The sequence below is a fragment of the Ferriphaselus amnicola genome, assembly GCF_000974685.2.
Taxonomy (GTDB): domain Bacteria; phylum Pseudomonadota; class Gammaproteobacteria; order Burkholderiales; family Gallionellaceae; genus Ferriphaselus; species Ferriphaselus amnicola.
In genome coordinates this window covers 2,629,402-2,685,842 of record NZ_AP018738.1, presented here as the reverse complement: position 1 = coordinate 2,685,842, position 56,441 = coordinate 2,629,402, and the positions used below count along the sequence as shown (strand labels likewise).

The following is a 56,441-nucleotide window of genomic DNA, read 5'->3' as shown; positions in this document are numbered from 1 at the left end:
TACGGGAAGCACAGCGCGTTGTTGACCTGATTCGGATAGTCCGAACGCCCGGTCGCCAAGATCGCATCGGGGCGCACCGCACGCGCCACGTTCGGCAGGATCTCGGGGTGCGGATTCGCCAGCGCGAAGATCAGCGGACGCTGCGCCATCTCCAGCACCATCTCAGGCTTGAGCACGCCACCCGCCGACAGACCGAGGAACACATCCGCCCCGGCGATGACCTCGCCCAGCGTGCGGGCGGAAGTCTCGATGGCGTAGCGCGCCTTGTTGTCGTCCATCTCTTCGGTGCGGCCTTGATACACCACGCCCTTGATGTCGGTTACGGTGATGTTCTCCATCTTCACGCCCAGCGCCACCAGCATGTCGAGACAAGCCAGCGCAGCAGCGCCCGCGCCGCTGACCACTAGCTTGATCTTGGCGATGTCCTTCTCGACCACCTTCATGCCGTTCAGCAAAGCCGCGCCGACGATGATCGCCGTGCCGTGCTGGTCGTCGTGAAACACTGGGATGGACATGCGTTCGCGCAGCTTGCGCTCGATGTAAAAACACTCAGGTGCTTTGATGTCTTCAAGGTTGATGCCGCCGAAAGTCGGCTCCAGCGCGGCGATGATCTCGACCAGTTTGTCTGGGTCGTTCTCGGCGATCTCGATATCGAACACGTCGATCCCAGCGAACTTCTTGAACAGCACGCCCTTGCCTTCCATCACCGGCTTGCCCGCGAGTGGGCCTATGTTGCCCAAGCCCAGCACCGCCGTGCCATTGGAGATGACGGCGACCAGATTGCCGCGCGCGGTGAGCGTTCGCGCCTCACTGGGATCGCGCACGATCTCTTCGCAAGCAGCGGCGACGCCGGGCGAGTAGGCCAGCGCGAGGTCGCGCTGAGTCAGCATCGGCTTGCTAGGTGTGACGGTGATCTTGCCGGCTGGGGACTGGCGGTGATATTGCAGCGCCGCCTGTCGCAGTTGCTCGTCCATGATGTTCTCGCTCAACAGAATGGGGCGGATTATACCCGAATGCAGCTTGCCGACTTTCGCTCGGGAAACGGGGAGCTGGGCGGCTGCTTGCTATAATCCAAGCAACGATGAACGCAATCTCTCTTCCCTAGAATTAATGAAACCCTTGGAACTGATCGCTGGCGAACATGCCGTGCTGTTGCTGCATGGCTTGACCAGCACCCCTGTCGAATTGCAACCCCTGGCTAAGCGTTTGCACAAGGCTGGCTACAGTGTGCGTGCGCCCTATTTTTCCGGCTACAGCTATGAGCCTGGTTACGATGCTCACTCCGTCACTCCTTGGCGCTCATGGCATCAGCAAGTGATGCTGGAGTTGCGTGACATGAAGCGCCAGTACAAAACGGTAGTGGTTGGTGGGCTTTGTATGGGCGCGGTGTTGGCACTAAGTGCCGCCAGCGAAGCGGGCGACGAGATCGATGGCTTGGTGTTGTTAGCGACCACGCTGTATTACGACGGCTGGAGCATTCCGTGGTATCGCTTCGTGCTGCCCTTGGGTTATTACACGCCATTCCGTTACATTTATGCTTACCGTGAGCGCGAGCCGTTCGGGCTAAAGAACGAAGCGCTGCGCACATGGGTGGCGCGTGAGATGGCCTCTAAGACTTCTTCCATCGCTGGGGCGGCTAAGCTGACTTTACCGGCCATCCACGAAGGCGAACTACTCATCAAGCAGGTGAAGCGGAAACTGCCCCAAGTGACAGCTCCCACCTTGCTCATCCACGCCACGGAAGACGATGTCTCCACGCTGCGCAGTGCCGACTTTGTGGCGGACAACATCGGCTCTGACGATGTCCACAAGATCGTGTTGCACAACAGCTATCACATGATCACCCTGGATAATGAACGTGAGCTGGTTGCCGACGAAACCATCGCATTCCTTACTCGGCTTGCAGCTAAAAAGAGCTGCGCGACCCCTGTGGTATCATCCGCGCCGCTATTCAGCGCCGATCATTCGGCCTGAGCTAATTACTAGAGGACATAGCCATGAGCACACTGCAAACCATACAGCGCATGATCGGCGAGCAATTCGAGCTGAAGCTCGAAGACTTGGTGCCGGATGCCACTCTGGAATCATTAGGGCTAGACTCTCTTTCAGTAATCGAATTCATGTTCAACATCGAAGATGAGTTCAAGATCAAGTTATCCAACGAGCTGTTGGAAAACATCAAAACCTTGCAGGATGTGGTGAATATCATCGATAAGCAGGTTGCTGAGCAGCACGGTAAGGCTGAGTAAGCGATGCGTCGGCGTGTCGTCATCACCGGGCTGGGCGCGCTGACTCCGGTTGGCAAGAGCCCTGAAGAGCAGTTCCAGAATCTGATGGCTGGACAGTCCGGTATCCGCCGCTTGCAGCTTCCCTTTATCGACCAACTCGATATCCGCATCGGCGCGCAAGTGCCGGATTACAACCCCGCAGACTACTTCTCCAAGATCAAACTGTCCGGTATCGAGCGCTTCAGTCAGTTTGCGCTGATCGCGGCGGCACAAGCGGTGGCGGATGCCAAGCTAGAGTTGGCCGAGCACGAGTTGACCCGCGCTGGCGTGTTTATGGGTACTGGTTTGGGTGGCGCCAGCACGATGGAAGAAGGCTACGAGCAGGTGTTCTTGCGTGACGACCCGCGCGTCAAGCCGCTGTCGGTGCTGCTGTCCATGAACAACGCCGCCGCCTCGCATCTTTCGCTTACCTACAAGTTGCAGGGCGCGAACGTCACCTACTCGACCGCTTGCGCCTCCTCGGCCATCGCCATCGGCGAAGCCTATCGCCAGATCAAGCACGGCTACGCTGACGTGATGTTGGCGGGCGGCTCCGAAGCCCTGTTGACCTTTGGCGCGATGAAAGCGTGGGAAGCGTTGCGCACCTTGGCGACCGAAGATGTCAACGATCCCGCCTCCTCCTGCAAGCCGTTCTCCAAGGATCGCAATGGGCTGGTGCTGGGCGAGGGGGCGGCGGTGTTGGTGCTGGAAGACGCGGAGCGTGCTTTGGCGCGTGGCGCGAGGATCTACGCCGAGATCGTCGGCTATGACTGCTCGTCCGATGCCAGTCACATCACCAAGCCAGACTCACTTGGGCAGACTCGTGCCATCAACAATGCCCTGCGCGATGCGGGCTTGCAGCCACAAGACATCGGCTACATCAACGCTCACGGCACCGCCACGCAGGCCGGCGACATCGAGGAAACACGAGCTATCAAGGCCGTATTCGGCGAACATGCGGCCAACGTGCCGGTCAGCTCTACCAAGTCCATGCACGGGCATTTGATGGGTGCGACTGGCGCGGTCGAGTTCATGGTGGCGGTGCAAGCCTTGCAGCATCAGGCGATTCCGCCGACCATCAACTTGCATCAACCCGATCCTGCATGCGATCTAGATTACGTTGCCAATGTCGGGCGGCGCGATGTGCCGCTGGAGGTGGTGATGTCTAATTCTTTCGCCTTCGGCGGTACAAATGCCGTGCTGATCGCTCGTCGTTTCGCTCCCTAGTTTCTCCTCCGCCAGCGTTGGCGGGAGTCTGTATAATCGCGCCCCATCATGCTGATTCTTCGCGGACTTCATTCCCCCGACCCTCATCCCGTTGCGGTTACCATCGGAAATTTCGATGGCTTCCACTTGGGACACCAACGGCTGCTGACGCAATTGCGTGCGGCGGCACAGGCTCGTGGGGGGTATATCGCGGTGGTGATCTTCGAGCCCCACCCGCGTGAATTCTTCGCCCCAGAAGCTGCGCCGACACGTTTGACCAGCCTACGCGAGAAGCTGGAGATGTTCGCGGACTTTGGCGTGGATCGTGTCCATGTCTGCCGCTTCAACCGACAATTCTCACAGATGTCCGCTGCGGATTTTATCCAAGCATTGCATGACGAATTGGCCGCCCGTTTTGTGCTGATCGGGGATGATTTCCGTTTCGGCAAGGGGCGCGGCGGCGACTTCGCCATGATGGAAAAGATCGGCGAGGAAGTCGGCTTCGAGGTGGCGTCCATGCATAGCGTACTGCATGATGGCATCCGAGTATCTAGCACGGGTATCCGCATGGCGCTCGCACAAGGCGATTTGCGCACAGCTCATCGCTATCTGGGCCGCCCGTACAGCATCAGTGGGCGCGTGGTGCGTGGCGATGGCTTGGGTCGGCAGCTTGGCTTTCATACTGCCAACGTACAGATGAAGCACAACCGCCCGCCGCTGTCTGGCGTGTATGTGGTGCGCGCTCATCTGGAAGGTAGTACAGGCATCGCCGGTGTCGCTAATCTCGGCGTCCGTCCGACCGCGACTCAGGCGAACAAGGCGGTGCTGGAAGTGCATTTGTTCGACTTCGCGCAGGACATCTACGGCAAACATTTGCGCGTGGAATTCATCCACAAACTACGCGACGAAAAGAAATTCCCCGATTTAGCTGCTTTGCAGCAACAGATTGCGCACGATGTGGCGCAAGCACGACTTTGGTTTGAGAAAAATGGCTGACAACAAATACCCGCTGAACCTTCCCGACACGACCTTCCCGATGCGCGGCGACCTCGCCAAGCGCGAGCCGCTGATGCTGCAACAATGGCAGGCGCAACAGCGCTACCAGCGTATCCGCAAAGTGGCCGCCGGCCGCCCCAAATTCGTCCTGCACGACGGCCCGCCCTACGCCAACGGCGACATCCACATCGGCCATGCGGTGAACAAGATCCTCAAGGACATCATCATCAAATCCAAGACCTTGAGTGGTTTCGACGCGCCCTACGTGCCGGGCTGGGATTGCCACGGTCTGCCTATCGAGCTGATGGTCGAGAAGCAACACGGCAAGAACATCCCCGCCTCGCAGTTTCGCGAACTATGCCGTGCCTACGCCGCCGAGCAGGTCGAGCGCCAGAAGAAGGATTTCATCCGCCTCGGCGTGTTGGGCGATTGGGATAACCCCTACTTGACGATGGATTTCAACACCGAAGCCGACATCATCCGCGCGCTGGGCAATATCTTCGAACAAGGCTATCTGTACCAAGGCAAGAAGCCGGTGAACTGGTGTCTGGACTGCGGCTCAGCGCTGGCTGAGGCCGAGGTCGAGTACGAAGACAAGGTGTCGCCCGCCATCGACGTGGGTTTCGAAGTGGCGGACAAACCCGCGCTGGCGCAGGCCTTTGGCGTATCGCTGCCGGGTGATGCCAAGGTGTATGCGGTGATTTGGACGACCACGCCGTGGACGCTGCCCGCCAATCAAGCGGTGAGCATCCACCCCGAGTTCGACTATCGTTTGATCCATACCAGCAAGGGTTATCTGCTGTTGGCGGCGGAGTTGGCCGAATCCTGTATGACCCGTTACGCGCTGGCTGAAGGCTCGGTGGTGGCGGGCATTGCCAAGGGCGCATCGCTGGAGAATCTGCCGCTGCAACACCCGTTCTATGACCGCATCGTGCCGTTGATCTGCGGCGAGCACGTCACGCTGGAAGCGGGTACGGGTTTGGTGCACACCGCCCCAGCACACGGCGTGGACGACTATGTGGTCGGCCAGAAATACAACCTGCCGACCGAAAATCCGGTGGGCGACGACGGGCGCTTCTTCGCCAGCGTGGCTCCGGTGGGCGAACACGCCATCGCCGGTCTGACGGTGTGGCAAGCCAACCCGCTGGTGCTGCAAACACTGGAAGCTTCCGGCCATCTGCTGCACAGCGAAAAGCTCAAGCACAGCTACCCGCACTGCTGGCGTCACAAGACACCGATCATTTTCCGCGCCACACCTCAGTGGTTCATCGGTATGGAACAAGGTGAGAGCCAGACCCTGCGCGCCCTCGCTAACCGCGCAGTCGCCGAAACTGAATTCTTCCCCTCTTGGGGGCGTGCCCGTCTCGAAGCGATGATCAAGAATCGTCCCGACTGGTGCGTGTCGCGCCAGCGTAACTGGGGCGTGCCGATGACTTTCTTCATCCACCGCGAGACCGGCCTGTTGCACCCGGACACCCCGGCGCTGTTGGAGAAGGTCGCGCAGCAAGTGGAGCAGCGCGGCATCGAAGCGTGGTTCAGCCTGGATTTCGCCGACTTCCCGGAAGTCGATACCACCCAGTACAAGAAAGTGACCGACACGCTGGACGTGTGGTTCGACTCGGGCGCGACGCACTTCGCCGTGCTGCGTCAGCGCGCCGATTTGCAGCATCCCGCCGACCTGTATCTGGAAGGCTCCGACCAGCATCGCGGCTGGTTCCAGTCCAGCTTGCTGACCGGCTGCGCGATTGATGGCCGCGCGCCGTACAAGGCGCTGCTGACCCACGGTTTCGTGGTGGACGGCAAGGGACTGAAGATGTCCAAGTCCAAAGGCAACGTCATTGCGCCACAGAAGGTGATGGACAGCAACGGCGCGGACATCCTGCGCCTGTGGGTGGCGGCGACGGATTATTCCGGCGAGCTTTCCATCTCCGACGAGATCCTCAAGCGCGTGGTCGAGAGCTACCGCCGCATCCGCAACACCTTGCGTTTCCTGCTGGCTAACACCTCGGATTTCGACCCAGTGCCGCATGCCCTGCCAGTCGAACAGTGGCTGGAGATCGACCGCTACGCGCTGGCGCTGACGCAGAAACTGCAAGCCGAAGTCCGCGCCGACTACGACCGCTACGAGTTCCATCTGGTGGTGCAGAAACTGACTTCGTTCTGCTCGGAAGACTTGGGCGGTTTCTATCTCGATATTCTCAAAGACCGTCTGTACACGGCAGGCACTGATTCCGTCGCGCGCCGCTCGGCGCAGAACGCGCTGTATCACCTGACCCACGCCCTGATCCGTTTGATGTCGCCAATCTTGAGCTTTACTGGTGAGGAGGGCTGGAGCGCTTTCACTGGCAAGACGGAAGAGGGCGTGTTCGAGCAGCTTTGGTACGACGTACCAGAAAGTGGCTTGAGCGGCGAGCAAGTCTCTGCGTGGTGGGACGTGCGCAATCTGCGTGACGTAGTGAACAAGAAGTTGGAAGAGCAACGCGCGACGGGTGTCATCGGCTCGGCTTTGCAGGCCGAGGTCGAGGTGAGTGTCGCTGACAAGGCACTCTACGAACTGCTTGCCCGCTTGGGAGCTGACCTCAAGTTTGTGTTCATCACATCGCAAGCGAACGTACATTTCTCTGCCGGTGACGGCGTGCAAGTTGCGGTGAAAGCCAGCGCTCACGCCAAGTGCGACCGCTGCTGGCACTACCGCGAAGAAGTCGGCTCGAATACTGAGCATCCGACGTTGTGCGGGCGCTGCGTGTCCAACCTGTACGGTGACGGTGAGGCGCGGAAGTATGCGTAGTTTGCTGCGCTGGTTGGCGCTGGCAGCTGTGGTCATCGTGCTCGACCAATGGAGCAAGCTCAGCATCACCCGTCATTTCGTCTATGGCGAGAGCTTGTACGTCACGGATTACTTCAATCTGGTACTGGCACATAACCCCGGTGCGGCGTTCAGCTTTCTGGGAGATGCGGGTGGTTGGCAGCGCTGGCTCTTTACCGGCATCGCCATCGCTGCGTCGGTGTGGATCATCACCATGCTGCGCAAGCATGCGACACAGACGCTGTTCTGTTTTGCGCTGACCATGATTCTTGGCGGTGCGCTGGGCAATTTGATCGATCGCATCGCTTACGGCTACGTGGTGGACTTCCTCAGTTTCCACTGGAACGAGCACTACTTCCCCGCCTTCAACCTCGCTGACTCGGCCATCACTTTGGGCGCGGGCTTGCTGTTGTGGGAAAGCTTCGTGCATAACAAGGAACAGAAATAATGGACATTCTATTAGCCAATCCACGCGGCTTTTGTGCCGGTGTTGATCGTGCCATCGCCATCGTCGAACGTGCGCTAGCGCTACACGGCGCGCCGATCTACGTGCGCCATGAAGTGGTACACAACAAGTTCGTGGTGGATGGCCTGAAGGCCAAGGGCGCGATCTTCATCGAAGATCTCGCCGATGTGCCATCCGGCAGCATTCTGATCTTCAGCGCGCACGGCGTTTCTCAGGCAGTGCGTCAAGAGGCTGAATCGCGCGGCTTGACGGTGTTCGACGCGACGTGTCCGCTGGTGACGAAAGTTCACCTGGAGGTCGTACGCAAGCATGCGCTAAACAAAGAGATCATCATGATCGGCCACGCTGGGCATCCCGAAGTGGAGGGCACGATGGGGCAGATCGCTGGCGGCGCCTATCTGGTGGAGTCGCCAGAAGATGTGCTCGGATTAAACGTGCAGGATGAGAATAATCTCGCCTTCGTCACTCAAACTACGCTGTCTGTGGATGATGCCAGCCGCATCATTGATGCGCTGAAGGTGCGTTTCCCCAACATCGTCGGTCCCAAGAAGGACGACATCTGCTACGCCACGCAGAATCGGCAGGATGCCGTGAAGCTGTTGGCGCAACAATGTGACGTGGTGATCGTGGTCGGTTCGCCGAATAGCTCGAACTCGAATCGCTTACGCGAAGTAGCCAAGAATCTTGGTGTCCCCTCTTATCTAGTGGATAGCGCCGATGAGATTCAGCCCGAGTGGGTCGTCGGCAAACTTCATGCGGGCGTCAGTGCAGGCGCTTCCGCGCCAGAAGTCTTGGTGCAAGATGTGATCGCACGTCTTAAAGAGTTGGGTGCTATCGGCGTGCGCAACCTTGAGGGCATCAACGAGAACGTAGTATTTCCATTGCCTAAATCGCTGGCCTTGTCAGCCGACTGACCTTCTGTCGTCCTAATCCTACCTTTTGTCGCCGCGCCTGAAATTCTCCCTTCAGGCGCGCACCATCTTGTCGATGTATCTCCGTGTCCGCATACATTTAGGAGTTGGCAATGAAAAGGCAATCGGGTTTTACTCTGGTGGAAGTTATGGTGGCCGTGGTGATCGCGGCGATACTGGCCTCGGTGGCGCTGCCCGCCTATACTAATTACGTACGGCGCGGCAAGATATCCGAAGCGACTTCTAACCTAGCCAGCCTGCGCGTGGTCATGGAGCAGTATTACCAAGATAACCGTACTTATATGAATGGGGGCGCTTGTGGCGCAACCATGCCGGCAGCTCCGGCGGTGCAGCACTTCACATTCGCCTGTGCAGGAACTGCGACGACTTACACCCTGACTGCGACTGGCATCGGTGGCATGGCCGGATTCAGCTACACCTTGAACGAGGCCAATGCCAAGGCAAGCGCCGTGGCTGGCGTGGCTGGCTGGGCCGGCAACAATGCCTGTTGGGTGACCAAACAAGGCGGAGCCTGCTAGGAGTTGTGGTGAAAAGCGTACAGCGACAAGCCGGTTTGACCCTGATCGAATTGATGGTGGCGGTGCTCATCGTCAGCATTTTGATGGCGGTCGGTGCCAACAGCTATTCCCGTTGGACGCAGAACCAGCAAGTGCGCGTAGCTGCTGAATCTATTCTGAACGGGATGCAATTGGCGCGCGCCGAGGCAGTCAAGCGCAATGGTAGCGTGCGCTTGGTGCTGGGTGACCTTTCGTCTTGGAGCATCATTGAGGCAACCGGCGGAGCGATATTGCAGACGCGTACGTCAGCAGAGGGTTCGAACAACGCGACGGTGACCGCAACGCCAGGTGGCGCAACCACGGTCACCTTCAGTTCACTAGGAAGAGTGACCACCAACTCCGATGGTAGTGCGGCGTTGTCTCAAGTGGATATAGACAATCCCAGCGGGGATCGTCCACTGCGCATCACCGTCAGCGCGGGGGGAAATGCCCGCATGTGTGATCCTTCGCCCAAGTTGGCGGCGGGCGACCCGAGAGCGTGTTGAGGTGGCTATGAACCTACGCACATCTCAATCGGGGTCGGTATTGTTGGAAGCGCTCATCGCCATCCTGATCTTCTCCATCGGCATTCTGGCTTTGGTCGGAATGCAGGCGACGGCGATCAACAACGTCGCTGATGCCAAATACCGCGCCGATGCCAGCTTCTTGGCCGACCAGATCATCGGCGTGATGTGGGCGAGCCGGGTCGCTTCCGGCGTGAATTTCATTCCCGATGCTAACTTTGCCTGCAGTCCCTGCACTCTCGCCAATGGCAATGCAGCGACTCGCGCTTGGGTCGGGGCGAACGGCGTAGCGGGAGCACTCCCAGCGGGTACGGGAACCGTTGCGGTGAGCGGCACGCAGGTGACCGTCACCGTCACTTGGCAACCACCGCAAGCCACTGCTCCGCATCGGCACTCCGCCGTGTCCTACATCAACTGATGCCATGAGAGCCATTCCCCGCCGACAATCTGGATTCAGCCTAGTCGATGTGATGGTCGGCATGGTGATGGGGCTGATCGGCACCATCGTGATCTTTCAGGTGTTCGAGGCCTCCGAGCGCATCAAGCGCACCAGCACCAGCGGCAACGATGCTCAGCAGAACGGCGCGGTTGCCATGTTCGGCTTGGAGCGCGCGCTGAAAGAGGCGGGTTATGGCATGAACAGCACGGATGCCAACCCCTTGCCGGTACAAATTACCTTCGGCAATGCCGCCGCTGTGCCTGACTCACTGACGGTCAGTTACCGCCGCAACTGGGATTATGGCCCCTTCGTACCTTCCGCAGCTGGCGTGTTGCCGAATCCGCCTGCGCTGACAGCCGAGACCTATTCGCTCAATAATCAGGCGCAGCTCGTTTCCAATCTGAATGGTGTATTGGCTGATGGCATCGTCCAGCTCAAAGCTGAATATGGCGTGGATACGACGGCGATTCCTGATGGCATCATGGATGCGTGGCAGACCGCTCTACCTGCCAATCCGCTGACCGTACTGGCGGTGCGTCTCGTGTTGGTGGCGCGTAGCGCCCAGCCGGAAAAGCCGGTTGCTGGAGCGGCGTGTGCCACAACTACCGTTGCGCCACTGTGGAGCGCCGGTTCGGTGATCCTGACCGGCAATCTAGGGCTGGCGGGTGGTGATAGCTGGAACTGCTACCGCTACAAGACCTTTCAAGTCACTGTGCCCTTGCGCAACGTGATCTGGAGATGACGATGCGACACAGCAGATTCCACTCTGGAAAGTCGCCCAACTTGCCGCAACGGCAACAGGGTTTGGTGCTGCTGATCGCGCTGATCGTGCTAGTGGCGATGACGCTGGCGGGCATCGGCATGATGCGCTCGGTGGATACCGGCACGTTGATTTCCGGCAACCTTGCGTTCAAACAGGCGGCCACTCAAGCCAGCGACCGCGCGATGAACGACGGCTTCAATGCGCTGATGACGGTCACTGGCAACAATACCGATAAGCAGATCCTGCGACTGGTCAATGGCTCGGCTTGCCCAGTAGGAGCCACGGCGGCACTTTGTCCGGGCGGTGTCACCAATATTCTCGGCTACTCGCCCAGCACGTTGAATGCCTGCGAGGTGACCAATACCTGCGCTACGGTGGCGCAACAGCAATGGTGGAACGTCGCGGCAAACTGGGCGGCAGCACCTTCAGTCAACGTGACGGATGCTAATGGCGGCACGGTCGCGACCGTGTCGTACTTGATTCACCGTATGTGTACCGCAGCAGGGCCGACAGCAGGCAATACCTGTCAGACGTCGGCGACTGGCGGTGGTGGTGGCAGCGGATGTAGTAAGGCGGTCGGTGGCTCGGCTTGTTTTGCCAGTAGTGCCGTGTTCTACCGCATCACCGCGCGCTCACAAGGACCTCGCAATACGACCAGCTATACGCAGACCATGGTGCTGATCGGTGATTAGTCAGGAGATAAAAATGAAGATATTGGGTAGCGTGTTTTTGCTTCTGACGATACAGCTCGGTCAGGCATTTGCTGCGACGACTGATTTGGCAACCATCCCACTAGCGACTGCTTCGCCCTCGGTAGTGAAGCCCAATCTGATGTTCGTCCTTGACGACTCCGGCTCTATGGGTTGGGACTATCTGCCGGACAACGTGAACGACAACAAAACCTGTAAGCCGCAGACGGCCTGCACCAATGGAATGCCGCCGTTCTATGCTGGGCAATTCAACGGGGTGTTTTACAACCCGCAGATCAGCTATGCGCCACCGGTGAATGCCGATGGCACCAGCATGGCTGCGCAAGTATCGCCGTGGACGGCAGTTAAGGTGGATGGATTCGGCGTAGCCAGTACGGGTACGACCAATCTCATCACCGGCTTTCCTGAGATCGTCTATTGCAACACCTCTAGTACATCAACGGCGGATCTGAGCAATCCAGCTAAATGTAAGCGTAACGGTATCGACACCACCAACCCGTTCAACTATCAGATTACGTCGGGCACCTCGGCGACAGGCTATCCTGATGCCACGTTCAAGAACCAGAAGACCAAAAAAGGTACGCCGTTCTACTTTGTCATCAGTCCGGTCGAACATTGTAGTGACATCACGCTGAATACTTGCACGGCGGCAACCGTTGCTACGGCGGCCTATCCCTATCCGGCTCCGGTACGCTGGTGTAACAGCGCAGCCAATGCAGCGGCGGCCGTTCCGGTGAGTGGGGGCAACAAGTGTCAAGCTACGTTCAACTCGGCGATGAGTTACAGTTACCCGCGTTACGGCACCTTCAAACGCACCGACATCGTGCCTGCCACAGCCAGCTATGGTCCGTTCACCTATCGTGCCGATTGTGCATCACGCACTACCTGTACTTATAACGAGGAGATGACCAATTTTGCCAATTGGTACGCTTACTACTCGACCCGCGTGAATATGATGAAGACGGCCGCTGGGCGTGCGTTCCTGCCGATTGATAATCGCTTTCGCGTTGGATTTATTACCATCAATCCAGGAAGTCCGGTGCAGGCGGCTAACTATCTGGCGATCAACACCTTCGATACCACGCAGAAAGCCAACTGGTACACCAAGTTCTATTCCCAATCGGTGGGAAACAGCACGCCGTTGCGTACCGCGTTATCACGCGTGGGTCGGCACTTTGCCGGCAAGCAGGATGGCCTCAACAGCGGCATGACGGGTGATCCGGTGCAATACTCTTGTCAGCAGAATTTCACCATTCTGACCACAGACGGCTATTGGAATGACAACACCACGCCGGTGCAGGTCAACGGTACCACGGCGATTGGTGATCAAGATAATGTGAACCAGACAGTTACGCCGATCTACTCCAGCCGTGCCACAGGTACGTATGACGGCGGCGTTGGTGGCGGCAATACATTGGCCGATGTGGCGATGTATTACTACAAAACCGATCTGCGAACTTCGGCATTGGGTAATGCGACCGGCGCTCTTGGTTCAGATGTCACGGAAAACAACGTGCTATCCACGACGCTGGACTTTGCTACGCATCAACACATGACCACGTTCACTCTGGGTTTGATCAGTGGTCTGATGGTGTATCAGCCGGATTATGTGACGGCGGGGACTGGTGATTTCGCGAACATCAAAGCCGGTACCAGCGGTGCTTGCGACTGGGTGGCCGGAATCTGCAACTGGCCGGTGCCGGCAGCCAACGCCCCTTCCACATTAGATGACCTGTGGCATGCAGCAGTGAACGGTCGCGGCAATTTCTATAGCGCACGTGATCCGCAATCGCTGTCGGATGGTTTGGCTGGAGCCTTGGCTGGAGTTTCGGTGCGGGCTGGCGGTGGAGCGGCGGCGGCGACCAGTACGCCCAATATCACTCAGACCGACAATCGTGTCTATGGCTCCAGTTATCGTAGTGGCAAGTGGGATGGCGACGTGACTTCCGAGCAGATCGATGCAGCCACCGGCGCATTCATCCCCGGCACGGCTTGGTCGGCACAAACACTGCTGGATGGCCGAGTCCAAGCGGCCGCCGATACTCGCACGATCTACACCTACAGCAGCGGAGGTGCCAGCCACCTCAAGAGTTTTGACTGGGCCAGCTTGTCGGTGGCAGAACAAGCCTTTTTCTCTAACAAGTGCAGTGTCTGGTCGCAATGCACGGTGACTAGTCTGACTGCGCCGGAGATCGTCATCGGCAACGATGGCCAGAATCTGGTCGAATATCTGCGTGGTCAGTATCAGTTCGACATGCGCGCGACCAACACCAGTCAGGTGTTCCGCACCCGTGACCATGTGCTGGGTGACGCGATCAACGCCAAACCCGTGTTCGTTAAAGTTCCGCAGAACAGCTTCTCTGATGCCGTCACACCGACATATGACTCGTTCAAGACAGCAAATGCGACGCGTCAGGGAGTGGTTTATGTCGCTGCCAACGATGGGATGTTGCATGCGTTCAATACGGATACCGGTGTCGAGATGTGGGCGTATGTTCCTAAGATGGTCATGCCCAATCTCCACAAGCTGGCCGAGGTGAACTATGCCAGTAGCCACCAGTATTTCGTGGATGGCTCGCCCGAAGTGATGGACGTGTTCGATGCCGCCAATGCAGCCTGGAGAACCATCTTGGTCGGCGGACTCGGCGGCGGTGGGCGCGGATATTACGCGCTGGATATCACTAACCCCGCTGCTCCACAAGCCTTGTGGGAGATTTGCTCCGATAGCACCTTGTGCGGCATTTCTGATACCGATATGGGCTACAGCTACGGCAATCCCGTCATCACCAAGCGCGCCTCGGACGGGCGCTGGGTGGTGGTGCTCAGTTCAGGCTATAACAATGTTTCCCCCGGTACGGGGCACGGCATCTTGTATGTGTTGGATGCGCTCAGTGGAGCGGTGCTGAACAAAGTGGATACCGGTACGGGCACGATTGGCTCGCCCAGCGGCTTGGCAAAATTTAGCGTATGGGCGGATGAGGCGAGTCGCGACAATACCGGCAAGTGGGTGTATGGCGGCGATCTGAATGGCGATGTGTGGCGCTTTGATCTGACTACGTCGACACCGACCGTGGTGCAACTTGCGGCTTTGCGCGATACGGTGGCGGTCGGCCAACCTGTCACTGTGCGTCCCGATCTCGGCTTGGTGAATAGCAATCCAGTGGTATTCATTGGCACCGGTCGATTCATCGGCACCAGCGATCTGACCGATACACAGCAGCAGACCATCTACGCCTTCCGTGATATGGGAGTCAATCTGGGCAACCTGCGTTCCCGCGCCGATATGGTTCAGCAGACTTTGACTCAGACCAGCGCCACGACACGTACCGGCAGCAATAACGCTGTCGATTGGGCGGCTAAGAAGGGTTGGTATATCGATCTGAATCCCAGTAACACCTCGCCGGGCGAACGGGTGAATATCGATCCAATATTGGTCAACGGCACACTGCTGGTGTTCTCGAACATCCCAACCTCTAGCGCTTGCACCGTGGGAGGTGAGAGCTGGTTGTACCAGTTCAACTATGCCAGTGGCGCATGGCCAGCACCCGTGACCAATCAGCAAGTCTCGCAAAAAATCAGCACCTCGTTGACGGCGGGTGCGACCGTAGTGATGCTACCTGACGGAACAATCAAAGCCATCGTCACCGATGCGTCGGGTAACAAGTCGCCGGTGAACGTCAATGCCAGCGGCGGTGGCTCAGTTACCGGACGGCGCGTTTCTTGGCGCGAACTGACCCCGTAGCCTTTATACTGCGGTCTTGGACGCAGGAACGGCGGGCGTGTCCCGCCGTTTTATTGAGCAACGGGAATGGAAAAGATGGATTTTGTCATCATCGGCGCAGGCGTGAATGGCCTTGCTGCCGCAGAGCAATTGTTGGAGCGAGGTGCCAGCGTCACCGTGCTGGAGCGCGGCGATGTTGGCCGCGAAGCATCTTGGGCGGGCGGTGGCATCCTTTCCCCCTTGTGTCCGTGGGATTATCCCGACGAAGTGACCAGCCTCGCCTTTCGTGGCATGGCGCAATTCGGTGAGCTCACCGACATGCTCTACGCCGAAACCGGCATCGATCCCGAATACGAAGTCAAAGGCATGTTGATACTACCGCCCGTGGATGTCTCGGAGGCGGTGCAGTGGTGCAATTTTCGCGGGGTCAATATCCGCAGGGTGATGGTCAAAAACGAGATTCCCGGATGGCGAGGTGAGTGCCTGCTTATGCCAGAAGTCGCTCAAGTCAGGAATCCTAGGATCTTGGGTGCGATGCGGAAGCGCGTTGTGCAACTGGGTGGCAAGATCGTAGAGAAGTGCGAAGTGCAGGAGTTTGTGACGCAAGGCGTGCAAGTACAATCACTCTCGACTTCGACGGGCGAGTTCCGCGCCGACAGCTATGTGCTGACCGCTGGAGCTTGGAGTCAATCATTATTGGGTCGCCATGCTTTGCCCGTGGAGCTCAAGCCGATACGCGGTCAGATGCTGCTCTATAAATTCGATGCGCCGCCGCTACACCATATCGTCCTGCAAGATGGCTTGTATCTGATTTCGCGTCGCGATGGTCATTTGTTGGTGGGCAGCACCTTGGAAGATGTCGGCTTCGACAAAAGCACCTCCGAGCAAGCTCACGCAGACTTATTGCGTCGTGCGCAGAGCCTAATTCCCGCGCTGGCCGAGATGCCGCTGATCCAGCACTGGGCGGGACTCCGCCCCGGCTCGCCCGGCAACGTTCCTGTAATCGGTCGCCACCCAGAACTCGCGAATCTCTGGCTCAACACCGGACACTTCCGTTACGGCGTCACCATGTCTCCCGCTAGTACTGAAATCCTGATCAACGAAATTACCGGCGCTGAACAGCCCATCGACATCAACCCCTACCGCCCTCGTCGCTAGCGACACTTTGCCCGCGCCCGCCTAAACGCCTATAATCCGCGCCCGTGCGCTGATGTAGCTCAGTCGGTAGAGCAACTGATTCGTAATCAGTAGGTCGGGTGTTCGATTCACCTCATCAGCACCAAATAAACAAAGGGTTATGTTGATTTATAAACTTTTGCTTAGTGTTACTAAGCCAGATTTGTGCCATTAAGCATCAAATCTACGACCTTGGCATGTTGGGAAAACTGTTCCGGTGCAAGATGAGCATACCGCCTCACCATCTCCGCAGATTCCCATGCGCCCATTTCCTGAATCACGTTTAATGGCACACCACTCTGAGCTAACCAACTTGCCCAAGTGTGCCGTAAGTCGTGCCAGCGAAAATCCTCAATCCCTGCGCGCGTCAATGATTTGTACCAAGCCTTAGTGGTGACTTGCTGAATTGGCTTGCCCTTAAAAGTAAAAACCCAGCGGGAGTGTTTGCCAATTTGTTTAGTCAGCACCGACATGGCCGTTTCATTGAGCGTCACATGAATCGGCTTACCTGCTTTGGCTTGGTCGCCGTGAATCCACGCCACATGCCGCGCAACATCAACCTGCGACCATTCCAACTTTGTTACATTCGCTTGCCTCAACCCCGTTGCCAGCGAGAAGCTGACCATATCTGCCAAGTGAGTCGGCAGCTCTGAAATCAGCTTCTGTGCTTGAGGCGGGGTCAAGTAACGTACTCGCCGCTTGGGTTCACGGTACAGCCGGATCAACGGAGCCTTATCTATCCACTCCCAATCTAAAGCCGCCCTGCGCAAGATTGCGCGAATCAGCGCGAGCAAACGATTTGCCGTTGCTGGACTCGTTTTGCGCTTTTTCAGCTCTCCCACCTTGGCGATTACGTCTCGCGTCAATTCATCGAGATACTTACCTCTAAAGTGCTGCTGAAGCCAGCGAACTTGAGACACATCTTGTTTATGTGTTCTCTTATAGTCGGTTTCAGTTAGCCATTTATAAGCCGCATCATCCCAAGTTCGCCTAGGCTTTTCGCCCAACTTATCGACACGCCATGATTCAGCTTTCAGCTTGTCGTGCAGTTCCTGCGCTTGGATTTTGTCGGTAGTGCCAGCAGAGCATCTAACGCGCTCGCCGGAGGGTGCGACAAAGTCGATGTACCACGTGTTACCGCGCTTTTTGAGTGACATGGTGTTGCCTCCTTTCCAAACGTCACTCGCAACGCTTGCCGAGGGGCAGAATAGAACGAACGCACATATTCGGCAAGGTCATCTTGGATGAAGCACCAACACTTTCCGACCTTGGCGGCAGGCACTCGACCAGCCTTGGCACGGCGGCGCAACTCTTCGGGCGACAGCTTGAGAAATTGGGCAGCTTGTTCAAGATTAAGCGTCTCCATTTTTGTCACTCTTCGCAGAATTGAGCGCCTCGACCTCTTCCTGCAAACGATGCGCCGATCCCTCAAGGTTGACTTGGTTTTTTGTGGAATTGAATTTCCTGTTTTTGAGTTTCACCTTCCCATCCACATAGGGGTAAAGATCACCGCCCTTCCGCTTGTGATATTCCAGAGCCTCGCCGAGATATTCGCCAGCGGCCTCCCATACATCGGTAATCCCGCGACTTGCCATGAATGAGGTAAGGCTTCCCATGCCGTGTACAAACAAGCGATGATCGTCTGGCATTCTGGCGGGGTTAAATCGCACCACTCTTGGCTGATCGGCCTCAATAACAAAGACCGAGGAAATCTGGCTCCATAGCGGATGCGTAGGCCAGCGGGTTTGATTCGTGTCGGTGATACTAGGCACAGCCAGACGCAGCCAATCCTCGGTGAGATAAACCCAGAGCGCGTTCTTCAGTTGCAGCAGGTCATTCAGCTTGCAAATCCCGAGCTGCTTCAGAACTTCGCGCTTGGCCTCAAACTCCATGCGCCAGACCTTAGACGAACCATCCCATCCGGCCTCGCGCCACAGATCGTGAAGATAGTAGGCATGAGACTTATGCTCGACCTCCAAGCACTTGTTATAGAGTCGCGCACCCACATCACCGCCCATGCCGAAACTCCAGCCGGAAAATTGGTTGTGGCGATAGTGCAAATCTATACTTTCAGTGCGCGTCACCCAATCTTCCAAGGGGGTGAATGAATCCATTCGTAACTCAGCGACAAAATCCACGAACAGATCAACACGGCTGATGTTGGCAGGCTCCTTAACCAAGCCTAGCGTTTTAACGATGAAGGATAGCGATTTCTCCGCCTGTTCCACACCGACAGAGGCAAGGTAGCCGCTCGAAATCTGGACATAGGCCATCGGCATAGACTTAGAGTTTTTATTGCTGGCCTGTAGGTGGTAGCAGTTGTCCGCCAGCACATAGGCAAACTTGCCGCGCCCACGATCTTTGACCTCGAAAATATGTTCACCGATGACGACTTGAGCCAAAGCCTGTTCGGATTCAATTTCCGACTTTGCCAGCTCTTTAAGCTCGGACAGCTTCGCGTCCCACTCTTCGGACAAGATGCCCGGATATGACAGATACAAACTATCAACCCCGTACCGCAGGGACTGAAAGGTTAGCGGGTTGTAATTAACGGGTACTGTGTTACTAGGCGGCGTACCCTTGGGGGCTGCGCCTCCTTCTACGGCCTGCGAAGTATGAACGGGCGTATTTGCCACCTCCCCGCATTCCCTAAATCCGTCACGGCGGTCGCTTGCGCGCCCATCCGTGCCGAATTTTGGAAACGCGGCCTCGGCGGCTCCGGTAAAACCTTGGGTCTTTTGTTTCATGCTGTGCTCCTGTTGAGTTAAGGGAGCACGAATAATCTTGCACAGAAACGGCGGATAAAATTGGAATGTCGCAATTGAGACGACAAGAAATTCGTCCCAATTCTTTTTTCAACTACTACATTAGGTTAGGAACATCCGAGATGAATATTTAGGTTGATTTATTTGGTTTACGTCCTGATTTCCCACTCACTTCATCGGGTGCGTGTGGGGCGATGTGCTTACGAATAGCACTATCAGAAAGTTTTGCCGCCGGAAGGTGTGGCATTCTCTTAATGCGACGAATAGCCTCTGCAATATGCAGCGAATCGCCATGCTCAGCCCATAACGCCTGAGCAGTTGCTACTACTGGCTCCCAGAGGAGTTTTTTGTTTTGCTCTCGCTTTCCTATCTTCGGAGGTGCTGGAACAGTCGCGCCCACTTCAGGCACAGCCTTGGCCTCCAAATCTAGTGTGCTAAGCCGACGCTTTGCCTCCACAAACAATCGAACTAGATCATGCTGCTCGATATAGTCCATGACTAGCGGTAGCTCTTCAGTTTCTTTGGCAATTAGGCGATCTTCCGAAAGAGCATAGTCCTCCAATGACGGATTGGAGACTAAGCCACGATGCAAATAATCAAGGGGAATTAATTCACGCTCAAGAGTACGCTCTAGGACATTGGGTTTGACCACAAGCAAAGGTACGACAGTCGTACCAAGGGTGAAAGCAATTCTTGCCATTGCCTTGAGCTGAATACGTGCAGGGGGATGACTCCAATCGAAACCATCATTGAAAACCGTGTAACGGTAGATAGGCTCATCGCCCACGTTGGCGATTTTCTCGACAAGGACAGGAATCAACGGCTGATACGCAGCACTGGCGTTACTCAGCGCCTTGCTCGTGGTGAGCACTCGAAAGGGAATCCCAATATCGTCATCCCACATGCGAGCTTGGATAGCGGCAAGCTGCTCAATAAATATCTCGGGCTGCTTATAACAATACTGATACTCGTAGATTTTGCTATCTGCACCCTCTAGCCACTTGAGACTAATGCCAAAGAGCTTGGCGGTGTGTTCGAGGATTTCGGGGGTTAAGACTGAAAGTAGCGCGGCATTCGACCGGAGAGAATCTAGCCCGATTTGTGGCAAGAAACGCGAGATTTGCGCAGGCTGAATGCCGTGATCGGCAAATGCCTGTATAAATCGCTGAGCAACAATGTCCACTGAGCTGGATTTTGAATTGCGTGTAAAAACCTTGAACAGCCTGTTCATGTGCCAGTACGCCTTTGTGTGTAGATCAGCTCAAGGGGTATTATCACCGAGGGATCTTTGGAATTGAAGCACATCCGAGTGTATGGCTCCTACGTGCCAGAAGTGGGCGTTCCCCTTTCTTCACAGAGACACCGAATAGAGTATCTAGATACTTCGGCCTATGTACGCAATCAAGGCAATATGGTTCAATGTCCGCTGGGGTCAGCAATCGCAGTCGGAAGATATATGAAATACCTAAGGAACATTGCCACCATTGTGTTTTTCTTGGCAGTAGCTCAGCCGGTTTACTCAGAAGAAGGGTGTGGAACCTGCATTCTTTATGGGAAAGATCATGCTTTTGCGCTGACGGCCCCGAGAGGGTGGATTTTAGACAATAAGAGTGGCGTTTCTATGGGATTACACCAAGTCTTCTATCCAGAGGGGGAATCTTTCCAAAAGAGCAGTGTTTTTGCTTACACGATAGCCAGAACGAAAACACCACAAGTCTCAACTGTAAAAGCTCAAGTGGCGGCAACTCTTGACGACTTCAGAACTGAAAGCCCGAACATCTCAGCTAGCTTTTCAGAATCGCTTAAATTGCCAAATGGAAGAAAGGCAGAGGTTTATTATTACACCGGCGATAAGTGGGGCAATTACGAAGTGGCAGGTTACATTGAAGAAAAGAAGACAATCAATTTCGTAGTACTTAGCGCGAAGAACAAAGCCGACTTCGACAGATCACTTGAAGCATTCAGATCGATACTACTGTCTTATACATTCGTTTCGGATAATGTTGATATTCAAGAGGAACCAAAGCCAAAAGGTTTGTCGTTTGCATTTGCTGGTCATGCCCCAGACTTCCCTCAAACTGCCAAAATGAATGTGGGCGCTGGAGTGGTGCCTGGGATTCCAGTTTTGTTTGATGACTCAGAATCAGGAAAGGTCACATTGCGTCCGGCAACAAATTTGGAGACTTCAAACGATATTCGTCCAATCTACCGATTTGAGTGGCAAGAAGATAACACTGCCATGTTTTATAAGCTGTACGAGCCAAGCCGAATTGAGAGGTTGTTGACTAGGAATGCCCATGACTCTTCATCGCCCGAGGGAAAGTCCTACGAGAGGGATGTTGTAACGAGCTTCTTTGATAATGGGAGGGTCCTACAAACATGCATATCGAAAAAGTTCTCTGGAAATATTACTGCATTCATTGTGATAGATAGCCAAGGGAGGCAAGAGCAGGTCACAGTAACTCCTGAAGGCAGTGTAGCTCAATGCATAATAAACGAGACAGTAAACCGCAGATATCCACCGACATCATCTGGCTTTGTCGCTAAAGCGTCTGTTCAGGTTAAGGAGTAGGCCTCTGTCCGCTTTGGGTCGATAGCCGACGGTGACTATTTTGTGCCATGACTGGGTTGGAAATGGCACAACCGAGGTGGCTCTGAGTGGGTATTGGATGCTGGCAAGCGCTTTAAGTGACTGATTAAATATAAAAACTAATTTCCCTTGCTGGCATTCGTAATCAGTAGGTCGGGTGTTCGATTCACCTCATCAGCACCAGAAAACATCAAGAAACCATATCGATAGAAAGGCTTGGTTAATACTCACCTGTTGCCGCAGGCAATAAATTCCCTTTCGATTGTCCTGCATCAATAACTTCGAACATGTAAAAAATGGGGGCCAATTACGGTCGCACTCTTCCCCATGTTGTTCACCGATGTGTGGCGCTTGCTACACACCATGGTGCAGTTTCACCAAGGAAGCGCGCTGATTAGGCTTAACGTTGATCACTGGGCGGATACTTTTAGCCAATGCTTCGGCCTCTTCTATGGACTTGCAAAGGCCAAGTTCAAGTAGCACGCCGACTGCGACAGTGCCCGTCCTCCCTTTACCGCCACCACAGTGGAATGCCACTTTCTTTTTCTGGTGATATGCCGAAACGACTGCTTGAATCGCCTGCGCAAAGAGTTTATCTTCGGCCTCTGTCGCATTGTCGCCGAGTGGGATTTTGACCCAAGTCACCGATGGATCGGACGACTCACAGCCTTGAGATTCCTCGCGCAAGTCCACCACGATCTGAACCCCTTCGTTCTCGACCATTGCAGGTACATCCTTTGCGCCTCCTAGGTAGATTCGGTCGGCGATCAGTGCTTGATATGTTTTGTCTAGTGTCATGTTATTCATTCGCATTTGTTGATCAAGCGCCATAGATTCAGTTATTCCACGGCAGTTGAGGGATGGTGATGGTCGGTCTTCAGCTTGTATCCACACAAACTGATTTGTTGTTGAACAAGTGCATCCCTTGTGATTAAATACCATAACACTTAAATAATCGTTTAACAATTTAAATCTAAAATGATGGAACCAGAACAGGTAGTGAAAGCGTTAGCGGCACTAGCGCAGCCGACGCGTTTGGCAATTTACCGACTACTGGTGGTAAGCGGGCCAGAAGGATTGGCGGCAGGGCAGATCGCGGAGAAGCTGAAAGTGTCGCCTGCCAATATGTCGTTCCACTTCAAGACGCTCAGTCATGCTGGGCTGGTGGAAAGTAAGCAGGATGGCCGCTTCGTCTACTACGCCGCAAATTTTACGGTGATGAATGGCATGGTGGATTATCTGACCGAGAACTGTTGTGGTGGTAACGATGCGGTATGCAGGACACCCCTTAAGAAATGTTGATAACTTCAAAGGAAGAATGGAATGAGTGATAAACAATACAACGTACTGATTCTATGCACAGGTAACTCCGCCCGCAGTGTGTTGGGCGAAGTGCTGTTCAATGTGTTGGGCAAAGGTAAATTCAAGGCGTACAGCGCTGGGAGCAAACCTGCAGGCAAGGTCAATCCTGGTGCTATCGAGTGGTTGCAGGAACATGGTCACAGTACCGAAGGTCTGCGCAGCAAGAGTTGGGACGAGTTCGCCGCTCCGGGAGCGCCTGAATTCGATTTCGTATTCACCGTTTGCGATAACGCAGCGGGCGAGGTATGCCCTGTGTGGTACGGCGCTCCGATGACTGCGCATTGGGGCATTCCAGATCCCGCACATATCGAAGGCGACGAGGCGCGTCGTGCGGCATTCAATAAAGCTGCGGAGCAGTTGGCGCGTCGTATCGGTTTGTTCATGGCATTACCTATCGAGAAACTCGACAAACTGGCCTTGAAAGACCACTTGAGCGAAATCGGTCGCACTAAAGATTGATAGAGGCTGCCATGAAGAAGCTACAAATATTCGATCCAGCACTTTGTTGTAGTACCGGTGTGTGTGGAACTGAAGTGGATCAGGCATTGGTGGATTTCAGCGCTGATGTGGATTGGCTTAAACATGCCGGTGGTCAGATTGAACGCTTCAACCTCGCGCAGCAACCGATGGCCTTTGCCGACAGCGCAGTGGTCAAAGGATTCTTGGAGCATTCCGGGGCGGAAGGACTGCCGTTGATTTTGCTCGACGGAGAAATCGCGATGGCTGGACGTTATCCCACTCGCAAAGAGTTGGCACGCTTCGCTGGATTGTCTGAATCCTTACCGCACCCACCGGACATACCTTGTTGCTATTGGATGCGACAGGTGCCTACCACCGCGAAGTCGCGCGCAACATGAAAGACAGCACGCGTTTCACCACACCGATGATGCAACTCCAAAATCAGGAACACACGCGGATACTCATCGTGACGCTGGCTGAAACCACGCCCGTATTGGAGGCTGCGAACCTGCAAGAGGATCTGCGCCGTGCAGGCATCGAGCCGTGGGCATGGATCGTCAACCAAAGTCTTGCAGCAGCCCATCCTGCTTCTAGACTGTTGGCGTTGAGAGCTGAACAGGAATGGAAACAGCTTGAATCAGTCCAGCAGGAATACGCGAGCCGCATCGCAGTCGTCCCTGTGCAGGCTGAGGAGCCTGTTGGTATTGATGCTTTGCGTGCACTAGCTGAATCTGACTGAACCAAACTTAGGAATAATCATGAGCATCTTTGAACGTTACCTCACCCTCTGGGTCTTCCTCTGCATCATCGTCGGTGTGGTGTTAGGGCAGGCCATCCCTGAGCCGTTCCATTGGCTCGGCACCTTGGAGGTCGCCAAGGTCAACATCCCCGTCGGTTTGTTGATCTGGGTGATGATCATCCCCATGTTGTTGCGTATCGACTTCGGCGCGTTGCATGAGGTGAAGAAACACTGGCGCGGTATCGGTGTCACCTTGTTCATCAACTGGGCGGTCAAACCGTTCTCGATGGCACTGCTAGGCTGGTTGTTCATTCGCCATCTATTCGCACCGTATCTGCCTGCCGAACAACTCGATAGCTACATCGCAGGATTGATCTTGCTTGCGGCAGCGCCGTGCACCGCGATGGTCTTCGTGTGGAGCAGGTTGGTGAATGGTGAGCCTTTGTTCACCTTGAGCCAGGTGGCACTCAACGATGCCATCATGGTGTTCGCCTTCGCACCATTGGTAGCCTTGTTGCTCGGCATGTCTGCCATCATCGTGCCGTGGGACACCTTGCTGGTGTCTGTGTTGCTCTACATCGTTTTGCCTGTGTTCATTGCGCAAATATGGCGCAAATGGTTGTTGTCGCGCGGCGAACAAGAGCTTCAAACCACTTTAGAGAAACTGGGCCCTATCTCAATCTCTGCGCTGTTGTTGACCTTGGTGTTGTTGTTCGCATTTCAAGGTAAAGCTATCGTTGAGCAGCCGCTCATCATTCTGATGCTGGCCGTGCCTATCACCATCCAGGTCTACTTCACCTCGGGATTGGCCTACTGGTTGAATCGTCGGGTAGGCGAAGTACATTGCGTGGCAGGCCCTTCAGCCTTGATTGGCGCATCCAACTTCTTCGAATTGGCGGTCGCAGCTGCCATCAGTTTGTTCGGGTTTGAGTCGGGTGCGGCCCTAGCTACCGTGGTGGGTGTGCTAATCGAAGTACCGGTGATGTTGAGTGTGGTGTATCTCGTGAAACGGAGTCAGGGGTGGTACCAATCCGAACGTTGATATGGCCAAGTAATTTTCCTGTGTCCTCAATCATGGCGTGCGAATGAAAGTGAACTGCGCGGCATCTGATCCAGCCGTATGAGTGATCCTCATGCGACGGAAGACTTGCTCCGGGAAGCTTTCGTCAAAGCCATGTGTCAGAGGCGGACTTTTGCAGTCCGGTAATGCCTGTGTGTGGCTGGACACGTACCAAGCAAATAATCTTGAGTAGTTTGGACATTAGTTGTGAGGCATCGTCCGAGGTTTGACCATTCAAAATTATGATCCAAAGCTTCCGCAAAGTGGACGGGGCGGTATTCATTACTCTCTAAATAGCTCGCGTTAGTTGTGCAGTTTTCGATATGAATGGGCTTCTCAATGACTCGTGTCGCTGAAGTAAATCTGATTGCGCCCCAATTCCTTTGCCTTATACATTGCGTTGTCTGCCCCCTTCAAGATGTCGTCCGGATGTTGCTCATGACCAATAAACAACACTACACCTACACTCGAAGTGCATTGGTGCACCACTAGGCTTTCCGCATTGCCCAATCGCTTGTTTTTCAGCAGATACGGCTTTGCTAGAGCAAGGCGAATATTTTCCGCAATGATGCCAGCATGTACTGCGGATTCGGATTTATTCACATCCAGTTCATTGATCATTACCACAAACTCATCACCACCGAATCGCGCAACGGTATCTATTTCACGCACACAACCGTTTATTCGGTGTGCTACTTCCACCAATAGCGAGTCGCCAACAACATGTCCATACGTATCATTAAGCGGCTTGAAATTATCCAAATCCAAGAACATCAGAGCGCAATAATGTCCACTGCGCTTACTGGCCGCCATTGCATGAGTCAATCGATCGTATAACAAGCGACGATTTGGGAGGAGCGTCAATGCATCATAAAAGGCAAGATTACGTATTTGGTCTTCAGCCAACTTGCGATTAGTTATGTCAACGAATGTTGCAACTGCCCCTAGCATTATGCCGTTACTTATGATTGGTTGTGACCTGTACTCTACGGGAATAGCAATGCCATTCTTATTCCAGAACACCTCATCTGAGACGTGGATTTCCTGACCGTGTAGAAACGCGTTGTACATTTTGCACTCCGAAGCTGGGTAGACGGTGCCATCAGGGTGTGAGTGATGAATGAGTTCATGTACATGCTTGCCGATAATTTCATCAGCATGTCCATATCCTAGAATGCGTAAAAATGATCGATTCACAAACGTGCAGTTACCATTCATATCGACACCATATGCCCCCTCAGCCATCGAGTTGAGCAACGAATGCATTTTCTGATGTGATTCTTGTAGAGCCAACTCAGATAGTTTTCGCTCGGTGATGTTTAGCCCAGCTCCGCGTAACCCAATTACATTACCTTGACTGTCGTGGATGGGAGTTCCATTGACTTCCTCCCAAACGATCGCGCCCGATTTTGTAATGTCGCGGTGCTGCAAATTGAATGGCGCTTTGTCCGCGATCGCCCGATTGACGATTTCACCCACACCAGCAATATCATCGGGGTGCATAAATTCCATCGGCGTATGTCCAAGCAACTCTTCTGGCGAGTATCCCTTCACGTTTGTAGAACGGTTAGACACATAGGTGTACCTCATTTTGGTATCGATTTCCCACAGATATTCCCCAGCAGCATTACTCACATCTTGGAAGCGCTGTTCGCTGTAACGAACCTTTTCCTCTGAAAGCTGGCGCTCACTGATATCACGATTTGATGCTCTACGACCGAGGAACTCCCCCGCTTGGCCAAACACTGATTGACAGGCATGCTCCAACCATCGGACTTTTCCATCGGGTAGGACGATGCGGAAATCAAACTCGCAAGGCGGATCCGATGCTTGATGAAGCTGCAAGTGGGATTTCAGTCGAGCCTGGTCATCTGGATGGCAGATGTTAAGCAAGAGATTCGGGTCAGCCATGAACGCTTCTGCTGGCCGCCCCGTGATGCGCTCGCAGGAGGGCGAGCAGTAGAGATAGCGCCCATTTGAGTCAAGCCAGGTTTCCCAGTCATAGGCGAAATCTGCGACCGTACTGAATTTTAATTTTTCAGCGGCAAGAGTTTTCCAAGAGCGCACTAATTGCCAGATGACTAAGGCGAACAAAATCAACAAAACTCCTGTAATCCATACAACCTTGAGCCAAAGTCCATGCCGAATGGCGTTCAACGAACTCTTAGGGAAATGTGCAACGGATTTCCATACATATTGCCGTGCCCCCACTTCTCCGCTGCTTGGAGTGAACGCATCGACAGCACCAGTGCTGGATTTTTCAGTGACCTTAAGCGGATATGTCGTCTCCCATGTCCACAAACCATCTTCGAGCTCCAATTGGCCGGTTTCGGCGTTACTGATATGCTCCCACGCTAATGGTGCACGTGTTTTCATGCTGAGTTCGGGCCGTTTGAACATGAACCCCCACTCGTCGTTCGGATTGGGGCTCTTAAGCCAATAGCCCTCTCCATTGATGATCATGCTGTGATCGGCGATTCTGGCGGTCGCATCTGAGTATGCTGTTAGCAATTCATTGCCAAAGTAATTAAGTATGACAATGCCGCGTTTGTTTCCTTGCCGATCGGAAACGGGGGTGGCAATACGCAGCATTGGTTTGTAAGGTACCTCGATGCTGTTTTGTTCGATATTGAGGTCGAGTGGCGAAACGAATACTTCGTTTGGTTTGAGTTTGATGGTGTCGGAGAAGTAATAGCGCTGACCTTTGTTTTGCAGCTTTTCGGTCGGGATCACCACTGCTTTGCCTTGCAAATAATCGACCCGCACCTTCTCCATTCCGTGCTGGTCAATCCAACGTATCTGATCGTAATGCCCTAGGCTTGCAGAAAATATCGAGAAATCTTCAGCTAAATGCGCGAGATTCTTTTGAGTAGGCTGCTCTATCGCAGCGCGCAGGGCGGTGTGCCTAGATAGAAACATCAAGTCATGACTAACAAATCCAATCTTGTTAGACAGCGCACCTGCGCCTAGCTTGATATATGCCGATTCTTGATTGCGTATTTGTGTCAGCTCGTACTCAATCGCTTGATTGCTATAGAAGGCTGAGCCTACTAATACCAACAAAACAATTGGCAAATAAAGCCGAAGAAAGCTGAATGGAGAAATGTTCATTTAACTGCCATTCGAATTATCAAATACACCACTGGCTAGTGGCGCAAAGGCAAATCTGAATTTAGTAGGCAGGGTCATTTAACGCGCCAAATGACTTTGTGTCAATCCTGCTGACCGCTTCTGGGACGCTCCCCCTCGATACAAATCTGCATTACTAAAATAATCACCGCATCCCTGCATCCCTTTGCAGATTCATTCGTCTTCACTGCAATAAATTCGCAAGCTTTTTTTGCTCAATGTCATCGTGAGGTTTGCCCTGTACGAAGTGCTTAAGCTTTTGTCTCATGTGCTGGTGGGATGGCTACCTGTGACGAGCGGAATGCATCTTTACGACGCACTGCCATTTTCCTTCTACGGCCTTTTGCTACTGTTAGCCGGAGTGTTCCGGCGAAAACCATCAAAAACAATCGCGAAGCGCTGTCAGTGCGGGCGGTAGTTATAGTTTGGTGCGTATGGCTACACGAGAGTGCAAGCGGCATGCGATCGATAAGTTGATTGCGGCACATACAACGCCCGATGATTTCGCATGAGAAGTCAGCTAAGGCTGAATGAGTTTTTCCATGGTTGCTACGGCTAGGCACAGGTCTTGCCAAGCTTTGGCCTTTTCGGTAGGCGAGCGCAGCAGATAGGCGGGGTGATATGTGATGATGAGAGGGACTCCGTTGAACTCATGTAATTGACCGCGCAAGGAGCCTAGTGCCGCGTCGCGCCCAAGCAGAGATGTGGCGGCAGTTTTACCCAGCGCGACGATGAGCTTGGGCTGTATCAACTCGATCTGGCGCCGCAAATAAGGCAGACATTGCGTAACCTCGTCGGCTTCCGGTGTGCGGTTGGCGGGGGGGCGGCATTTCACGATGTTGCCGATATAGACGTTATTGCTGCGTTTGAGTTTGATGGCGGCCAGCATGTTGTCGAGCAGCTTTCCTGCTTGGCCGACGAAGGGCTCGCCTTTGATGTCCTCGTCCGCGCCGGGGCCTTCGCCCACGATCATCCAGTCGGCTTGCTCGTCGCCGACGCCGAACACGGTCTGGGTGCAGGTCGGGCGTAGCTTGCAGTCGGTGCAGTCTTTTACTTTTTCCTTCAATTCTTCCCAGCCCAGATTGGCATAAGGCGAAGGCTGATTGGCGGTTGAAACTGGGGCGGTGAGCCGTTTCATCTCGGATTCCGGCGGTGTAGGCTGTTGCGGTGCGACGGCGACGGAGGACGTTACTGCCTCCGCATCGCGGCGTACCCACAGGGGATAAAGGTTCAATTCGCGCAACAGCGCGTTGTCGTGGCTCACAGCCGTTTCTCCATCAGAATCGCGTCTTCGCGCCCGTTCGCTGCCGGATAGTAACCTCGGCGTCGGCCGATCTCGATGAATCCAGTCTTGCAGTACAGCGCCAGCCCAGCGGTGTTGGATGGACGCACTTCCAAGCACAGCCGTTCAAAGTTGTACGACTGAGCTTGCGACTCCAGCCATTGCATCAAATGGGTCGCCAAGCCTAGGCGTTGGCTGCTTGTCGCCACGCCTATGGTCAGTAATTCCGCTTCGCCCACGCCCAGCATCAGCACGGCATAGCCGCGCAGCACTCCGTCAAGTTCGTCCACCCAGCCTGAGTAACCGGATGCTAGAGCATCCGCGAAATTGCCGCGTGTCCACGGATGGGCGTGCACGGCTTGCTCGATGGCCAACACCGCATCCACATCCGCTAGCGTCATGGCTCGGATCACGCCGCTGCTCCGCGATCTAGGCGCTCCTGCGTGGTCAGCGCCACTTTGTCACGCAGGTAAAAGGGCGCGGCCAACGCAGCATCCATTCCAGCACCGGTGGCGAATAAAGGCGCAGCCAGACGGGCGATGGCGGCGGCTTGTGGAATGGCGGTGCCATCGCTGCTTGCCAGCTGTCCGGCATAGCGGTTGGTTAGTGCCTCACTGTGCGCGGCAAAGCCGCTGCCCACGCCGAACCAGTCGGAACCAACCAACAACGGCGCGACTTCTGCCTTACAAAGATTTGGCTCAATCACCGTCATCCAGCCGCCGTCGCGCTGTTCGTAAGCCGCGTGGTAGATCTCGCCCATCCGCGCATCGAGCGCTGCGATCACCTTGTCCTTGCCGCTGGCCTCGGCCAATGCTAGCAAAGTGCAGATGCTCACCACGGGCAGATTCGCTCCTAGCGCCAGTCCTTGTGTTACCCCGCAAGCGATACGCACGCCGGTGAATGAGCCGGGGCCGGAGCCGAAGGCGATGCCGTCCAGCTCGCCCAGCTTTACGTCCGCCTCGCGCAGCACGCCATCCAGCATGGGCATCAGCAACTCGGAGTGCTTCTGCCCCACCAGCTCACAGCGCGATGTCAGCGCACCGTCCTGCCACAGGGCGACGGAGCAATATTCGGTGGAGGTTTCGAGGGCGAGCAGGCGCATTACGCCACCAGCAACAACGCTACCGCCTGCGCCGCGATGCCTTCGCCGCGTCCGGTGTAGCCCAGTTTTTCGGTGGTGGTGGCTTTCACGTTCACCGCTTTCATCGCTACGCCCAGATCGGCGGCGATGTTGGCGGTCATCGTGGGAATATGCGGGGCCATTTTGGGGGCTTGGGCGATGATGGTGGCATCCACATTGCCGATGCGGAAGCCTTGCGCTTCGATCTTGCGCGCCACGTCGCGTAGCAAGATGCGGCTGTCGATGTCTTTGAATTGCGCGTCGGTGTCGGCGAAATGTCGTCCGATGTCGCCCAGCGCGGCCGCGCCCAATAGCGCGTCGCAGATGGCGTGCAGCAACACGTCCGCATCAGAATGGCCGAGCAGGCCTTTTTCGTAGGGGATGTCCACCCCGCCGATGATGAGCTTGCGCCCTGTTACCAGTTGGTGAACGTCAAAACCTTGGCCGATACGCATGTTTTCCTTAACTCCGGTTGGCGCGTTTACGCACCTGTATGGTTCTGGTGCGCAAGCACACCCTACCCGTTCAAAAGTAATTCCGCCAACCGCAAATCCTGCGGGTAAGTCACTTTAAAATTGGTCGAGTCGCTGGCGACCAATTTGGGCGACAAGCCCAGCGCTTCGATGGCGGAGGCTTCGTCGGTGACCTCGATTGCGCTATTGAGCGCCTGCGCCAGCAGTCCGGCGCGGAACATCTGCGGCGTCTGCGCACCCCACAGGCCGTTGCGGTCTTCGGTGCGGGCGATGCGGTTGCTCTCACCGGCGCGCTTGAGGGTGTCGGCCACCGGCGCAGCGAGGATGCCGCCGACCGGGTCGTCGCGCAGCTCGGTTATCAGTTTTTCCAGATGCGCCTGGGTCAGGCAAGGCCGGGCGGCGTCATGTACCAGCACCCAATCGTCCGGCTCCAGTTCCGACATCAGGAGGCCGTTGAGTACGCTTTCGGCGCGGGTCGCACCGCCGCAATACAGTAGCTGCAACTTATCACCCAAGCACGACCAGTCGTAGCCTTTGAACCATTCGTCCTGCGGCGACAGCACCACGAACACGGTGGTCAATTGCGGACAGGCGCATAGGGTTGCCAGCGCGTGGTAGATCAGCGGGTGTCCAGCCAACGGCAAGTATTGCTTGGGCAATTCGCTGCCCATGCGCGATCCGGAACCGGCGGCGGGGACGAGGGCGTGGAACTCAGCCATGTGCGCGGATCTTCTTCAGCAGCGCGGTGGTGGAGCGCTGGTGTTCGAACGGGATGCTGTGGACACTGCCGCCGCGTGCTAGCACTTCTGGTGCGCCGACGATGTTTTCCGGCGTCCAGTCGCCGCCCTTGACCAACACGTTCGGCTGACAGGCGAGAATGAGATTGAGCGGCGTATCTTCGTCGAATACCACCACCAGGCTGACCGACTCCAGCGCAGCCAGCACGGCGAGACGGTCGTCCTCGTGGTTGACCGGTCGGTCGTCACCTTTACCTTGACGCTTGACCGAGGCATCACTATTGACCCCAACGATGAGCGATGCACCTAGTGCGCGAGCTTGCGCCAGATAGGTGACGTGGCCGAGATGTAGCACGTCGAAACAGCCATTGGTGAAGACAACGGGATGCGGCAACTGCGCCGCCCGCGCCGCAAAATCAGCGGGCGCGCACAGCTTTTGTTCGAATACGGGTGCGGAGTACGACAGGCTCATCAGTGTTTGGCTGGAGGCAGCGGGCACTCGATGTATTCGAATACTTTGACTACGCGCTGCGCACCGCCGGTGGTGCTGGCGATCTCGGTGGCGGCATCGGCCTCAGGCTGACAGACCAAGCCCATCAGGAACACGGTGCCGTTCTCGGTGATCACTTTCACATGGTTGGTATGGAAAGCTTGGCTGCCGACGAAGCGAGCCTTCACATTTGAAGTCACGAGCGCATCACTGCTACGTGAAGTCAAGCTGCTTAGCCCGGAGATGGTCAACTCATTGGTCGAGCCCTTCACGTTCTGCTGGTTAGCCACGATGCGGCCAATATCGGCTTTGATCGCCTCGTCCGGCACTTCCCCCGTGATCAGCACGTGGCGGTTGTAGCTGGTGACATTGACGTGGATGTTTTGGTTCTTTTTGTATTTGGTCAGGATCTCGTTCAACGCTTTGTTCTCGATAGCCTCGTCCTCAACATAAGCGCCGGAGGTGCGGCGATCCGCCACCATCAATGCGCCAGCACCGACGATCACAGGGGCAACGCAGCCTTGCAGGGCGCCGACCAAGGCAAGAGCCAACAGGGAAATTTTCATCGATCGCATTATTCGTCTCCTAACAGTAAGTAGTCGATTCCGTCGCACAGGCAGTGCAACGCTAATAGGTGGATCTCTTGGATGCGCGCCGTGCTATTGGCGTTGACGCAAATGTGAATGTCACCCGGCTCCAGCACCTTGCCCATGCCACCGCCGTCGCGCCCGGTCAGTGCTACCACGATCATCTCGCGCTCATGCGCAGCATGGATGGCCTCGACCACATTACCGGAATTGCCGCTGGTGGAAATGGCCAACAAGACATCACCGTGCATGCCCAAGCCGCGTACCTGCTTGGAAAAGATTTGGCTGAAATCGTAGTCGTTGGCGATGGAGGTCAGCACCGAGCTGTCAGTGGTTAGCGCGATAGCGGCCAAGCTGGGGCGCTCGATCTCGAAGCGGTTGATGAGTTCGGCGGCAAAATGCTGGGCATCGGCTGCTGAGCCACCGTTGCCGCAAGCGAGTATCTTGCCGTCATTGGTCAAGCAGTCAAGCATGGCTTGTGCCGCAGCTTCTATCGGGAGGGAAAGTTCTTCGCGCAAAGACAGCTTCAGTTGTGCGCTTTCCTGAAAGTGTTTGTTGATGCGTTTGGTCAGGCTCATAGCGAATATCGAAGGCGATGATAGCTGCGCATCTTACCATGCACTGAAAGCATTCTTAATCCATTCAAGCGACTCGCCAGTGTTCTGCAAAAGTACGGCATCGAAGCGGCAGGGCGGCGTGCGCGGTAGTTGCGTCAGATAATGCTGAGCGGCGAGGATAAGTTTACGTTGCTTGTGGCTGTCGATGCTGGCGGCCGCACCGCCGAAATCGCTGCGTGAGCGGAGCCTTACTTCGGTGAACACCAGCGTATCGCCGTCTTGCAGGATCAAATCGATTTCCCCGTAACGGCAACGGTAGTTGCGAACCGTTAGCTTCAGGCCTTGCCTGACTAGAAACTCGGCAGCGAGTTGTTCGGCCTGCGTGCCACGGTTGCTCATCGCTGACTTTCCGGCGAAGTGGCGCAGGTGCAGGTGCTCACGTATAGTACGCGGCAAATCATCTCTGGAATCCTCGGCCTGTGCATACCTCTGCCCCCCTTAAACTCGAAGCCGCATTGTATGTCGTCGCCACCCCCATCGGGAACCTGCGCGACATCAGCTTGCGCGCGCTCGACACATTGGGTGCCGCTGACACCATTGCTGCTGAAGACACCCGCAATACCCGCCATCTACTCAATGCCCACGGCATCAGCGATGTACGCTTACTGGCGCTGCACCAACATAACGAACGGGGCGCGGCGGAGAAGATCATCGCGCAATTGGCGCAAGGTCTAAGCGTCGCCTTGGTGACGGATGCGGGAACGCCCGCCGTGAGCGACCCCGGCGCATTGCTGGTGGATGCCGTGCGCGCGGCAGGTTTTCGTGTCATTCCTATTCCCGGGGCGAGTGCAGCTGTTGCCGCGCTGTCAGCGTCCGGCTTAGCTAATCCACATTTCCTGTTCTACGGCTTCCTGCCCAACAAATCGTCGGCGCGTAGCTCGGCGCTGCAAGCGTTGATTGAGCATCCCTATTCTCTGGTGTTTTATGAAGCGCCACATCGCATCCTCGAATGCGTCGCTGATCTGCACGCTGTATTTGGCGGCGAGCGCGAACTGGTATTGGCGCGCGAGATCACCAAGCTGTTCGAGAGCATCCATCGTTGCAAACTCGCCGACGCGCTGGATTGGCTGAACAGCGACCCTAACAAGCAGCGCGGCGAATTCGTGCTGCTTGTGTCTGGCGCAACGCCACAACCTGAAGGCTTGAGTGCTGAAGCCGAGCGCACACTGAGTTTGTTACTCGAAGAGCTGCCGCTCAAGCAGGCGGTTCAGCTTGCCACCCGCATCACTGGATTGGGACGCAACGAGTTGTATCAGCGCGCTCTAGCACTCAAGGATTCAGCCTAAATCGGCTGCGCAATTTTTTCTTAACCCTTTAGGAGACGTAGATGGCAACAGTGGCAGTGGTGTATCACAGCGGTTATGGACATACGGCAAAGCTGGCGCAATCGGTGGCGGAGGGTGCTCAAGCGACTTTGGTCGCCATTGATGCCGAAGGCAATCTGACCGAAGCGCAATGGGCGACGCTGGATGCCGTCGATGCCATTGTGTTCGGTTCGCCGACCTACATGGGATCGGTAAGCTGGCAGTTCAAGAAATTCGCCGACGCATCATCCAAGGCGTGGTTTCACCAGAAGTGGAAGAACAAGGTCGCAGCAGGATTCACCAATTCCGCCACCATGAATGGCGACAAGCACTCGACCTTGCATTACTTCATCACCTTGGCGATGCAACAGAGCATGATTTGGGTCGGCACCGGCATGATGCCGTCCAACGCCAAAGCGGCGCAGCGTAACGATGTGAACTACGTCGGCTCGTTTGCGGGCGCGATGGCGAGCACGCCGTCCGATGCCTCGCCCGATGAAGTGTGGCCCGGCGATTTGGAAACCGGGCGACTGTTCGGTCAGCGCGTGGCCGAGGTGGCAGCGCAGTTTGTGGCGGGACGGAGGAGTTGAGAAAACTCGGCGGTGGGCGGACTACGCCTTGCCGCCGATCTTGCCTTCTTGGCCGGAAAGTAGCTTCTGGATGTTGCTCTTGTGTCGCCATACCAACAGCACGGCGAGGGTGAAAGCGACGGCGGTGTATTCCATCGGCTCGTTGAGCAGCCAAGTGAAGATCGGCGCGCTGGCGGCGGCGATGAGTGCAGCCAACGATGACACTTTGAACACCTTCGCGACGATCAACCAAGTGCCGAAAGCGGCCAGCCCCAACCAAGGATTCAGCGCTAACAAGATGCCCAGCGCGGTGGCCACGCCCTTGCCGCCTTGAAACTTGAAGAAGATCGGGAACAAATGGCCGAGGAACACGGCGATGGAAACCGAGGCCACTAGACCCACCAGTTGCGCATCCTGCGGGGCGAATTTCAGCGTCAGGAATACCGCTAGCCAGCCTTTGGCGGCATCGCCCAGCAGGGTCAGCGCGGCGGCGGCTTTCTTGCCGGTACGCAGCACGTTGGTCGCGCCGGGGTTGCCGGAACCGTAGCTGCGCGGGTCGGGTAGGCCGAAGGCTTTGCTGGTGATGACGGCGAAGGAAATGGAGCCGATTAGGTAGGCAGAGACAACAAAAAACAGGTTGGGCATCGGGAATGACTTAAAATGCGTTGGTTGGCGGATTCTACGCCAACTCCCTGCGACCACCAAACGACGGCAGCATTACATGGACATCATCTTTCTTCGCGAACTCAAGGTTGACATGCTCATCGGCGTGTACGAATGGGAAAAACGCGTACCGCAAACCTTGCAGATCGACCTCGAGATCGCCCTGCCCAACAGCCGCGCCTGCGAGACCGACGACATCAACGATGCCCTCGACTACTCCGAGATCGTCCGCCACATCCAGAACGTGCTCACCAGCCGCCACTTCAACCTGCTCGAAGCCCTGGCCGAACACATCGCCCGCATCATCCTCGACGACTTCAAAGCCCCTTGGGTGAAAGTCAGCGTCGCCAAACTCCAGGCGATACGGGGAAGCAAGATGGTGGGGATTTGTGTGGAGCGGGGTGCGAAGATTGCGAGATAAATTCGTTAAAGCACATGGCTCGCTCTACTGCACTTAAATTTTCTGGCGTGCTAGCCCTAGCACTTGTGGCATTCGCTGTTGGTGCGCTTACTTCGGCTCTTCGAGGTTGGGGTTCTCCGCTCGTATTCGTCATGGTGCAGAACACTACTGCGGCAGAAATTCGTTCCATCAGCTTGAGCATCACTAGCTGTGGATCAACAAGCATCTTTTCGGTAGCTACTCTCCTGCCCAGGCAGGAGCACACCTTCCGTTTTTCTGTTTGCGGAGAGGGTGAGTATCAGCTTGCTGCGATGTTTGCTGACGGTAGGGTGCTGAGGACGGAGGAGTATGTCGAGACTGGCTATTCAGTGAACGAGCTTGTTGGGCAGTCCCGCATACTTTCTAACACTCACACCTACCGCCTTTAGAGCAAGTGCGCGCTTACCTAGTTTGCATTGTCGGAAATATCAAGCCCGTTCAGCCACCCGCTCCCCCAGCAATCCTGAAGGCCTAAATACCAGCACGGCGATGAGGACGAAGAAGGCGAACACGTCTTGGTAGTTGCTGCCGAGGAAGCCGCCGGTGAGTCCGCCGATGTAGCCTGCTCCTAGGCTCTCGATCAATCCTAGCAATACCCCGCCCAGCATGGCGCCGCGCAGGTTGCCGATGCCGCCCAGCACGGCGGCGGTGAAGGCTTTCAGGCCGAGGATGAAGCCCATGTAGTAATGCACGATGCCGTAGTTGGCGCTAACCATGAGTCCGGCCACGGCAGCCAGTGCGGAGCCGAGCATGAAAGTGACGGAGATGACGCGGTTGGTGTCCACGCCCATCAGTTGCGCAGCGGCGGGGTTTTCAGCCACGGCACGCATGGCGCGTCCCAGCCGAGTGCGGTGTACCAGCGCCATTAGCCCGGCCATCACCAGCAGGGAAACGAAAATGATGATGAGCTGCGTGTCGTTGATGACTGCACCGGCTATGGTATGCGAGCCGCTGGGCAGCAGAGCGGGGAAGGCGCGGTATTCGCGTCCCCAGAAGATCATCGCCAGATTTTGCAACACGATGGACACGCCGATGGCGGTGATGAGCGGGGCGAGGCGAGGCGCGTTACGCAGCGGGCGGTATGCGATGCGCTCGATGCTGTAGCCGAGCGCCATGCAGACGAGGACGGCGACTAGCAAGCCGAACAGCAGCACCAGCGGCGCGGCCAGCCCGACGGCGATGAGCTTGAGCATCACCGACAGCGCCACCATCGCGCCGACCATCAACACCTCGCCGTGGGCGAAGTTGATCAGCCCAAGAATGCCATAGACCATGGTGTAGCCAAGCGCGACCAAGGCATACACGCTGCCTTGGACGAGGCCGTTGAGGATTTGCTGGAGGAGGATTTCCATCGAATGGAGGCGTTACCTGGCTGCGCCGCCCATGGTCAGCACCGGCTGCCACTTGCCTTGTTGCACTTGGTACAGCGTCACTGCGCCGCCGGTCAGATCACCCTTGGCATCGAAGGCGATCTTGGCGGTCACGCCGTCATGGTTGGTCTTGGCCAGTTCCGGCAGATACTTGGCCGGTTCGGCGGAATTGGCGCGCTGCATGGCGGCGATCATCACGTTGACCGCATCGTAGCAATAGGGCGCGTATTGCTGGATGGGCTGCTTGAAGCGGGCTTCGTAGCGCTGGGTGAAATCTTTGCCTGCGGGCGCTTGCGCCAGCGGCACGCCGGGTAGTGAGGCATACACACCTTCGGCGGACGCGCCCGCCAGCTCGATCAGCTTGGGCGTAAAGCCGCCATCTCCCATCATGAATTTGGCGCTCAGTCCCAGTGCTTTGAGCTGTTTGACCAGCGGCACACCTTGCGGGTCCATGCCGCCGAAGAACACTAGGTCAGGTTGCTTGCCTTTGATCGAAGTCAGCACGGCGGTGAAGTCCACGGCTTTGTCGTTGGTGTATTCGTGAGCGATGATCTGTGCGCCGCTGGCTTGCGCCGCCTTGATGAATTCGTCTGCCAAACCTTGGCCGTAGGCGGTGCGATCGTCGATCACCGCGATCTTCTTCGCGCTCAGGTTGCTGGCGGCGAATTCGCCCAATGCTTTGCCCTGCTGGCCATCATTGGCCATCACGCGGAAGGTGGTGTTGAAATTCTGCGCCGTGTAGGTGATGGCCGTGGCCGAGGGCGAGATCTGCGGGATGCCGCTGTCGTGATAGATGCGTGAGGCGGGGATAGAGGTGCCGGAGTTGAGGTGGCCGATGACGCCATTCACCTTGTCATCCACCAGCTTCTGCGCCACGATGGTGGCAGTCTTGGGGTCGGCTTGATCATCCTCACTCACCAGCTCGAAACGCACTTTTTGCCCGGCGAGGGTGATGCCCTTGGCGTTGGCATCTTCGATCGCCAGCCGCGCGCCGTTCTCATTGTCCTTGCCGAGGTGCGCCTGCGGGCCAGTCAGTGGTGCGATGGAGCCGATCTTCACGATCATCTCGCCTGTTGCGGCTGCGTTGGCGGGTGTTTCAGATTTGCCGCAGGCGGCGAGGGTGGCGGATAGAAGCAGGGCGAGCGTCAGAGCGGGAAATTTAGGCAACATGGCGGAATCAAGGAATGAGGGAGTGAACGCGCGGATTATGCGGAGCGCTTCCCGCCCTTGTCAATTTTGCAGACAAGAAAAAGCCGGGTCCCCCCGGCCTCTTCTCTCATCAAGCCTGAATTACAGGGCTAGGATGAATTTGACCAATTCTTTGATCTCGGTTTGCTTCGTGCCACTTGGATCATTGGCAGGCATAGGCATCGAACCCCAAACACCGCCGCCGCCCTTGGTTACTTTGGTGATCAGTTTGGCTTCAGCGCCAGCGTCACCCTTGTATTTGTCGGAAACTGCCTTCCAGCCCGGGCCGACTACCTTTTTGTCAATCGCGTGACAGGCGGTGCAGTTGAGCTTCTTGGCCGTGGCTGGCATATCGACGGCGGCGGCGGAACCGGCAACCATCAAACCGGCTGCTGCGATCATGCTTGCAATGATAGATTTCATGTTCTCTCCAAATTAAGTAGTGCCTTGATAAACAGCGTGGCAATCGCCAACGCCGTCACTCCAATCAACTCCATCTGCGAATGATTTTTCCAGATGAGGCTTGTGCAGTAACGCTTTGCGGTGGCTGAAGTTGACAGCCATCCTTGAAATCAGGCCGACCAGCTTACTGCTCCACTCCACGCGGTAGCGAGTACCACCAATCCAAAGGCGATGCGATACCAAGCGAACAGCGTGAAATCGTGATTGCTGATGTAGCGAAGCAGCCAGCGCACGCACAGGAAGGCGCTGATGAACGAGGCGACGCCACCGACCGCGAACATAGGCAGATCGCTGATGTGGAAAAGGTCACGGTATTTCACCACTTCGTAGAGGGTGGCGGCGAACAGTGTCGGGATGGCGAGGAAAAAGGAGAACTCTGTCGCGGCTTTGCGTGACAAGCCAAAGAACAAGCCGCCGATGATTGTTGCGCCCGAACGTGAGGTACCGGGAATCAGCGCCAGCGACTGTGCCAGACCGACCTTGAGCGCATCTTGCCAGCTCATGTCTTCGATAGAGTGTATGGTCGTTTGGTGGTCGCGCTTTTCCGCCCAAAGAATGATGAAGCCACCGACGATAAAGGCCAGCGCTACCGGCACCGGCGCGAACAGATGCGCCTTGATGCTCTTAGCGAATAGGAAACCCAAGATTGCGGCGGGCAAGAAGGCGACCATTACATTGGTGGCGAAGCGCTGCGCGTGTCTGTCGTGTGGTAGGTCGATGATGACCGCGCTGATGCGGGTGCGGTATTCCCAGCAAACTGCGAGGATCGCGGCGAACTGGATGATGATCTCGAACACCTTGCCGCGCTCGTCGTTGAAGTTGAGGAGGTCGCCAACCAGAATCAGATGGCCGGTAGAGGAAATAGGTAGGAATTCGGTGAAACCTTCGACCACGCCAAGAATGGCGGCTTTGAGTAGCAGGATGATGTCCATAGTGACTTTCTTGAGTTAAACGGCGACGGGCGCTTTGATCGCAGGGTGCGGGTCGTAGCCTTCCAGCGTGAAGTCCTCGAACTTGAAGCCAAAGATGTCTTTCACTTCCGGGTTGAGTTTCATCGTCGGCAGCGCGCGCGGCTCGCGCGACAGTTGCAGCGCGGTCTGTTCCATGTGGTTCGAGTACAGGTGCGCATCGCCGAATGTATGCACGAAATCACCGTATTCGAGGCCGCACACTTTCGCCATCATCATGGTCAGCAATGCGTAGCTGGCGATGTTGAACGGCACGCCTAGGAAGATGTCTGCGCTACGCTGATACAACTGGCAGGACAGTTTTCCATCGGCCACGTAAAACTGGAAGAAGGCGTGGCAGGGCGCGAGCGCCATCTGATTGAGTTCGCCCACGTTCCAAGCGGAGACGATGATGCGGCGCGAATCGGGGTTGTGTTTGAGCTGATCGACGGCGATCTTGATCTGGTCGATGGTTCGGCCATCGGCAGCCCCCCAAGAGCGCCACTGCTTGCCATACACGGGGCCAAGATCACCGTTTTCGTTCGCCCACTCATCCCAGATCTTGACGCCGTTTTTTTTCAGGTAGTTGATATTGGTGTCGCCCTGCAAGAACCACAGCAGTTCATGGATGATGGACTTCAGATGGCACTTCTTGGTGGTGACCAGCGGAAAGCCTTGCGCTAGGTCGAAGCGCATCTGATATCCGAACACGCTGGTGGTGCCCGTGCCGGTGCGGTCAGATTTCTTGCTGCCGTGCTCCAGCACGTGCTGCATCAGGTCGAGGTAGGCGCGCATGGACGTATAATCTCGGCGTTGAATAATTTTGAGGCGCGAATGTTAGCACAACTCGTAGTTTCCCCTGACTTGCCGACTTGTCCGCACTTGTTGGTGGTGTTGCCAAAGGCCAAGGCTCTGCCTGCCGATTTGCCGTATGCCGACTTGCTTACCACCGTGCTATCGCGACGCGATATGAAAGCCGATGAACTGGAAAAATCGCCAGTGAGCGCGAACTCACCTACCGGTGGTTTGGTGGTTTGGTCGATGATCGATTTTGCTAAGGATACTTTTGCGCAGCAGGAGCAGATGCGCAAGGCGCTCGCGATCCTGCTGGAAGAGCAGCCGAAAAACCTCGGCATCGTCGTATCGGGGGATGAGGCGCAACGCCAGCAAGCCGCTGAATTGGCTGTCTATGGCGCCTGGGTGAACGCGGCGCTGCTGCCGCAACGCAAGAAGAAGGACGAGCGCAAGCCGTTGAAGAAGATCGAGCTGTATGGCGTAGCCGATAAAAAATCCTTCGCGCCAATTAAGGCGCAAGCGGCAGGTAATTTGCTGTGCCGCGAATTGACCATATTGCCGCCCAACGAGCTGACACCGGGGCTGTACCGCGAGCGGGTGCAGAAGTTGGCTGCCGCGCAGGGATGGGCGCATGAGGAATTCGACGTGAAGGCGCTGCGCAAGTTGGGCGCAGGTGCCTTTGTCGCGGTGGCACAGGGCAGCGATCCCGAAGACGCGGCCATCGTGTATCTCCGCTACCAACATCCCAAAGCGAAACAGACCGTCGCGCTGGTGGGCAAGGGCATTTGCTTCGACACTGGCGGCCACAACCTCAAGCCCTCGCGCTACATGCACAATATGCACGAGGACATGAACGGCTCGGCGGTGGCACTAGGCATCCTACTCGCTGCCAGCGAAAGCAAGCTGCCGGTGAATATTGATTGCTGGCTGGCCATCGCGCAGAACCACATCAGCCCGAAAGCCTACAAGCAGAACGATGTGGTGACGGCGTTGAACGGCACGACCATCGAGATCATCCACACCGATGCCGAAGGTCGCATGGTTCTGGCGGATACGCTGACGCTGGCCTCGCGCGCCAAGCCCGACCTGATGATCGACTTCGCCACGCTGACCGGTAGCATGGCCACTGCGCTGGGCGCGCGTTACTCTGGTGTGCTTGGCAATCTCGATGAGCTGGTGCGGCGTGCTGTGCATGTCGGCAAAGAGACCGGCGAGCGGCTATGCGCTTTTCCGCTGGATGAAGACTACGAGGCCGAGCTGGATTCCAAGATCGCCGACATCAAGCAATGCACCCTAGCGGGCGAGGCCGACCACATTCTGGCGACGCGCTTCCTCAAACGCTTCGTCGAGCACGACACGCCTTGGTTGCATGTGGACTTGTCGGCTAGCCGCTGTGAGGGCGGACTGGGCATGGTCGCTGCGGATGTGAACGGCTTCGGCGTGGGCTGGGGGTTGGCGATGTTGCGCGACGGATGGGCTCAAACTGCCAGCGCGACTAGTCCGTAGCGGCCAAACTTTCCCGCTGCCATGAACAGTGCCGCGTGCCACGGGTTAAGTCGCAGCCAGCCCGCAGCTACGCACAGCGCGTCGCCGATCAGGGGCGCCCAAGCCAACAGTAAGGCCGGTGTGCCGTAGTTTCGCACCTTATCCACATGCTTGAGTTGCTGGGTCATGGGCAGCGCCCAACCCATCCCGAACGAGATCATGCCGCCTAAGGTGTTGCCCAACGTGCCAAGCAGTAAAGCGGGCCAGAGTAGTTCGGGATGTATTTTCAGTACGCCAACGAGCACCACTTCCGAGCCGCCCGGCAGTAAGGTCGCGCCGAGCAGGCTGGACAGGAACAGTCCCCATAGGCTGAGGTCGCTGGAAAAGAATTGGTTGAGGGCTTCCATGCGCCAAGTGTAGCGCAATCCACTGGCACGGCGGCGCGCTTACCGTTACCATCCGCGCCATGACGTCCCCGCTGATTCTCACCACCTTGTTACTGATCGCTTCCAACGTGTTCATGACGTTCGCGTGGTATGGTCATCTGAAGAACTTTGCGCAATCGCCGTGGTACGTGGCGGCTCTGGTGAGTTGGGGCATCGCGCTGTTCGAATATTGCTTCGACACCCAAGTTAGCCAAAAATGGACTAGTGGCTTTGCCATAGAATCAGTGACATAACAATTTTCTTCGTGTCCATCAAATTTCGAAGATTGATGGACAAGTTGAGTCCCTTTTGTCCATTTCTGCCGTGCTCAAATTTCAAGTCGCCGTAACATGTACTCTTACTGACGTCGGAGGTTATTCGCAACCGACACCTCACTCATTCTAGCCAGAAAGATGCCCCCTTATTGTCTTAGGGGGAGTTGGATGTACCACCGACGATCTATGACTCCCTTAGCTTCACGTTGCTCTGCTCTAGCGTCCTCTGTTGGGCGGGAAAGGTTGTCGTTATTTGGGATTGGGCACGCGCTCGCCAACGTTGCGCGAGTTAAGTATCGCGATGCGTCGTTCTTAATTGTTGAAGACATTAGGTTTCCCCCAAAAAACGTCTTATCTCACGACTGGAAATGCCGGTTTTGCAATAGCCCGTGATTCGTGATTTGCGTCCTGACGCACTCGTCTTCTCGGCAAGTGAGGAGCCGCTCGCATCGACGGAAAGTCGGAAATGCTTGTCATCGTCACTTCTAGTCCATACGCGTGTTGTCCCTTGTTTCTCGAACTGCCAGTCCAAACGATCCTCGATTTGAGCTAACTCGTTGGCAACGTCGATTGCCGCCTTGAAGCGATCGGGAGCGTGTGGCTCTATGCACTTCCGCACAAGCCGTCGAAGACGATCGGGAATATGGTCTTCAAAGGCATCTCGGTTTGGAAAACGCCCGTTCCTTACTGCGAACTTGAATCCATCTCGATCGAAGGTCGTCGAAGTCGCGCCGAATTGCGCAAATTGTTCTTCGAAAGCGACATTGCCGCCGCACATACGATACAAGGTAAGGCCAAGTTGATAAATGTCGAAGGCGCTTGTGAAATCTGAAGTTTGGTATGCCTCTGGTGGCATCATCTTGTAGTACAAGCGGTCTTGCCCAGCCGTTCCCGCTGTGGTCAATCGCCGAGAAAGTCCGAAGTCGGAAATCAATGCCTCGCCGCGATCAGACAAAAGAACGTTGTCCGGCTTAATGTCAAAGTGCACAAGTCGCTTCGAGTGAATGTTGTGTAGCCCACTAGCAATTTGGCAACCCAACACAACAATCTCACGGACGGTGAGATAGCGACTGTTGATCAGATCATTGAGCGATCCGCACCGGTAGTATGGCATCGCAATATAGATGCTGTCAGCATCTTGGCATGCATAAAATATCTGAACCACATTCGGATGGCTACTTAGATACAGAACCCTCGACTCCTCGAAAAACATATGAACTGAATCGAGCGAGTCCTTCGGGATTTTTTTTATGACGATCTCAGCGTCCAGTTGATGGTCATGAGCAACATGAGTATTTGAATTTGCACCTGCCTGTCCGATCTCCTGGCGAAGATCAAAGGAAATCTCAGCTTTGCTATAAGGTTTAAGCACGGCTTGCCCCAATCGCACAGAGCAGCGCTTCACGCTGTTCCTTACTCAGATCGGCCCAATTCTCCACCGGCCAGTCGAGCTGACCATCAACGTACCGTTTGAAATCGACCCGGTCGATATTGAGGCGAGCCGAAATGGAGGAAATCTGCCCGATGTAGTAGGAATTAAGCTGGCTGCTTGCAAACGCTTCCTGCACAACCCCCTCAATCTGAATTCTAGCGATACTTGGCGATTGTGCATTTGGCTCTGTTGTTCGAATGCCCGCACGCTCGATGCTGTACTCACGCAGAATGTCCAGCAAGTTATTCCGGATATATTTGAGCGCGTCGGGAGTACGGAATGCGATCGGTATGCGAATATCTTCTGTGTTCAACACAATCTGTCCGTCCGCATCAAACACAACAAAGGTAACGGCCTTGGGGGCAACTCTTATGCCAATCGTTCGCACAGGATCTTTCTCAGTCGAAATTCATTTTGGGAATATATACCCGAGTGTGCGTCAATTGTACATGTTGCTCCGCTAATTGCCGGCATTGAGTAAACCGAAAACATCCTTCTAGGAATTTGCATCAAGTTACTCAGATGGAGGTATTAGGTACAATGCCAGAACGCTATAGCCTGAATCTGCCACCCATGAGTCTGATCAAATCTCGAAAACGTGTCGCTGACCATGGTGAGGTATTTACCCCTGCATGGATGGTTGACGCCATGCTCGACCTTGTGAAAGACGAGTCGGAGCGCATTGATGCGCGTTTTCTGGAACCGGCATGTGGAAGCGGTAACTTCATTGTGAAGGTTTTGCAGCGCAAGCTCGCGGTTGTAGAAAGCAAGTTCGGCAAATCTGACTTTGAAACGCAGCACTATGCGCTCTTTGCGCTGATGTGCATTTACGGCATCGAGCTGCTGGTAGATAACATCGCCGAGTGCCGCGAGAACATGCTGGAAATCTTTTCTGGATATCTGAACATCGACGAATCAGACGATCTCTACTGTGCTGCTTTTTACGTGTTGTCGCAGAATCTGGTTCATGGTGACGCCTTGAGCATGTGCGTCGGCAGCGGAGAGCCGATTACTTTTGCCGAATGGGGCTATCTGGGCAAGGGGAAGTTTCAGCGCCGCGACTTCCGCTTTGATACGCTCACTGGCATGTCCTCCCATACCGAACAGGGCTCGCTGTTTGCCAAGCATGAAATCTTTACGCCAGTGAAGACCTACCCTCCGATGACCATTCGGGAGCTTGCTAGCATGACGCCCGATAATACTACGAAGGAAGCTGCATGAACGGTCAGGCATCCTTCACCCTGCGCGGGCGCAATCCCGATGTGCTGACCTGCATCGCGAACCTTTCCAACGATGAAGTATTCACTCCGCCGGAGTTCGCCAATCGGATGCTGGATACCCTAGCCGAGGCGTGGGCGGCCAGCCACGACGGGGCTAACCTCTGGTCTGACAGCACAGTGACGTTCCTCGACCCGTGCACAAAGTCGGGTGTGTTCCTGCGCGAGATCACCAGCCGCCTCACACAGGGGCTGGCAGATGAGATACCGAATCTTGACGAACGCGTCGATCACATCCTGACCCGGCAGGTGTTCGGCATCGGCATCACGCATCTCACCAGCTTGCTGGCACGGCGCAGTGTGTATTGCTCCAAGCACGCCGATGGCCCGCACTCAATTGCCGGTTCATTCACGAATGATGCAGGCAACATCTGGTTTGAGCGCTTAGAACATACCTGGTCCCATGGTAAATGCGTGTTTTGTGGCGCGGGCCAAACGACCTATGACAGGGGTAATGAGCTGGAAACCCATGCTTATGCCTTCATCCACGCGGACAACATTAAAGCTCGGCTGGCCGAGCTGTTTGGAGATGACATGCAATTTGATGTGATTATCGGGAATCCTCCGTATCAACTTGGCTCGGACGGCGGTACGCGCGACGTGCCGATCTACCAGCATTTCGTTGAACAGGCGAAGAAGCTGGAACCACGCTATCTCTCGATGATTATTCCTTCGCGCTGGATGGCTTCTGGTCTTGGGCTTAGCGAGTTCCGGCAGACGATGCTCGGGGATCGACGGATGCGCGAACTTGTCGACTATCCGGCGGCAAGCGATGTGTTTCCTGGGGTCGAGGTCAAGGCGGGCGTTTGCTATTTCTTGTGGGATGCGGCGCACAACGGCGATTGCAGTGTGACGACCAGTCGGGGCGGAGAGGTTATCGGGCCGATGGCGCGCAACCTTGGCGAGTACGACGTGTTTGTGCGGGATGGTCGCGCCATGTCGATTCTGCGAAAAGTGCAGAAGCAGGCAGAGCCATCCATCAACACCATACTCGCCCGCGACAAGGAGTTTGGCTGGACATCGAATTTCGACGGTTTCCACGAAAAGGAGCGTGCCGGCGATTTGCCGCTCTATTACATCCGCACGATGAAACGCAGCGTGGGCTATATCGGGCGCAAGGAAGTAACCAAGAGCGCACATCTCATCGACACATGGAAAGTTCTTGTCCCACAGGCATTCAATGGTGGTGATGCGTTGCCGCATCAAATTGTGGGAAAGCCGCTGATCGCTCCATCGCCTTCTGTCTGTACGCAGTCGTTCCTGTTCTTTTCCGTCGATTCGGAAAAAGCGGCCAAGAGTCTCCAGACGTACTACACAACCCGGTTCTTTCGTTTCCTAGTTTCGGTACGCAAAATCACGCAGCACGCAACGCACTCAACTTACACTTGGGTTCCGATCCAGAAGTGGAACCGCACTTGGACGGACGAAGCGCTCTACGAGAAATATGGAATCACCAAGCAGGAGCAGGCGTACATCGAGTCTCAAGTCAGGGCGTTGAGTCTAGACAATGAAGCAGATGAGTAAGCCCACCATCGACGAAATCCTCGCACCCAAGCCGGAAGCCCGGCCGCGCATCTACGCCTATTCGATCGCCGATGTGGCGCACAAGGGGCTGCTCAAAGTGGGGCAAACTACGCGCGACGTGAAGCAGCGCATCGCCGAGCAGTTGAAGACTGCTGCCATTGAAAACTACAAGATCGAACTGAACGAATCCGCCGAGCGCGACGATGGCAGTATCTTCAGCGACCATGAGGTGCGTGCAGCACTCCAGAAGAAAGGTTTCGAGAAGGTCAAGCTGGAGTGGATGCGCTGTTCGCTCAAGGATGTGAAGACCGTGCTCACCGAGCTGCGCACCGGCCAGCGCTTCTCGGGAACGCATCACGAAACCTTTCCAATGCGTCGGGAGCAGGCCGAAGCGGTGGACAAGACCTTCGACTACTACCGCTCGATCTGGGCGGAAAACAAAAACGCCGCCCCGCGCTTTTTGTGGAACGCGAAGATGCGCTTCGGCAAGACCTTCACCGCTTACCAGTTGGCCAAGAAGCTAGTCGCAAAGCGGGTACTGGTGCTCACCTTCAAACCGGCGGTGGAAGATGCCTGGCAGACCGACCTAGAAAACCATGTGGACTTCAACGGCTGGCAGTATCTCTCGCGCTCATCCGGTAGCGACCCGACGCAGATCGACCGCAAGCAGCCGGTCGTCTATTTCGGCTCCTTTCAGGATCTGCTCGGTCGTGATGTGGTCGGGAACATCAAGCCCAAGAACGAGTGGCTGCACACGGTGAATTGGGATCTGGTGGTGTTCGACGAATACCACTTCGGGGCGTGGCGTGACACCGCGAAGGAACTGTTTGAGGGCGAAGAGGAGGCCGTCGCAAAGAAGGAGGCCAAGCTCGAATACGCCGCTGGACTGGAGGATATGAACGAGGATTTCACCGTGCTCTCGGAGAAGGAAACCGAGTTCCTGCCGATCACCACCAAGGCGTATCTGTACCTCTCCGGCACACCATTCAAGGCGCTGGCGACCGGCGAATTCATAGAGGAACAGATTTTCAACTGGACCTACACCGACGAGCAACGCGCCAAGGAGGTGTTCGCCGCCGATCACCCAAGTAAGCGTAACCCCTATGGGGCGCTGCCACAGATGCGGCTGCTGACTTATCAGATGCCGGATGAACTGCTGGCGATTGCCAGCGGCGGCGAGTTTGACGAGTTCGATCTCAACTCATTTTTCGAGGCATCGGGCACAGGCAAGGCGGCAAAGTTTAAGCACAAGAGTGATGTGCAGAAGTGGCTGGACATCATCCGTGGCGGCTATACACAGAAATCGGTCGAGCACCTGAAGACCGGCGCGCGACCGCCGTTCCCGTATTCCGATGTGCGCCTGCTACCTTACCTGCAACACTCGTTCTGGTTTCTGCCTAACGTCGCGGCTTGCCATGCGATGGCGAACCTGCTGGCCGAAAAACACAATGTGTTCTGGCGCGACTACACAGTGGCCGTCGCAGCGGGCGCTGCGGCGGGGATCGGACTGGAAGCGTTGCCGCCGGTACGCAAAGCCATCGGCAGCGGATTCGACACCAAGAGCATCACGCTCTCATGCGGCAAGCTCACTACCGGCGTTACCGTGGCGCAGTGGTCATCCATCCTGATGCTGCGCAATCTCAAATCGCCCGAGACCTATTTTCAGGCGGCGTTCCGCGTGCAGTCGCCGTGGTGGATCAAGAATCCCAACGGCGACAACCCGAACGAGGAGGAGATACTCAAGCCCGTCTGCTTCGTGTTCGACTTCGCACCCACGCGCGCGCTGCGGCAACTTTCGGAGTACGGCATCGGCCTGTCACCCAACGAATCGAATCCAGAAAATGCCGTCAAGGAGCTGGTGTCCTTCTTGCCCGTGCTGGCCTACGACGGCGCGAACATGACGCAGATCGACGCGGGCGGCATCCTCGATATCGCGATGGCGGGCACTTCTGCCACGCTGCTGGCGCGCAAGTGGGAGAGCGCGCTGCTGGTGAATGTGGACAACGACACGCTGCGGCGCATCATGGAAAACGCCGAGGCGATGGCTGCCGTGGAGCGCATCGAAGGCTGGCGCGCGCTGGGCGACAATATCATCGAGACCATCATCAACAAGAGCGAGAAGGTGAAGGAACTCAAGGGCAAGGCAAAAACCGGCGAATTGACGGAGAAGGAGAAGAAAGAGCTGACCGAGGAGGAGAAAGAGTACAAATCCAAGCGCAAACAGATTCAGGAAAAGCTGATCAAGTTCGCCACCCGCATCCCGGCGTTCATGTACCTGACCGACTTCCGCGAGAACACCTTGCAGGATGTAATCACCAAGCTGGAACCAGACTTGTTCCTGACCGTCACCGGCCTGACCGTAGCGGATTTTTACTTGCTCGTTCGGCTCAAGGTGTTCAATACCGAGCAGATGAATCAGGCGGTCTTCGCCTTCCGTCGCTATGAAGACGCGTCGCTACGCTATACCGGCATAGAGAGCCACCAAGGCTTGTCTAACTATGGTCTATACGACACTGTGGTGGCAATAGATTGAGCAGATTGTAAGTGAAGCATCCGGAGCTGGCGATTAGCTATCTCGTTTAGGATTCAAGACACGACTAGGCTTCCTCATGGAAATGACCTTGCCATCCGAAAGCGCAGCACGTTCCTTTGCCCAAGCCTCTCGCTCGTCCCATAACTGCTTAACCAGTGACATCTCCCTTGCCAACGCCTCTTCCCAGAGTCCTCGGTAGTGGGCAGCTTGGGCCTTAACCTTGTCCAGTTTTGACTGTAATTCATTACCTGGCTTTGTCTCGGCCTTAGCAGCCGCATCAATAGCTTCGATGAGGTCGCTGAATATTGGGCGAGACTTCTTTATAGTTCCTTTCTTGCGCCCTGCTTCCAGAGATACCGAGTCGTTGGTGATCTTGGTTCCTTTAGGAACATTGACCGGCTTACCCCTTATTAAACGATTTAGAGCCTCGAAGTAGTCATTTAGGATGTCAGGCATTTCCATCTCCCGTAGAGTGCGCCGCAGGGTGTTCCTGCAGTCGCCATTCGCGTTCCACACGTTCTAGTGTCTCCAACTCCTCCCGCTCCATCACTTCAGTTATCGAGCCAGGTGTGATGTGGGCAATCGCCGCACGCTTGAGTCGAATTGTCTGCACAATCTTCGAGTGCTTGCCAATCAGGTGTTTGCACCCATTGGTGGCGCAAACGGTGTCAATGAGGTTCAAGCCCTTGCGGGTTTCACACATGCCAGGTCGCGTGCATCCGCCCAGAGGCCCGTCGCGGTAGGCGAGCAGCCCTGCCTTCATCTGCTTACCAACCTCCTCGCGCGACATGACCTCACCGCGCTCGCGCTGTCGCTCGTAGAAGTTGCCGGCTCCACCGAACATGGGCTCGGCGCTGTTCAGAACGTCTCGCACGAAGGCTAGCATCTCAGCCTCCTCAGCACCGTCCTGCCAGTCGACCGCAATGTGCTTCTTGAATCCAGCAGGATCGTCCGCAATGAAGTTCTTGCAGAAGGTGCTGCCGCGCCCATAGTACAGGGCCATCTCCCGTGTCATGTGCTGTAGCTGCCGACGCAGGGACGAGAGCCTGACCAAGCCGCTTGCGTTGGCATACACCGCAAGGCTCCGGCGTAACTGGTGGGTTGTCAAAGGCCAGCGCTGGCCAACCATGAATTCGGACTCCTCGTGCCAAGCGCGGAAGGGGTCGATATCCTCAAGCTCAGCGATGTCCTGCTCATCGATGGTCGCACACAGGCGGGACAGCATCGAATCCATAGCATCCGTATGAGAAAGCTTTGTTCCACAAGCAGAAATGCGCACACCCGGCAGAACAGGTTGTCCCATCATCCAGGGCAGGTAGGCGGTTGAAGGAAACAGCGGATAGTTGTCCTTGATGTCGTCGGCTTTGCTCGGCGTGACACCGAGTACCTTGTAGTACATAGCCGCAAATTCCTGAGCTAGCCGAATTGCTCGGAATCCGTCACGCTCGGTGGTGACCCACTTCGTTCTAAGACGCCGCCCTTTGTTGAACTTTGTCGTGGAACCGATGATCAAGCAGTGCTTGCGTCCGTGATTACTCTCTTCCGAGGCCATGCAGTGGAACGGTAAATGGCGCGCCTCCGTATCCCGCATTCCGCTGAACACATGAATCTGCAGCTTGCACACCTGGAAAATCTCGCGCAACGCTCCTCCAATGCTCCTCAACTGATTGCTGCCGTAGCCGCGTCTTTCGAGATAGGCTCCGAGGTTGTGTTTCTTGATCAGGGCGCCACCAATTCTCAGACCATGCTCCGTCTCGGTTGCCTTAGCATGGTGATACAAGTCAAAAGCTTCCCGCAACGCGGCCATCAGTCGGCTCTTGTGTACCTCGATGTCATCAAGTTCCGCTGAGAGGTTATTGATCAGTGCGGCGTAGATTCGAGTCGGTAGAGGCGCAAACTGGTGAACGTTGTCACGATACTCCTTTGCGCGCCGCTCCACTTCTTTCCAGCACTTCGGAGTTGCTAGCGTGAAACCCAGTTGCATTTGTGGATCGAGTTGGCGAAGGAACGTGATCCAAGTTATCCAGTCAGCCATGATTTGATTGGGCAAGCTTGCGCCGAAGGCATCCAGCAGAGCCGTCTGCGTCAGCACATCGCGCACCGCGCAACCTTGCGATTCGGAAAAGCGAGCGAGTTTACGCAGAACAGCGAGTTTATTTTTTAGCGTATTTGGCGCGCTCTCATTGCCGTAGTAAATTTGCCGTGTCATCAGGAACTGCAACTCACGCATACGGGCTTCGCGCTCTACCGTGATATCCATCATGTTGGCGTTGATCTTGTTCGCTTTTTGCTTCCAGTAATAAAAATGCAACAGGAACCGTTTTTGGTGGGCTGTGTAGGCCGTCCATGGCCAGACGAACTCGCCAACCGTATGTGGGGTGCCATCCACGTCGCGGCAGATGATGTGGTCCAGTGGCAGGTAGATGCCTTTGTTTTCGTCCCAAGGGTCGGGGCCTTTGGTGACTCCGTTCAGATAGATACGTGCCTCAATCTTCATGCAATGACTCCCAATTCGAGAAACAACTGGTACTTGTCGGCGAAGAAGGGTGTGAGATTGCCGTTCTCAAACACATCCTTGAGTACCCGATCAGTCATCGCGCGGCAGTTGCCAAAGGCGGCTATTTTTTCGAGGTCTTGGTCGCACTTAGCGATAAGCGGACGTAGAGCTTCCTCGTGTTTTGGGCCGAGAATCACTTGTTCCATGACGAAGGCAGCGGACGCCACCTTACGCGCGTCCTCCTCGCAGGCGATCAGAACCCTGTGTGTGCAAAACAGGCAACCCTGGCTGTCCTTGCAATTCGGCTTGACCGGTACGTGATTCGCCATAGCGTCGGGATGGCCGAAGTTATCGCAGCGTCCGCCTTCTTCCAACGGTCTGGTATCCACTACCGCCGTGATCGGAAGAACGCGCAGCTTTTTTGCAGACTCTGAGACCGAATTCATGAACAGCGATAGTTCCTCGCGGTGATCAGTTGCTGACCCGGCGTCGTAGCGCTTCTGCGTGGTCTGCTCCGAATTTTGCAGCACCTTGGCGGTGACCGATGCGTCGTGGTGACGCTGGTACCAGTCTGCCACACTGGCACGGAGCTTTCGTGACCCCATTCGCGGTAACTTCGGATCTATGACACGCAGCAGACTTTTGTAAAGCGAATATAGAGAATTCGAACCGATCTGCCCTGCCGGCTTTGCGTTCAAGAATCCCAAAGTGAAAAATAGATACGGAAACGGCTTGTCACCAAGCAGGAAGCGTCGTAATTCCATGAAGCGGCGCAAAGACGGCATAAAGGCGGCCGGTACAGTTAGAGTAATCGGCTTACTTCCAGCCCGAAACTTGATTGATCGGAATTTTTGGTTGAGGGTGGTTGTGTCGATTTCGCCATCCGTCTCGATTTCTCGCACGACTGACTCATTGGCTCCGGTGTTGCAATAGAAGAGGAACAGGAACGCATTGTGGGCGTACATTCCGAGCATGATTCGTACGCGATCCCGTGCATTTGCATTGGCGGAGTCAATACGGGCCTGTGCTTGTGCAATTAGCCTCTTTGCCACTTTGCGTCGCTCTGAACGGAAGCGCCCGGCATAGCGATGCTCAATCTCATCAGTGGTGGCGAGACGGCCAGCGGCATAGTCATATGCCCAACAGTTTTTGGTACGCTTTCCCCGTTCGGCATCCCATTGGTACGGGACCATACGCCAAGTTTGCGAGGGAAAAACCCAGAGGTGATTTTCTGACCAGCCAAGGGTGGCTGGCAACATCAGCTTGTAGGGGAAAGTCATTTGCTTTAGCACTAAGTCGCACAGCCCGTCGAACAGTGCTTGGTTGAGCGCTATCGCATGAGCAAAATCGAGCGGAGCCAAGGGGTCGGTGCCACCATTGGAGCTCCTGCTGTACTTGACTTTGCGGACGCCGCGATGAAGGTTTTCGCCCCCAGTCGAGGCTTCGAGAAGCTCTTCGATATATTGAAGTCGATGGTTGTGCCACACAGCACCAAACTCTTGCCGACGGTAGCGTTCGCCGGTGTCCTTTGCCCAAGCTAGATAGGTATCGCGGGTGGCATCGCCCCCAGACAGGCAGTCGCTCTTCTCGTTAGTATCAGCCCAGTCAAGGAATGCCTTCAGGCTCTGAGCATAGGCATTGACTGTCGCCATGCGTTTGCCGCCGTCGGTGATGAGATGGGAGAGTGCCCTGATGAGTTGCAAGATTTGGCGGGGGCGCTGCCTAAGGAAGGAGCCGAGCACAACCTCGCCAGGCTTGTGTATGTTGCGTTTCTTGCGCGAGCGCAAGGCGTAGCAGAAAGCGCCGAAGTCATAGGTATTAGAGCCGATTTTCAGAATGACCTGTTCCGGGTTCAGAATGCGAACGTTCTTGTCCAGAGGTAGTTTGATGGTGACAGTCAAACGCGTGGAGAAAATGGGCGCAGCCGATTTATTCATCAATCACCTCTATGCCCTTCATCGCTCGCTCGGTCCACTTTTTCAACTGATTTCCATAGCCATTCACTGCTTCGTAGATAGCATCCATCTGATTGCGATAGTTCAGATACAGGTCTGTGGTGGTTAAGCTCTCATGCCATAGCAGATCCTTTACGGTCATCCGCGCCCGATGCAGGGTGATGGTTTTTGCTTGAACTAATTTCATCAGAAGCTCCGTCATGTTCATTCCAAAGCTGGCACGGAGGTCGTGAATTCGATAGTGGAAGTTTTTATTGTGGTGCTCGCGCACGTAGGGAATCACTTGCTCATTGAGGAACTGTCGCACTGTTTGCCCTGTCTTCTCGTGACGGCGGTCGAGTTCGGGGTTGAAGCGCAGGGCCTCATCCCTTGCCGTGAAATAGGGGCTACCCTGCTGCGTAAGGAACAAGTAGGGGTCGGGGTGCTCACCGTGCTTGACCTCGAACCGGCCCCTCCGTACTTTGGCGCGCTCGGACGTGGCATAGGTGTGAAGCAGTTCATAAATGGGTCGTGGAACCTGTAAAACGCCGTTCTTGTCGTTCTTGGTGTCGATGCCCGTGCCTGGTCCTGCCTTCAGTTTGAAGACCTCTCCTTCCCCTGTTAGCGACTTGGAATAATGTGGGTTGGATTGAATGAAGTGCCGCAGACGGAGCGTGCCGGCTGTCTGGATACGGGCGCCAGTGGCCAACACAAAGAGTTGGAACAGGTAGCACTCGGTGTTACCTTTGGCCAGGGTGGCCTCAAGAATCCAATCCTGTTCCTTGCCGGTAAGCGGTCGCAGCTTGCCGCCGTCTTGGATGGCCCCTGCGAAAGGATCTTCCGACTTTGGTGTACGAATACTAACGTCAGTTGAAATTACCCTCTTCGATATTGCGCGTCCCTCGGTCGTTTTGAATACAAGTTGGAATTTCTTTTCCTCCCACGGCGGGTACTCAGGTTGGAAGTAATTGTTTTCAATCAACCAGCGGTAGAAAGCAACCACGGTTCCCATGCGCCTCCTACCAGTTGAAGGCGCAATCTCTCCGGCTTGTATCTGCTTCTGAAGATGGCCGTGATAGCGATACGTTGGCCGTCGCAACTTGATCTTGGGAAACTGGAAAATCAATTCATCAGGTCGAATCTGAGTGTCCAGCCATTCTTTATAAGCTCCCAGATCGTCAGCCTTGCTCTGGTAAGACGTCATGACGGGGGAAGTTTCCCCCTCCAACTGCGACAAGATGTAGAGAGTGCCAAGGTGCCAAGGCATCCCCTCTCGGCTAAGGACAACAGGAAACAGATTGTAGTTGAAGCCACGCCCAACTTGCTCATCCCAGACAAAGCGGTAGTGGTAGATTAGATCAAGATGTCCC

57 protein-coding genes and 1 tRNA gene (2 of these 58 only partly in view) are annotated in these 56,441 nt (G+C 55.7%); 29 read left to right on the top strand and 29 right to left on the bottom strand.

Annotated elements, in window-relative coordinates:
• Positions 1-974: the beginning of an NADP-dependent malic enzyme gene (locus OYT1_RS13335; protein ID WP_062627306.1), read on the bottom strand. Its footprint begins 1,297 nt before the window's first position; the window shows 974 of its 2,271 coding nt (coding positions 1-974); it begins with the start codon at positions 972-974; its stop codon lies off the left edge, out of view.
• A gap of 136 nt (positions 975-1,110) precedes the next feature.
• Between OYT1_RS13335 and OYT1_RS13330 the strand changes: the two genes are divergently transcribed.
• The 15 genes from OYT1_RS13330 (at position 1,111) to OYT1_RS13260 (ending at position 16,648) form a co-directional block, all read left to right on the top strand.
• Complete coding sequence (locus tag OYT1_RS13330) at positions 1,111-1,974, top strand: alpha/beta hydrolase (protein ID WP_084612044.1); 864 nt, start codon at positions 1,111-1,113, stop codon at positions 1,972-1,974.
• Positions 1,975-1,997: 23 nt separating this feature from the next.
• A complete protein-coding gene (locus tag OYT1_RS13325; protein WP_062627307.1) occupies positions 1,998-2,249 on the top strand; it encodes an acyl carrier protein in 252 nt (83 codons plus the stop codon).
• Between the two features lie 3 nt (positions 2,250-2,252).
• Entirely contained in the window at positions 2,253-3,494 is a 1,242-nt protein-coding gene (locus tag OYT1_RS13320; RefSeq protein ID WP_062627308.1) for a beta-ketoacyl-[acyl-carrier-protein] synthase family protein, read from the top strand.
• Between the two features lie 48 nt (positions 3,495-3,542).
• Positions 3,543-4,469 (top strand): bifunctional riboflavin kinase/FAD synthetase, encoded by a 927-nt coding sequence (locus OYT1_RS13315; RefSeq protein ID WP_062627309.1) that lies wholly within the window; start codon positions 3,543-3,545, stop codon positions 4,467-4,469.
• Positions 4,462-7,257, top strand: coding sequence for an isoleucine--tRNA ligase (gene ileS / locus OYT1_RS13310; RefSeq protein ID WP_062627310.1), 2,796 nt, complete (start codon positions 4,462-4,464; stop codon positions 7,255-7,257). Before OYT1_RS13315 ends, ileS begins: the two co-directional genes overlap by 8 nt.
• Positions 7,250-7,723, top strand: a complete 474-nt coding sequence (gene lspA / locus OYT1_RS13305) for a signal peptidase II (protein ID WP_062627311.1) — start codon at positions 7,250-7,252, stop codon at positions 7,721-7,723. The genes ileS and lspA overlap by 8 nt, the downstream gene beginning before the upstream one ends.
• A complete protein-coding gene (ispH, locus tag OYT1_RS13300) occupies positions 7,723-8,655 on the top strand; it encodes a 4-hydroxy-3-methylbut-2-enyl diphosphate reductase (RefSeq protein WP_062627312.1) in 933 nt (310 codons plus the stop codon). Before lspA ends, ispH begins: the two co-directional genes overlap by 1 nt.
• Before the next feature lie 110 nt (positions 8,656-8,765).
• Complete coding sequence (locus OYT1_RS13295; RefSeq protein ID WP_062627313.1) at positions 8,766-9,191, top strand: type IV pilin protein; 426 nt, start codon at positions 8,766-8,768, stop codon at positions 9,189-9,191.
• 8 nt (positions 9,192-9,199) lie between these two features.
• A complete protein-coding gene (locus tag OYT1_RS13290; protein ID WP_062627314.1) occupies positions 9,200-9,715 on the top strand; it encodes a GspH/FimT family pseudopilin in 516 nt (171 codons plus the stop codon).
• A 7-nt stretch (positions 9,716-9,722) separates the two neighbouring features.
• A complete protein-coding gene (locus OYT1_RS13285) occupies positions 9,723-10,151 on the top strand; it encodes a type IV pilus modification PilV family protein (protein WP_062627315.1) in 429 nt (142 codons plus the stop codon).
• Positions 10,152-10,155: 4 nt separating this feature from the next.
• Complete coding sequence (locus OYT1_RS13280) at positions 10,156-10,914, top strand: PilW family protein (RefSeq protein WP_084612045.1); 759 nt, start codon at positions 10,156-10,158, stop codon at positions 10,912-10,914.
• Between the two features lie 2 nt (positions 10,915-10,916).
• Positions 10,917-11,627, top strand: a complete 711-nt coding sequence (locus OYT1_RS13275) for a pilus assembly PilX family protein (RefSeq protein ID WP_062627317.1) — start codon at positions 10,917-10,919, stop codon at positions 11,625-11,627.
• 13 nt (positions 11,628-11,640) lie between these two features.
• The gene (locus OYT1_RS13270; protein ID WP_062627318.1) at positions 11,641-15,387 is read left to right on the top strand and encodes a pilus assembly protein; all 3,747 of its coding nucleotides are present in this window, start codon (positions 11,641-11,643) and stop codon (positions 15,385-15,387) included.
• Between the two features lie 66 nt (positions 15,388-15,453).
• A complete protein-coding gene (thiO, locus tag OYT1_RS13265; RefSeq protein ID WP_062627319.1) occupies positions 15,454-16,524 on the top strand; it encodes a glycine oxidase ThiO in 1,071 nt (356 codons plus the stop codon).
• A 48-nt stretch (positions 16,525-16,572) separates the two neighbouring features.
• Positions 16,573-16,648, top strand: a tRNA-Thr gene (locus OYT1_RS13260).
• Between the two features lie 46 nt (positions 16,649-16,694).
• Here the strand turns inward: OYT1_RS13260 and OYT1_RS13255 are convergent.
• The 4 genes from OYT1_RS13255 to OYT1_RS13240 form a co-directional block, all read right to left on the bottom strand.
• Complete coding sequence (locus OYT1_RS13255) at positions 16,695-17,666, bottom strand: tyrosine-type recombinase/integrase (RefSeq protein ID WP_269460719.1); 972 nt, start codon at positions 17,664-17,666, stop codon at positions 16,695-16,697.
• A complete protein-coding gene (locus tag OYT1_RS13920; protein ID WP_084612046.1) occupies positions 17,576-17,908 on the bottom strand; it encodes a helix-turn-helix domain-containing protein in 333 nt (110 codons plus the stop codon). Before OYT1_RS13920 ends, OYT1_RS13255 begins: the two co-directional genes overlap by 91 nt.
• Positions 17,895-19,289, bottom strand: coding sequence for a hypothetical protein (locus OYT1_RS13245; RefSeq protein WP_062627321.1), 1,395 nt, complete (start codon positions 19,287-19,289; stop codon positions 17,895-17,897). The genes OYT1_RS13920 and OYT1_RS13245 overlap by 14 nt, the downstream gene beginning before the upstream one ends.
• A gap of 148 nt (positions 19,290-19,437) precedes the next feature.
• Positions 19,438-20,538 carry a hypothetical protein gene (locus OYT1_RS13240; RefSeq protein ID WP_062627322.1) on the bottom strand — a complete coding sequence of 367 codons (1,101 nt, stop codon included), beginning with the start codon at positions 20,536-20,538 and terminating at the stop codon, positions 19,438-19,440.
• A gap of 225 nt (positions 20,539-20,763) precedes the next feature.
• Here OYT1_RS13240 and OYT1_RS13235 point away from each other — a divergent pair, with 225 nt between their 5' ends.
• Positions 20,764-21,879 carry a hypothetical protein gene (locus OYT1_RS13235; RefSeq protein ID WP_062627323.1) on the top strand — a complete coding sequence of 372 codons (1,116 nt, stop codon included), beginning with the start codon at positions 20,764-20,766 and terminating at the stop codon, positions 21,877-21,879.
• Between the two features lie 372 nt (positions 21,880-22,251).
• Here OYT1_RS13235 and OYT1_RS13230 read toward each other — a convergent pair whose 3' ends face one another.
• Complete coding sequence (locus OYT1_RS13230; protein ID WP_062627366.1) at positions 22,252-22,695, bottom strand: protein-tyrosine phosphatase family protein; 444 nt, start codon at positions 22,693-22,695, stop codon at positions 22,252-22,254.
• 180 nt (positions 22,696-22,875) lie between these two features.
• On the opposite strand from OYT1_RS13230, the gene OYT1_RS13225 reads away from it, so the two are divergent.
• From OYT1_RS13225 to arsB, 5 genes are read left to right on the top strand one after another with little or no spacing between them, the layout of a single operon-like run.
• Positions 22,876-23,199, top strand: a complete 324-nt coding sequence (locus OYT1_RS13225; protein ID WP_456298212.1) for an ArsR/SmtB family transcription factor — start codon at positions 22,876-22,878, stop codon at positions 23,197-23,199.
• A gap of 21 nt (positions 23,200-23,220) precedes the next feature.
• A complete protein-coding gene (locus OYT1_RS13220) occupies positions 23,221-23,718 on the top strand; it encodes an arsenate reductase ArsC (RefSeq protein WP_062627324.1) in 498 nt (165 codons plus the stop codon).
• Between the two features lie 11 nt (positions 23,719-23,729).
• The gene (gene arsD / locus OYT1_RS13215; RefSeq protein WP_084612047.1) at positions 23,730-24,116 is read left to right on the top strand and encodes an arsenite efflux transporter metallochaperone ArsD; all 387 of its coding nucleotides are present in this window, start codon (positions 23,730-23,732) and stop codon (positions 24,114-24,116) included.
• Positions 24,113-24,457, top strand: coding sequence for an ArsA-related P-loop ATPase (locus OYT1_RS13210; protein ID WP_062627325.1), 345 nt, complete (start codon positions 24,113-24,115; stop codon positions 24,455-24,457). The genes arsD and OYT1_RS13210 overlap by 4 nt, the downstream gene beginning before the upstream one ends.
• 19 nt (positions 24,458-24,476) lie before the next feature.
• Positions 24,477-25,499, top strand: coding sequence for an ACR3 family arsenite efflux transporter (arsB, locus tag OYT1_RS13205; RefSeq protein WP_062627326.1), 1,023 nt, complete (start codon positions 24,477-24,479; stop codon positions 25,497-25,499).
• Between the two features lie 354 nt (positions 25,500-25,853).
• On the opposite strand, the gene OYT1_RS13200 is transcribed toward arsB, so the two are convergent.
• The 10 genes from OYT1_RS13200 to OYT1_RS13155 form a co-directional block, all read right to left on the bottom strand.
• Positions 25,854-28,628, bottom strand: a complete 2,775-nt coding sequence (locus tag OYT1_RS13200) for a sensor domain-containing diguanylate cyclase (RefSeq protein WP_062627327.1) — start codon at positions 28,626-28,628, stop codon at positions 25,854-25,856.
• 538 nt (positions 28,629-29,166) lie between these two features.
• A complete protein-coding gene (locus OYT1_RS13195; RefSeq protein WP_062627328.1) occupies positions 29,167-29,910 on the bottom strand; it encodes a uracil-DNA glycosylase in 744 nt (247 codons plus the stop codon).
• A complete protein-coding gene (gene rimI / locus OYT1_RS13190) occupies positions 29,907-30,341 on the bottom strand; it encodes a ribosomal protein S18-alanine N-acetyltransferase (RefSeq protein WP_232013195.1) in 435 nt (144 codons plus the stop codon). Before rimI ends, OYT1_RS13195 begins: the two co-directional genes overlap by 4 nt.
• Positions 30,338-31,030, bottom strand: coding sequence for a tRNA (adenosine(37)-N6)-threonylcarbamoyltransferase complex dimerization subunit type 1 TsaB (tsaB, locus tag OYT1_RS13185; RefSeq protein WP_062627329.1), 693 nt, complete (start codon positions 31,028-31,030; stop codon positions 30,338-30,340). Before tsaB ends, rimI begins: the two co-directional genes overlap by 4 nt.
• A complete protein-coding gene (gene ispF / locus OYT1_RS13180; RefSeq protein ID WP_062627330.1) occupies positions 31,030-31,503 on the bottom strand; it encodes a 2-C-methyl-D-erythritol 2,4-cyclodiphosphate synthase in 474 nt (157 codons plus the stop codon). The genes tsaB and ispF overlap by 1 nt, the downstream gene beginning before the upstream one ends.
• A 62-nt stretch (positions 31,504-31,565) precedes the next feature.
• On the bottom strand, positions 31,566-32,240 hold the full coding sequence (ispD, locus tag OYT1_RS13175) for a 2-C-methyl-D-erythritol 4-phosphate cytidylyltransferase (protein WP_062627331.1): 675 nt from the start codon (positions 32,238-32,240) through the stop codon (positions 31,566-31,568).
• Positions 32,233-32,730, bottom strand: a complete 498-nt coding sequence (gene rfaE2 / locus OYT1_RS13170) for a D-glycero-beta-D-manno-heptose 1-phosphate adenylyltransferase (RefSeq protein WP_062627332.1) — start codon at positions 32,728-32,730, stop codon at positions 32,233-32,235. The genes ispD and rfaE2 overlap by 8 nt, the downstream gene beginning before the upstream one ends.
• Positions 32,730-33,323: a BON domain-containing protein gene (locus tag OYT1_RS13165; protein ID WP_232013194.1), complete on the bottom strand. Its 594-nt coding sequence runs from the start codon at positions 33,321-33,323 to the stop codon at positions 32,730-32,732. Before OYT1_RS13165 ends, rfaE2 begins: the two co-directional genes overlap by 1 nt.
• Entirely contained in the window at positions 33,323-33,913 is a 591-nt protein-coding gene (locus OYT1_RS13160) for a phosphoheptose isomerase (RefSeq protein WP_062627333.1), read from the bottom strand. The genes OYT1_RS13165 and OYT1_RS13160 overlap by 1 nt, the downstream gene beginning before the upstream one ends.
• 33 nt (positions 33,914-33,946) lie before the next feature.
• On the bottom strand, positions 33,947-34,291 hold the full coding sequence (locus tag OYT1_RS13155; RefSeq protein ID WP_062627334.1) for a YraN family protein: 345 nt from the start codon (positions 34,289-34,291) through the stop codon (positions 33,947-33,949).
• A gap of 80 nt (positions 34,292-34,371) precedes the next feature.
• Here OYT1_RS13155 and rsmI point away from each other — a divergent pair, with 80 nt between their 5' ends.
• Positions 34,372-35,238, top strand: coding sequence for a 16S rRNA (cytidine(1402)-2'-O)-methyltransferase (gene rsmI / locus OYT1_RS13150; RefSeq protein WP_062627335.1), 867 nt, complete (start codon positions 34,372-34,374; stop codon positions 35,236-35,238).
• A gap of 41 nt (positions 35,239-35,279) precedes the next feature.
• Positions 35,280-35,846 (top strand): flavodoxin family protein, encoded by a 567-nt coding sequence (locus tag OYT1_RS13145; protein ID WP_062627336.1) that lies wholly within the window; start codon positions 35,280-35,282, stop codon positions 35,844-35,846.
• A 21-nt stretch (positions 35,847-35,867) separates the two neighbouring features.
• Here OYT1_RS13145 and plsY read toward each other — a convergent pair whose 3' ends face one another.
• Complete coding sequence (gene plsY, locus OYT1_RS13140; protein WP_062627337.1) at positions 35,868-36,470, bottom strand: glycerol-3-phosphate 1-O-acyltransferase PlsY; 603 nt, start codon at positions 36,468-36,470, stop codon at positions 35,868-35,870.
• 76 nt (positions 36,471-36,546) lie between these two features.
• Here plsY and folB point away from each other — a divergent pair, with 76 nt between their 5' ends.
• Complete coding sequence (folB, locus tag OYT1_RS13135) at positions 36,547-36,909, top strand: dihydroneopterin aldolase (protein WP_062627338.1); 363 nt, start codon at positions 36,547-36,549, stop codon at positions 36,907-36,909.
• 446 nt (positions 36,910-37,355) lie between these two features.
• On the opposite strand, the gene OYT1_RS13125 is transcribed toward folB, so the two are convergent.
• From OYT1_RS13125 to OYT1_RS13105, 5 genes are all read right to left on the bottom strand, one after another.
• Positions 37,356-38,279, bottom strand: a complete 924-nt coding sequence (locus OYT1_RS13125; protein WP_062627340.1) for a branched-chain amino acid ABC transporter permease — start codon at positions 38,277-38,279, stop codon at positions 37,356-37,358.
• 12 nt (positions 38,280-38,291) lie between these two features.
• Positions 38,292-39,467, bottom strand: a complete 1,176-nt coding sequence (locus tag OYT1_RS13120; protein ID WP_088178230.1) for a branched-chain amino acid ABC transporter substrate-binding protein — start codon at positions 39,465-39,467, stop codon at positions 38,292-38,294.
• 120 nt (positions 39,468-39,587) lie between these two features.
• A complete protein-coding gene (locus OYT1_RS13115; RefSeq protein ID WP_062627341.1) occupies positions 39,588-39,908 on the bottom strand; it encodes a c-type cytochrome in 321 nt (106 codons plus the stop codon).
• A gap of 149 nt (positions 39,909-40,057) precedes the next feature.
• Positions 40,058-40,879, bottom strand: coding sequence for an undecaprenyl-diphosphate phosphatase (locus OYT1_RS13110; RefSeq protein WP_062627342.1), 822 nt, complete (start codon positions 40,877-40,879; stop codon positions 40,058-40,060).
• A 15-nt stretch (positions 40,880-40,894) separates the two neighbouring features.
• On the bottom strand, positions 40,895-41,689 hold the full coding sequence (locus OYT1_RS13105; protein ID WP_062627343.1) for a thymidylate synthase: 795 nt from the start codon (positions 41,687-41,689) through the stop codon (positions 40,895-40,897).
• Between the two features lie 39 nt (positions 41,690-41,728).
• On the opposite strand from OYT1_RS13105, the gene OYT1_RS13100 reads away from it, so the two are divergent.
• Positions 41,729-43,195 (top strand): M17 family metallopeptidase, encoded by a 1,467-nt coding sequence (locus OYT1_RS13100; RefSeq protein WP_062627344.1) that lies wholly within the window; start codon positions 41,729-41,731, stop codon positions 43,193-43,195.
• Here the strand turns inward: OYT1_RS13100 and OYT1_RS13095 are convergent.
• A complete protein-coding gene (locus OYT1_RS13095; protein WP_062627345.1) occupies positions 43,168-43,581 on the bottom strand; it encodes a YqaA family protein in 414 nt (137 codons plus the stop codon). The genes OYT1_RS13100 and OYT1_RS13095 overlap by 28 nt on opposite strands.
• A 59-nt stretch (positions 43,582-43,640) precedes the next feature.
• Here OYT1_RS13095 and OYT1_RS13090 point away from each other — a divergent pair, with 59 nt between their 5' ends.
• Positions 43,641-43,853 (top strand): DMT family protein, encoded by a 213-nt coding sequence (locus tag OYT1_RS13090; RefSeq protein WP_062627346.1) that lies wholly within the window; start codon positions 43,641-43,643, stop codon positions 43,851-43,853.
• A 349-nt stretch (positions 43,854-44,202) separates the two neighbouring features.
• On the opposite strand, the gene OYT1_RS13085 is transcribed toward OYT1_RS13090, so the two are convergent.
• Both OYT1_RS13085 and OYT1_RS13080 read right to left on the bottom strand, forming a co-directional pair.
• A complete protein-coding gene (locus OYT1_RS13085; RefSeq protein WP_062627371.1) occupies positions 44,203-45,246 on the bottom strand; it encodes a serine/threonine-protein kinase in 1,044 nt (347 codons plus the stop codon).
• Positions 45,239-45,619 (bottom strand): hypothetical protein, encoded by a 381-nt coding sequence (locus OYT1_RS13080; RefSeq protein ID WP_197714090.1) that lies wholly within the window; start codon positions 45,617-45,619, stop codon positions 45,239-45,241. Before OYT1_RS13080 ends, OYT1_RS13085 begins: the two co-directional genes overlap by 8 nt.
• A 260-nt stretch (positions 45,620-45,879) precedes the next feature.
• Between OYT1_RS13080 and OYT1_RS13075 the strand changes: the two genes are divergently transcribed.
• From OYT1_RS13075 to OYT1_RS13065, 3 genes are read left to right on the top strand one after another with little or no spacing between them, the layout of a single operon-like run.
• The gene (locus tag OYT1_RS13075; protein ID WP_062627373.1) at positions 45,880-46,527 is read left to right on the top strand and encodes an N-6 DNA methylase; all 648 of its coding nucleotides are present in this window, start codon (positions 45,880-45,882) and stop codon (positions 46,525-46,527) included.
• Positions 46,524-48,107: an Eco57I restriction-modification methylase domain-containing protein gene (locus OYT1_RS13070; protein WP_062627348.1), complete on the top strand. Its 1,584-nt coding sequence runs from the start codon at positions 46,524-46,526 to the stop codon at positions 48,105-48,107. The genes OYT1_RS13075 and OYT1_RS13070 overlap by 4 nt, the downstream gene beginning before the upstream one ends.
• Complete coding sequence (locus tag OYT1_RS13065) at positions 48,100-50,640, top strand: DEAD/DEAH box helicase family protein (RefSeq protein ID WP_062627372.1); 2,541 nt, start codon at positions 48,100-48,102, stop codon at positions 50,638-50,640. The genes OYT1_RS13070 and OYT1_RS13065 overlap by 8 nt, the downstream gene beginning before the upstream one ends.
• Positions 50,641-50,673: 33 nt before the next feature.
• On the opposite strand, the gene OYT1_RS13060 is transcribed toward OYT1_RS13065, so the two are convergent.
• The 4 genes in view from OYT1_RS13060 to OYT1_RS13045 are tightly spaced (each overlapping or abutting the next) and all read right to left on the bottom strand, a layout consistent with a single transcriptional unit that may run on beyond the window.
• Positions 50,674-51,096, bottom strand: a complete 423-nt coding sequence (locus OYT1_RS13060; protein WP_062627349.1) for a hypothetical protein — start codon at positions 51,094-51,096, stop codon at positions 50,674-50,676.
• Positions 51,089-53,137 (bottom strand): hypothetical protein, encoded by a 2,049-nt coding sequence (locus tag OYT1_RS13055; protein WP_062627350.1) that lies wholly within the window; start codon positions 53,135-53,137, stop codon positions 51,089-51,091. The genes OYT1_RS13060 and OYT1_RS13055 overlap by 8 nt, the downstream gene beginning before the upstream one ends.
• Positions 53,134-55,074, bottom strand: coding sequence for a hypothetical protein (locus OYT1_RS13050; protein WP_062627351.1), 1,941 nt, complete (start codon positions 55,072-55,074; stop codon positions 53,134-53,136). The genes OYT1_RS13055 and OYT1_RS13050 overlap by 4 nt, the downstream gene beginning before the upstream one ends.
• Positions 55,067-56,441, bottom strand: partial view of a site-specific integrase gene (locus OYT1_RS13045; RefSeq protein ID WP_062627352.1) — the 3' portion only. 104 nt of this gene lie beyond the right edge of the window; the window shows 1,375 of its 1,479 coding nt (coding positions 105-1,479); its start codon lies beyond the right edge, outside the window — the gene reads right to left on this strand; its stop codon occupies positions 55,067-55,069. The genes OYT1_RS13050 and OYT1_RS13045 overlap by 8 nt, the downstream gene beginning before the upstream one ends.

Excerpts from the sequence above, each read along its gene's own strand:
- folB (WP_062627338.1), top strand. The coding sequence starts at position 36,547 with ATGGACATCATCTTTCTTCGCGAACTCAAGGTTGACATGCTCATCGGC.
- plsY (WP_062627337.1), bottom strand. The coding sequence starts at position 36,470 with ATGCCCAACCTGTTTTTTGTTGTCTCTGCCTACCTAATCGGCTCCATT.
- OYT1_RS13125 (WP_062627340.1), bottom strand. The coding sequence starts at position 38,279 with ATGGAAATCCTCCTCCAGCAAATCCTCAACGGCCTCGTCCAAGGCAGC.
- OYT1_RS13275 (WP_062627317.1), top strand. The coding sequence starts at position 10,917 with ATGCGACACAGCAGATTCCACTCTGGAAAGTCGCCCAACTTGCCGCAA.
- OYT1_RS13120 (WP_088178230.1), bottom strand. The coding sequence starts at position 39,467 with ATGTTGCCTAAATTTCCCGCTCTGACGCTCGCCCTGCTTCTATCCGCC.
- OYT1_RS13330 (WP_084612044.1), top strand. The coding sequence starts at position 1,111 with ATGAAACCCTTGGAACTGATCGCTGGCGAACATGCCGTGCTGTTGCTG.
- OYT1_RS13240 (WP_062627322.1), bottom strand. The coding sequence starts at position 20,538 with ATGAACAGGCTGTTCAAGGTTTTTACACGCAATTCAAAATCCAGCTCA.
- OYT1_RS13325 (WP_062627307.1), top strand. The coding sequence starts at position 1,998 with ATGAGCACACTGCAAACCATACAGCGCATGATCGGCGAGCAATTCGAG.
- OYT1_RS13095 (WP_062627345.1), bottom strand. The coding sequence starts at position 43,581 with ATGGAAGCCCTCAACCAATTCTTTTCCAGCGACCTCAGCCTATGGGGA.
- OYT1_RS13105 (WP_062627343.1), bottom strand. The coding sequence starts at position 41,689 with ATGCGCGCCTACCTCGACCTGATGCAGCACGTGCTGGAGCACGGCAGC.
- OYT1_RS13280 (WP_084612045.1), top strand. The coding sequence starts at position 10,156 with ATGAGAGCCATTCCCCGCCGACAATCTGGATTCAGCCTAGTCGATGTG.
- rfaE2 (WP_062627332.1), bottom strand. The coding sequence starts at position 32,730 with ATGAGCCTGTCGTACTCCGCACCCGTATTCGAACAAAAGCTGTGCGCG.
- arsD (WP_084612047.1), top strand. The coding sequence starts at position 23,730 with ATGAAGAAGCTACAAATATTCGATCCAGCACTTTGTTGTAGTACCGGT.
- OYT1_RS13225 (WP_456298212.1), top strand. The coding sequence starts at position 22,876 with ATGATGGAACCAGAACAGGTAGTGAAAGCGTTAGCGGCACTAGCGCAG.
- ispH (WP_062627312.1), top strand. The coding sequence starts at position 7,723 with ATGGACATTCTATTAGCCAATCCACGCGGCTTTTGTGCCGGTGTTGAT.
- OYT1_RS13060 (WP_062627349.1), bottom strand. The coding sequence starts at position 51,096 with ATGCCTGACATCCTAAATGACTACTTCGAGGCTCTAAATCGTTTAATA.
- OYT1_RS13270 (WP_062627318.1), top strand. The coding sequence starts at position 11,641 with ATGAAGATATTGGGTAGCGTGTTTTTGCTTCTGACGATACAGCTCGGT.
- OYT1_RS13100 (WP_062627344.1), top strand. The coding sequence starts at position 41,729 with ATGTTAGCACAACTCGTAGTTTCCCCTGACTTGCCGACTTGTCCGCAC.
- lspA (WP_062627311.1), top strand. The coding sequence starts at position 7,250 with ATGCGTAGTTTGCTGCGCTGGTTGGCGCTGGCAGCTGTGGTCATCGTG.
- OYT1_RS13210 (WP_062627325.1), top strand. The coding sequence starts at position 24,113 with ATGAAAGACAGCACGCGTTTCACCACACCGATGATGCAACTCCAAAAT.
- OYT1_RS13155 (WP_062627334.1), bottom strand. The coding sequence starts at position 34,291 with ATGAGCAACCGTGGCACGCAGGCCGAACAACTCGCTGCCGAGTTTCTA.
- OYT1_RS13065 (WP_062627372.1), top strand. The coding sequence starts at position 48,100 with ATGAGTAAGCCCACCATCGACGAAATCCTCGCACCCAAGCCGGAAGCC.
- OYT1_RS13200 (WP_062627327.1), bottom strand. The coding sequence starts at position 28,628 with ATGAACATTTCTCCATTCAGCTTTCTTCGGCTTTATTTGCCAATTGTT.
- OYT1_RS13160 (WP_062627333.1), bottom strand. The coding sequence starts at position 33,913 with ATGAGCCTGACCAAACGCATCAACAAACACTTTCAGGAAAGCGCACAA.
- ileS (WP_062627310.1), top strand. The coding sequence starts at position 4,462 with ATGGCTGACAACAAATACCCGCTGAACCTTCCCGACACGACCTTCCCG.
- OYT1_RS13320 (WP_062627308.1), top strand. The coding sequence starts at position 2,253 with ATGCGTCGGCGTGTCGTCATCACCGGGCTGGGCGCGCTGACTCCGGTT.
- OYT1_RS13245 (WP_062627321.1), bottom strand. The coding sequence starts at position 19,289 with ATGAAACAAAAGACCCAAGGTTTTACCGGAGCCGCCGAGGCCGCGTTT.
- OYT1_RS13295 (WP_062627313.1), top strand. The coding sequence starts at position 8,766 with ATGAAAAGGCAATCGGGTTTTACTCTGGTGGAAGTTATGGTGGCCGTG.
- thiO (WP_062627319.1), top strand. The coding sequence starts at position 15,454 with ATGGAAAAGATGGATTTTGTCATCATCGGCGCAGGCGTGAATGGCCTT.
- ispF (WP_062627330.1), bottom strand. The coding sequence starts at position 31,503 with ATGCGTATCGGCCAAGGTTTTGACGTTCACCAACTGGTAACAGGGCGC.
- OYT1_RS13235 (WP_062627323.1), top strand. The coding sequence starts at position 20,764 with ATGAAATACCTAAGGAACATTGCCACCATTGTGTTTTTCTTGGCAGTA.
- OYT1_RS13315 (WP_062627309.1), top strand. The coding sequence starts at position 3,543 with ATGCTGATTCTTCGCGGACTTCATTCCCCCGACCCTCATCCCGTTGCG.
- OYT1_RS13050 (WP_062627351.1), bottom strand. The coding sequence starts at position 55,074 with ATGAATAAATCGGCTGCGCCCATTTTCTCCACGCGTTTGACTGTCACC.
- OYT1_RS13920 (WP_084612046.1), bottom strand. The coding sequence starts at position 17,908 with ATGGAGACGCTTAATCTTGAACAAGCTGCCCAATTTCTCAAGCTGTCG.
- OYT1_RS13165 (WP_232013194.1), bottom strand. The coding sequence starts at position 33,323 with ATGCGATCGATGAAAATTTCCCTGTTGGCTCTTGCCTTGGTCGGCGCC.
- OYT1_RS13070 (WP_062627348.1), top strand. The coding sequence starts at position 46,524 with ATGAACGGTCAGGCATCCTTCACCCTGCGCGGGCGCAATCCCGATGTG.
- OYT1_RS13115 (WP_062627341.1), bottom strand. The coding sequence starts at position 39,908 with ATGAAATCTATCATTGCAAGCATGATCGCAGCAGCCGGTTTGATGGTT.
- OYT1_RS13145 (WP_062627336.1), top strand. The coding sequence starts at position 35,280 with ATGGCAACAGTGGCAGTGGTGTATCACAGCGGTTATGGACATACGGCA.
- ispD (WP_062627331.1), bottom strand. The coding sequence starts at position 32,240 with ATGGCTGAGTTCCACGCCCTCGTCCCCGCCGCCGGTTCCGGATCGCGC.
- OYT1_RS13075 (WP_062627373.1), top strand. The coding sequence starts at position 45,880 with ATGAGTCTGATCAAATCTCGAAAACGTGTCGCTGACCATGGTGAGGTA.
- OYT1_RS13090 (WP_062627346.1), top strand. The coding sequence starts at position 43,641 with ATGACGTCCCCGCTGATTCTCACCACCTTGTTACTGATCGCTTCCAAC.
- OYT1_RS13230 (WP_062627366.1), bottom strand. The coding sequence starts at position 22,695 with ATGACACTAGACAAAACATATCAAGCACTGATCGCCGACCGAATCTAC.
- OYT1_RS13110 (WP_062627342.1), bottom strand. The coding sequence starts at position 40,879 with ATGGACATCATCCTGCTACTCAAAGCCGCCATTCTTGGCGTGGTCGAA.
- OYT1_RS13055 (WP_062627350.1), bottom strand. The coding sequence starts at position 53,137 with ATGAAGATTGAGGCACGTATCTATCTGAACGGAGTCACCAAAGGCCCC.
- arsB (WP_062627326.1), top strand. The coding sequence starts at position 24,477 with ATGAGCATCTTTGAACGTTACCTCACCCTCTGGGTCTTCCTCTGCATC.
- OYT1_RS13220 (WP_062627324.1), top strand. The coding sequence starts at position 23,221 with ATGAGTGATAAACAATACAACGTACTGATTCTATGCACAGGTAACTCC.
- OYT1_RS13285 (WP_062627315.1), top strand. The coding sequence starts at position 9,723 with ATGAACCTACGCACATCTCAATCGGGGTCGGTATTGTTGGAAGCGCTC.
- tsaB (WP_062627329.1), bottom strand. The coding sequence starts at position 31,030 with ATGCGCCTGCTCGCCCTCGAAACCTCCACCGAATATTGCTCCGTCGCC.